This window comes from Bacillus sp. ISL-18 (assembly GCF_018613415.1).
Lineage (GTDB): Bacteria > Bacillota > Bacilli > Bacillales > Cytobacillaceae > Neobacillus.
This window is the reverse complement of the sequence record NZ_JAGGQG010000019.1, coordinates 115,344-173,014: the sequence shown is the minus strand read 5'-3', so window position 1 is coordinate 173,014 and position 57,671 is coordinate 115,344. Positions and strand designations below refer to the sequence as shown.

Here is a 57,671-nt window from a genome sequence, read left to right as displayed (position 1 = left end):
GGCCTTAGCAGTAGATACGTCAACAAATGAAGCGCCTGTTATTCTTATTAATAACATAGTCAAACTGTTTGAACAATTAAAACCGGATACGTTGTTAGTTCAAGCAGATTTTAAAATTAGAAGTATTTCCCCCGTTCAAAGCGATTCCATTAAATATCATACACATGGGAAATCTTCCTATACATTAGTTTTAGAGTGGGCAATGGAAGAGAAGATTGATACACTATTTTATATCACTGATGTTACCGGCTTTTTTTCAGAGGATATGGAAAAGGTTGATTTTGAATTATTTTGGCTTGTACCTGGGGATTTTCTGCCGCGTGTCCCATTTGGTAAAGCCATTAAAGTCGCCTGAAATAGGGATCCCTCACCAGGTGGGGGATTTTTTGTTAGGAGAGGGGAACCAAATGATTAAAGAACTGGATTTACATCATCCAGAAATAGTAACAGAAGTCTTTGATCTGCAAAGAGCATCATACATAATAGAGGCGCAATTAATTCATTTTTCTGATATTCCTCCTTTACTAGAAACGATGGCGGAACTAAAAGATTGTGGCGAAACCTTTTTGGGGTATTATGAAGGTGAAAACCTTGCTGGGGCTATTTCTTACACAATTGAGGAGGATGAACTGACCATTTGCCGGATGGTTGTACATCCAAGCCATTTCCGGAAAGGAATTGCCGAAAAGCTGTTAAAGCGAGTGGAAGAACAGAATCCAAGCATATCCGTTCTGTCTGTATCAACTGGCAGGGAAAATCCTCCGGCTAAAAATTTATATTTAAAAAATGGTTTCAACCATGTATCTGACCTTGAGGTTATCCCGGGTTTATTTATTAGCCATTTTAAAAAGGAAAAACACCATCGCCAATGATGGTGTTTTTCCGCCCTATTCTACTTTGTTCAACCCATTACTATTTGCAAAACCATCCAAATATTTAAGCCAAGGATGATGATGGCAAAGAGGGAAGAAAGGACAGTAGTAATTTTCTTATTGGTTAGTACACCCATTAAATCTTTCTTTTGCGTGAAATAAATCAAGGCAATAACCGGGAAGGGTAATACAATACTTAGAATGACCTGGCTAATAATGAGTGTCTGGGTTGGATCGACTCCAAGTGCTACAATAATGACAGTTGGAAGCATGGTTACCAACCGGCGTATCCATAACGGAATGCTAAAACCCACAAATCCCTGCATAATCACTTGACCCGCCATTGTTCCGACAACTGAACTTGAAAGACCAGAAGCAAGCAATGAAACGAGGAAAACACTAGCGGCGGCTGCGCCTAACAACGGTGTAAGGGTATGGTAGGCAGTGGTCAAGTCTGCAATATCGCTTTGACCTGTTGTATTAAAAACAGAGGCCGCCATATACATCATAGCCAGATTAACGAAGCCCGCCAATGTCATCGCAATGATAATCTCTTTTGTACTAAATTTTTGAATCTTTATTTTTTCTGTATCATTTCTTGGCACGATTCTATTCTGGGTTAAGCTTGAGTGTAAGTAGATTGCGTGCGGCATAACGGTTGCCCCAATAACGCCGACGGCTAACATAATACTTTCATTATTACCGAGCCATGGGACCACACTATGATAAGCAATTTGCGAAAAATCAGGCCGTGACAGTATCGTTTCCACCAAGTAGCATAAACCAATTAGCATAGCGAAAGCAGCGATAAATTTCTCTAACGGCCGGAAGCCGAATTTTTCAAGCATTAAGATTAAATAGGTTACTACCCCTGTGATGATTGTGGCATAGATCATAGGTATACCGGCAAGTAAATTTAGTGCCAGTGTTGCTCCTAAAAATTCAGCAAGATCCGTCGCCATAGCGGCAAATTCTGAGACAATCCACATAATCATCGTGAGCCATTTTGGCATCCGATCACGGCATATTTCAGGTAAACTCCTGCCAGTAGCAATGCCAAGCTTGGCTGACATATTCTGTAAGAGCAGCGCCATCAAGTTCGCTAAGACAATAACCCAAAGCATTTTATAACCAAAACGGGCACCACTTTGTATATTAGTGGCAAAGTTTCCCGGATCTACATATGCAATTGAAGCAATAAAAGCTGGTCCAAGGAAGGGCAATAAGGCCCGGATGCCTTTTACTTTTCCATTTATGGCATCCCTTGCAGCAGAAACTGTTTTTAATTCTGCGGCTCGAGCCTTATCGACTGCAAAGGAATCTGACTGACTCATAAGACACCAACCTTTCTTCATTTGTTTTTCATAGGCGCAAGGTTTGTTCGCTAATCAACAAATGTTGCACTCGTGCAAATTCTTTAGTTTTATTATAATAAATTTCACAATATTTGTGTATATTTTTGCCTATTTTAATAGTATTTTTTAAAAATAAAAAAACCAGAATGCTCTGGTTTAGTTTGCTGGAGGATTTTTTTGTAGAAAACTGATTAGTTCTGATAGGTTTTTTGCTTGATGAACAATCCTCGTGTGGTTGAAGAGAATATAGGAAACGGTTTTACTAATCTTAAGCTCGGGATATGCTTTTTGGGCTAGTTCCTGGCTAGGTAAACTCAAGATGTTTTTTACATGTTCGGTGACCTTTTGATTTTTTTCAATCGGAGTTTGTTCTTTGCTTTTTCCTATGACTAATAGAGAATAAGTCCGTTCGTCTTGAGCAAGCAAATTTGGATAAGGAAATGCTTGGGCAGACTTTGTTACGATTGCTATTTTGTGCTGTGGATGGGCTTGCTTTGGTTCGCTTGCCTTTGTGTCAGTGCTTTGGCAGCCGGCTAATAGGATGAAAGAAGTAAGCATTGTTATCATTATTTTTTTCATTTGTCTTCGTCCCTTGTTGTTTAAGTGTAGTATCCTCAACATAGCATATCCTCCTTACCAGTGGACATGAATAATGTGGAGGATTCGTGAAAGAAGAGGCATTTTGTTTTAAAAAAGTTCGCTTGTATAAATGCCTATTTAAGGCTACAGTAGAATGGTAGAACGATTAAGAAGGTGTTAATCTTGGAAAAACGTTATTTTACGATTGGGATGGCCGGCCATATTGACCACGGGAAAACCTCCTTAACAAAAGCATTAACCAATGTGGATACGGACCGGTTAAAGGAAGAAAAGGAACGGCAAATCTCGATTGAATTGGGCTTTGCGCCCCTTTATGAAGACGAAGAAATTCAAATTTCTGTTATTGATGTTCCTGGACATGAACGGTTTATCCGTCAAATGATAGCCGGCGTAGCTGGGATTGATTTAGTAGTCCTCGTGGTGGCCGCAGATGAAGGGGTAATGCCGCAAACGAAGGAGCATCTCGACATTTTAAAGTTTTTAGGCGTGAAAAATGGAATCGTAGCCATTTCAAAAATAGATCGAGTGGATGAAGAATTCATTGAACTGGTGAAAGATGATATTCTAGGTGAGCTTGCTGGGACCGTGTTTGAGGATGCCCCCTTTGTTTTAGTTGATAGTTTATCCAAAAAAGGAATCCCTGAAATCATAGAATTAATCATAGATACGTTAAAGGGCCTAGAGATGCGTGATGCGAAAGGAGCCTTTCGTCTGCCGATAGACCAGGTATTTACAGTAAAAGGCCAAGGGACGGTTGTTCGCGGAACGGTATATGAAGGAACCGTCGAAGAAGGACAGGTTTTAAAAATCATGCCAAAAGGTCTTGAAGTAAGAGCAAGGCAAGTACAGGTCCATCATCATCCTGCAAAAAAGGCCTATGCTGGTCAAAGGGCAGCGATTAACTTATCAAATGTATCGAAGGAAGATCTGCAACGCGGCGATGTTTTAGTGTCATCCGAACATTTCATTGTATCCAAAACAGTGGATGTCGCCATTCGAGTTGTTGAGGACCTTGAACATATTGTCAAACAGAGGATGCCGATCAAGCTGCATATTGGAACAGCGGAGGTCATGGGCCGGATTGTGTTCTTCGACAGAAATGAAATTAAAGAAGAAAACGGGGATATCCTTTGTCAGCTTCGACTTGAAGAAGAGATTTTGACCAAGCGGGGGGATCGTTTCATTTTACGGCGTCCAAGTCCTCAGGAAACCATTGGCGGCGGCTGGGTGATCGACCCGCGAGCGAATAAATATCGGTTTGGGAACCAGACGATCGAAGAGCTAGAAAAAAAGAAAGCAGGCGCGCCTAGAGAACGGATTACCGCCGCACTCATGGATGCGAAAAGCCTTCTGTTAACGGAACTGATTAAGCGGACTGCCCTGGATGACTCAACATTAATGGAACATTTAGCTCACCCGGAATTTGTACTCTATAATGGGAAGGAATATACACTTAAACTCCTAATCGATTCAATTGAAGAAGACATGTTTGATGTTTTGCAAGAGTACCATCAAAACTATTCAATGAAGGCAGGAATGAATAAAGCGGAACTTTTACAATCGCTGCAAAAAAGATTTCCGAAATCCTTGCTTGATTATGTTGTCGAAAATGGAATTACCAGTGGGGCGTTTAAGAGAAAAGAACAATTTGTTTCTCTTGCAGGATTTGTACCACATGTGCCGAAAAGCTGGGCAAAACGGGCAGAAAATCTCCTCCAAGATCTCAAAAAGGATGGGCTTAAGGTACGCTATCTAAGAGATTATTTTTCTGCTGCCGGAATTCCCGAATCAATCGAATATGATTTAAGAAAATTTCTTGAAGACCAACATTTACTGGTACAGCTTGATGACCAATTTGCTTACCATGGAGATGTCTTCAGGGAAGCGGTTGAAAAACTGCAAAAGGGGACGGGTGACGAGTTTGAGGTGGGAGCCGCAAAGGATGTCCTCGACTTATCTAGAAAATACATGATCCCATTTTTAGAAAGATTGGACGCCAAAGGACTTACCAAGCGTGTCGAAAATAAACGTGTTTGGAAAAAATAATCAGGAAAAAGCCTCCATCCCTAATGGGTTGGAGGCTTTTGTTAAGATAGAAACTCGGTTGGATTTAGGCCAAGCTCCCGGCAAATGTCAGCAACCATTTGCTGTTCATTTTGATCAAAGTTGCCATCCGCATAGCCGATCGCAATACAATAGCGGGCCACTAATCGAGCTATTTCAGGTTTTGTCCTCATTTTTCCAAGGGCACGAAAAGCCTCGGCACGACCCATCATACGGTCATTTTCCATCCGTGATACAAATAGGTTGAATTTTTGAATAACCTTATTTGTATCAAAAACGCGTAATTCTTCACTTTGATGGACGAATTCAATCATTTTTTGCCGCTCTGCTGGATCTAAATAACCATCTGCCATGGCCACTAACGCACAGGCAGCTGTGACAGCATCCAGAAGGTCCTGACTTTTATACCGATTGAACAATTCTTGAGCCTTTCTTTTTTGATTATTTGCCCATTCCACATAATCTGTTTGGGAAGGGGACCATGCATTACCGCAATGATTACAAGAAAATTTCAATTGGTTTTTCCCTATAAAACCACCAAGTAAACCAACCGGTCCAAGAATTAAACCACCGATGGCGGCTTTGCCTAAACCAAATCCTTTTTTTCCCGTTGTCACACTGGTCGAATGGCAGCGTGGGCACATAATCTCATCTCCGCCGTAAACAGAATGACTGGAAATTGGCGGTGCCGCTTGGGGCGACTGCGGATACCCATAGGCAGGCTGCCGTTGCGTCAAATCGGGCTGAAGAGAAAAGCGCTGTTGGTTTGTATTTGGATTGACCCGGTTTTGCTGGTAGGGATCATAGTTCGGCTGATTTTGTTGATAAGGATTTGTGTTAGAAGGTTGAGTTCTCAAATCCTGCTGGTAATTTGTCTGCTGAACCTGGGATTCTTGAGGCGGGTCATCAACGGTAACTCCAAAGTTTCGGCATAAAGCTGCTAATCCACCTTGAAAACCACTGGCAATGGCATTAAATTTCCACTCTCCGTTATGGCGGTAGAGCTCTGCTGCAACAATCGCTGTTTCAACGGTAAAATCTTTTCCTAGGTTAAAACGCAATAATTCTTCATTGGTAAGCTCGTTAAAAATCCGAACGTAAGAATCAGAGATTTGTCCAAAATTTTGCCGTTTTACTTGTGCATCATGGATCGTAATCGTAAAGGCAATTCGGTGGATATGGTCTGGAACCTTTTCCAAATCAATCTTAATTTGTTCATCATCACGGACGCCTGAACCGACCCGATTATCACCACTATAAATAATGGAACCATTGCCCCCTGAAGGGTTATTATAAAAAACAAAATCTTGGTCGCTGTTCACTTTCCCCGCAGGTCCTAATAAAAAGGCGGAAGCATCCAAGTCAAAATTAGAGCCCAGCTGGCTAATATTCCAGCCTAATCCGACAACCACATTTTTCAGACCGGGGTAAGATTTCGTTAGATCAACTTTTTGCCCCTTGCTAAGAGTAACACCCACAATTTTCACTCCTTCATCATATGTTCTATGTAGATTATACTAGGTAAATCAAAAAAGGGAAAAATTTCTAGTCCACGTAAGATCGTTTCTTTAGTATTTACGAATGACTCGTTAAAAAGTTTCAAGCAAATAAGTAAAAACACACTGTTCCCGGTCGAACAGTGTGCTTTCTTTTTAAAGGGTATGATTGATACTGCGATCATTATTTTTCATAAACTTCACTTTTTTAACCATAATTTAGGAGAAAATGACCGTCAATTCATTCCTTTAAGGAAAAGTTAAGAAACTAAGATAATAATAGGCTTATTCAAATGAAAACCGTATTAGAAAAGGAGCCAGCACAGATGAAAAAATGGATTTTAATAGCGGTGGCTGCCGTAGTCGTTAGTTTCTCGGGCTATCAATGGTATGCAGTAAAAACAAGTGCCAAGACTACATCATCACAAGAACGTACGGCCGTGGTGAAAAAAGGAACTTTAGCTGTCAATATCAGTGGGTCCGGAACTGTTCAGGCAGTTACTAGTCAAGACATTATGTCTACATTTAATAATGATGAAATTGATGAAGTATTAGTTGGGACAGGCGAAAAGGTAAACAAAGGTGATGAACTGATTACATTCACGGATGGGAGTGACCCGATCACAGCACCTGCAGCTGGGAAAATAACATCACTATCTGTTTCTGCAGGAGATAGTGTTACTTCCGGACAAGTGGTCGCCCATGTAACGGACTACAGTGGCTTGGAAACAGCTGTTCAAATTGATGAACTTGATATTTCTAAAATCCAAAAAGGACAAATGGTCAATTTAAAAGTAAGTTCATTCCCTGACGAGAAGTATACAGGTAAGGTTACCGATATTTCGAAAGAAGGTACTTCTTCAAATGGAATTTCTACGTTTACCGTTACGATTATGATCGATAAAATTGCTAACCTTAAAGTAGGTATGAGCGTGGAGGCTAGTATACTAACTGAAAGTAAACCAAATGTCATTTATGTTCCACTTGATGCGGTCCATTCGTCAAATGGTAAAAAATATGTCAATGTTGTTTCATCAGATGATACTTCAAACACGACAAAGAAAACTGTAAAAACAGGCATTGCCAATGAAGATTATGTAGAAATAACAGAAGGGCTCGCAGCGGGAGATACCGTACTACTTCCAAAATTAGCGAAAGCAAGTACAATAACTACTACAACACAAGGAAATAGTTTATTTAGTGGTATGGGAGGAACAAGTAGTATGAGAGGAATGTATCGCAGCAGCGGTACTGGACAGTTTAGTGGAAGGAGTAGAAACTAATGACTAAACCGATTATGCAAATTAGTAACCTAAAGAAAGCATACAGACTGGGCGGAGAAATCGTCCATGCCTTAAATGATGTTTCCATTGAAATTCAAAAAGGAGAATTCCTGGCGATTATTGGCCCATCAGGTTCGGGTAAATCAACCTTAATGAATATGATCGGATGTCTGGACAAACCACAGTCCGGAAAATATCTCCTGGATGGTAAGGATATTTTTAGAATGGATGACAATGAATTGGCGACGATCCGAAATCAAAAAATCGGCTTTATTTTTCAAAACTTCAACCTGCTGACAAAATTAACGGCACTTGAAAATGTGGAGCTTCCGTTATTATATGCCGGGGTATCCACAAAGGAACGAAGGGAGAGAGCTTTCGAAGCTTTGGATAAAGTGGGATTAAAGGAGAGGGCCGGTCATTTGCCAACACAGCTGTCGGGCGGACAGCAGCAGCGGGTTGCTATTGCCAGAGCACTTGCAGGTAATCCAGCTATCCTGTTAGCCGATGAACCAACTGGTGCCCTTGACAGTAAAACAAGTAAGGAAATTATGCAGATTATGAAACAACTAAATGAATTGGGCCATACGATTATCCTCATTACTCATGACCTTGACATTGCCAAACAAGCAAAACGAATGGTCAGTATCCAGGATGGTCAATTACAGGAAAATGGAGGTGAGCTCATTGGGCATCTTGCAATCCATTAAAATGGCTCTTAAAAGTATCAAAGGAAATAAACTAAGATCGGTACTTACCATGCTGGGGATGATTATTGGGGTCTCATCTGTAATCGTTTTAGTCTCCATTGCCCAGGGGTCTACAAAAAATGTAACGAGTCAAATCAATCAATTAGGGACAAATCTATTAACCATTAATACATTTAGCACGGATGTGGCTTTAACAGAGGACAAAATTAGCGAAATTAGTAAATTAGATGGTGTAAAAGCAGTATCACCTGTTGTATCAGGACGAGTCAACGTTAAAAAGGACCGGACAACTTCTCAGGTGACCATGACAGGAACCAATGCTGCCTATTCGGAGGTGCGTGATACCAAAGTAAGTGCAGGACGATTTATTACTGATTTGGATATTGAATATAGACAAAAGGTTGCTGTCATTGGTTCATCTACGGCGACAACTTTCTTTGGAACGGAAGACCCTGTTGGTCAATATCTGCAAATTGAAGGAACCTCCTATAAAGTCGTCGGTGTTCTTGTTTCGAAAGGCAGTTCAATAGGGCAGGGCGGGGACAACACCGTGATCGTTCCACTTAGCACCGGCCAGCGGTTAATAGGAAGTACGACGATTAGCACAGTCTATTTAAAAGGTGAAAGTGAAGATCAGATGGATGCAGTCATGAATTTAGTTGAAACAAAAATGGCGTCCCTTTTCCCAGCTCAAACTGATTCTTATAGTGTGACAAATCAGCAGGATGTCATGGACACAATGAGCTCCGTATCGGACACGATGACATTGATGCTCGGCGGTATTGCGAGTATTTCCTTGCTGGTCGGCGGAATTGGTATTATGAATATTATGCTCGTATCTGTTTCTGAACGAACAAAAGAAATTGGTATCCGTAAAGCAATTGGCGCTAAAAGGCGGGATGTCCTTATCCAGTTCTTAATTGAAGCAGTTGTCTTAAGCGGTGTCGGCGGACTAATTGGGATTATCTCGGGGATAGGGATCGGGAAATTAGTATCATCCCTATTTAGTTTGAGTGTCTCCTTCTCTTCCAACGTTGTCCTATTTTCATTCTTGTTCTCGTTAATAGTTGGAGTCGTATTCGGTGTATTCCCAGCAAATAAAGCGTCCAAGTTAAATCCAATTCAAGCATTAAGGTATGAATAATTGGGAAATTGAAGCGGTGCGCTGCTGTTGCGTCCGCTTCGTTTCCTATATAATGGTATGAATGCTATTTATGTGAAGGAGAGATAGAAATGCGTTTATTGGTGGTAGAGGATAACCTTTCATTATTAGAATCTATTGTTCAACTTTTATCCGATGAATTTGAGGTTGATCAAGCTTCAAACGGCGAGGATGCTTTATTCTTAGCGATGCAAAACATTCATGATGTCATTGTTTTGGATGTGATGATACCTGAAATCGATGGTTTTGAAGTACTGCAGACGATCCGTAAGGAAGGATTAAAAATCCCCGTCTTATTCTTGACAGCAAGAGACTCTTTAGAGGACCGCGTAAAAGGACTTGATTTTGGCGGTGATGATTACTTAGTAAAACCGTTTCAAGCTGCTGAATTAAAGGCAAGAATCAGGGCGTTACTAAGAAGAAGCGGCAGCTTAACGACGGATCAAACCATTAAATATCGCGGCATCGAGTTATTAGGCAAGGAACGTGATATTCTGGTCGACGGAGAATCCATTAAACTAACAGCTAAGCAATATGAGCTATTGGAATATTTAATTCAAAATAAGGGAGTTATTTTAACAAAAGAACAAATATATGATCGTGTATGGGGATTCGACTCCGATACCACGGTTGCGATTGTAGAGGTGTTCATGCATCATCTTCGCAAAAAATTAGAGCCGTTCGGCTACCATACCGATATTAAAACGATCCGCGGTGTGGGCTACATGCTGAACGAAGAATAGAGGCAGCATATGTTTCGTCAAACGCATATTCGACTTACTTTTATCAATTCTATTGTATTTATTGTTTTAATTAGTATATTAGGGAGCATTATTTATTTTTATACTGATAATAAACTATACCAGGATGTTAACCAATCCTTAATGGATTCTGTTAATCACTACCAGCATCCAAGTGAGCAAATGTCTAAACAAGATGGGAAACCTGATGGGGATGAACAGACAGAACCAAAATTTATGCGAAGAGATCCACGGATTATTACGTTAATTTGGGATGAAAAGGGGAAGCTGTTGGCAGGGCAAGATCGCGGTGCAGCCCTATTTCAGGACAATGAAAAACGGATACGTCCCAAGAAATACGGCACCTTAGAGGACGTCGATGTAGAGAATTTTACTTTTCGCTATGTGGCATTTAAGGCTCAAGTTCCAGAATTGGGGAACATTACAGTCCAAGTAATTCGTAATGTGAATTCAGAAAATGAACTGCTGGAAAGGCTTCTGTTAATCCTGTTAATTGGCTGCGGTGTAGGAATTATTTGTGCGGTTGCTTCCGGTTATTTCCTGGCTGGAAGAGCATTGGTTCCGATAAAAAAATCATGGCAAAAACAGCAAGAGTTTGTTTCCGATGCCTCACATGAATTGAGAACGCCATTAGCCGTTATTCAGGCCAAAACAGATATCTTGTTTCGCTCACCAACGGCAACGATTCAGGAAAAAATAATCGATATCTCCACGATTTCAAAGGAATCAAGGCGGCTTTCAAAACTGGTAACAAACTTACTTACATTGGCGAGGTCGGATTCTGATCAAATGGAAATGAAAAAATCAGAATTCCAATTGGATGATCTTTTAAAAGAGATTATTCAACAGTACGAAGAGTTTGCGATGTATCAAGAGAAAACCTTGCGCCTAGAAGCTGCTGAACCTGTTACGTTTATAGGCGATAAAGAAAGGATTCATCAATTAATTGTCATTTTATTGGACAACTCCATAAAGTATACAAAAGAGGGTGGAGAAATCTCGCTTTCCTGCACGCAGAGTCATTCCTCTATCTATCTAAAAGTAAACGATACAGGAATCGGAATCCCTGAAAATGACATTCCAAAGATTTTTGACCGTTTTTACCAAAGCGATAAAGCTCGGACGGAAGCTGACGGCGCTGGACTCGGCTTATCGATTGCTAAGTGGATTATCGAAAAACATCATGGTAAAACAAAGGTTCAGAGCGTTTTAGGTGAAGGAACAAAAATTGAAATGATCTTTCCGAAGTCCCAAAAATAATTTTTGGGGCTTGTTTAAATCTTAAGAAAAACTTAAGGAAACCGATTCATAATTTGTTTGTCTACTTACTATAACTTCAGGATATTTGAAGGGAGAAAAACAGGTGAAGAATACTAGAAAAGCTCATTTATGGATTGGTTTAATTGCGTCTATTTTTATTTTTATGGAGTCGATTACGGGTCTATTGATAAATGAACCATGGTTAATCGGACAAACATCAATGGAAGGCGGCAGGGGCAATTTTCAACCAGGTCAAATGAATCAAAGCCAATTCAATAATGGTCAGACCAATCAGGGACAAGCAAGACAAGGTATGACGCCAAATTCTGGGCAAAATTCCGGTCAACCACAAGGACAAACTGGGAATCAATACCGAAATTTTAATCGAAATGGCCAATTTCAAGGACGCCGTAATTTTAGCGGAAATGGGAACTTTCCAGCTGGTATGATAATGAACAGAGGAGGAATGGGACAAACCTCAGTTATGGGAATCATCCGCGGTCTCCATGAAGGGCGAATTGGCAATACCAATATTAAATGGTTAATAGATTTAGTGGCGCTTGCCATGATCGCATTAACAGGTACGGGAATCTATTTATCCATTAAGGTCCTAAGTGCGGAAGCGAAACGAAAAAAACGTCAAACAGATATGTTTAGTGATATATGATAAAAAGAAGCACACGAGACTTGCTCGTGTGCTTGTTTGTCTTACTCGACAATGATCTTCCCTTTAAACATTTGCATACCGCAGCTAAATGTATATTCACCTGTTTTATCTGTAGTGAATGACAGTTTTGTTGTCCCTGTCTTCAATTTTATATTGTTAATATTTAAATCTGGTATCATAAAGGTAGATAAGCAGTTACTGCTGTCTAAAGGATTGGTAATGTCAAGTTCGACCATAACACCTTTTTTAACCCGGATCACGTTGGGGGAATATCCTTTATCTGTTACAAGCATTTGGACCTTTGGGGCAGAATCTCCGGTAACATTTACTTCCGTTTTGGCTGTATCAGTTGCTTGTGAGGTTTGAGTTTGAGCAGCTGCGCTTTTACTAGGAATCTTTACCATATCACTACTGTACATAAATAAGAACAAAGAAACGAGGACAATGCCTCCACCAATTATAGCAAAAGGTGAAAGCTCTTCCGTGTTAATCGAAAATTTGCTGTTTGTTGTCACATGGATATAAACCATCACAAAGCCAATGATGACAACATAAAATCCTAATAAGATGCCTAGCAATATTGTCGGGTTAATATACTGGAGAAAAAGTCCAAGAATAGCGCCATTTATTCCGCCCATTAAACCAGATATGGCTCCCATCAAAATCGCTAAGATCCCAACCGGATGTCCGGCTAAGAAACCAACGACGAAACCAATAATCATGCTGATTCCTACTGTCAGGAAGGTCTCACCGGAAACCAGCCCAATGATACTTCCGGCAAGTAACCCAGTGATCACAGCAATTACCATACTTACCAGGATTCCTGGCGTATTGTTCAATTTGCTTTTATTTCGATAAACTAGATAAATTGAATAGCCCGTACTGACGGCCACAAAAGCGGCTGAAATAATCGAAAATATATTCATGCTTTGTCTCCTCTTATGTGCCTTAATAATTAAACAACATAAGAGTATTATAAATGTAAAGAATAGATTGTAATTTGTATTTTCTGTGATTTATATGAACGTTTTATGACTCTTATCAAGAGTGGCCGTCGCTTTTGTCTTTATCCAGAGTGTTTTTATAAATTTTTTTTAAGACTTCATTTTGAAGTTTCATATATTCAAGTAATATTTCTTTTTCTGCTTCTTCTTGCGCTATTTCGTCCTTTTCTTTTGTCATCCTTGTACCCCTTTTTGTCCTAATTTTAGCTAAAGAGTAGAATAATTCATAATTTATTTGACTTTTATTATAGAGAAATATATAATTTTTTCAAAAATACTATTTGAAACGTTGACGGGGATTAGTAAATTGACGCGGTCTTACCAAGAGAGGAAACCATTGGTGTGAGGTTTCTTAAGACAATCAATTGAACCTGCCTCACGAGTTCTGTATCGGATTATTACTTGAAGATACATGCGGATAAAATCCGTTATCATGCGAGAGAGTTTAAAGCTTTTGCTTTTTGAATTTAGGGTGGTACCGCCAGGCCTTGGTCCCTTTTTTAGGATCAGGGTCTTTTTGTATTCAAAAAGCGAGTAAAGGCTGAATCATTCTTTCGATATAAAAATAATAATGGGGTGTCAAAATGGCAAAGGAATTTGTAAAAGATGTAACCAGCATGGACGAGGATTTCGCCCAGTGGTACACTGATGTTGTCACGAAAGCAGATTTAATTGATTATTCAAGTGTTCGCGGTTCGATGATTATCCGTCCATATGGATATGCATTATGGGATAATATTAAAAACGAGTTAGACCGACGCATTAAAGAAACAGGGCATGAAAATGTTTATATGCCATTATTTATTCCTGAGAGCCTGCTGCAAAAGGAAAAAGACCATGTTGAAGGCTTTGCTCCTGAAGTAGCCTGGGTTACTCACGGCGGTTCTGAACCATTAGCCGAACGTTTAGTGGTGCGTCCAACATCAGAGGTATTATTCTGTGAACATTACAGTAATATCATTCACTCATACCGTGATCTGCCAAAACTATATAATCAATGGGCTAACGTTGTCCGTTGGGAAAAAACAACCCGTCCATTTTTACGGACATTAGAGTTCTTATGGCAGGAAGGTCATACTGCCCATGCAACGGATGAAGATGCAATGGAAGAAACGATTAAGATGTTAAATGTCTATGCGGCTATTTGTGAAGAGATTCTTGCCATTCCTGTGGTAAAGGGTCAAAAAACCGAAAAAGAGAAGTTTGCTGGTGCCAAGGCTACTTTTACGATTGAGAGCTTAATGCATGATGGAAAAGCATTGCAATCCGGAACTTCCCATCACTTTGGTACAGGGTTTGCTGAAGCGTTTAACATTCAGTATACCGACAAAGAAGGCAAACTGCAGTATGTTCATCAAACATCTTGGGGCTTTACAACTAGAATCATCGGTGCATTAATCATGGTTCACGGCGACGACCGTGGTTTGGTAATACCTCCTAAAGCTGCGCCAACTCAAGTGATGATTGTTCCGATTGCGCAGCATAAAGAAGGCGTGCTTGATTTTGCTTACGATTTGAAAAAGTCTCTAGCTTCTGTTGCTCGCGTTGATATTGATGCCAGTGATAAAAAACCAGGCTGGAAGTTCAATGAATACGAAATGAAAGGGATTCCTGTTCGTCTTGAAGTCGGACCTAAGGATATTGAAAATAAGCAGGTTGTCTTGGTTCGAAGAGATACATTAGAAAAGGTTGTTGTTTCTTTAGACGAGTTAGAAACAAAACTGGTTGAATTGTTAGATGATATCCAGTCAAACCTTTATAATAAAGCCTTAAATCATCGTGAAGAGAGAACTTCGGTTGCGACGACTCTTGGGGAGTTAAAGGATAGCCTTGAAGCAAAACCAGGGTTTATCAAAGCTATGTGGTGCGGCGATTTAGCCTGTGAAGAAAAGATTAAAGAGGATACTGGCGCAACTTCCCGCTGTATTCCTTTTGAACAGGAAAAAGTGGCTGATAAATGTGTTTGCTGTGGTAAAGAAACAGACAAAATGGTTTATTGGGCTAAGGCTTACTAAAATATTTGCAGGGCTCTTCCGATTTCGGGAGGGTCTTTTTTTTATAATAGATAAGAACGGTCGTGTGAAGGCATGGGAGTTCATGAGGACGATCCAAGAGAGGAAACCAAGCAACTTGTCTTCATGGCGGGCTCATGAGGACAATCCGAGAGAGGAAACCAAGCAACTTGTCTTCATGGCGGGTTCATGAGGACAATCCCAGAGAGGAAACCGAGCAATACGTCTTCATGACAGGTTCATGATGACAATCCTAGAGAGGAAATCGAGCAGATTGTCCTCATGACAGGTTCATGATGACAATCAAAGAGGGGAAACCGTGCAACTTGTCCTCATGATGGGTTCATGAGGACAATCCAAGAGAGAAACCAAAGCAACTTGTCTTCATGGCGGGTTCATGAGGACAATCTAAGAGAAGAAACTAAGCAGCATGTCCACATGACAGGTTCATGAGGACAATCCCAGAGAAGATACCAAGCAACCTGTCCTCATGATTCTTTTCTAAAAACTAGGGTCGTCAAATATAGTGAATGTTTGCAATAGATCTCTCAAATTAACTCCTATAAAAAAGGAAAACTTAAGATTTATGGCGAATTTTAATTATTCAGAAGGGGGAAGACCTATATGAAACCAATCTTAATAGATTTTCTAGATGAAATTTATACGGAAAGATTATATATTCGAAAGCCGATGCCTGGAGATGGAAAAGTGGTCTTTGGAGCCATACAGGCATCTATAAATGAACTGAAACCGTGGCTGCCCTGGGCTAATCGAGAGCAATCCGAGCAAGAGGTTGAGGCAAACATGCGTGAAGCGCATGCGAAATTTTTAACCAGAGAGGACCTAAGACTACATATTTTCAACCGAGAAACAGGTGAGTTTATCGGTGCCACTGGTTTACACCGGATGAATTGGGATATACCAAAATTCGAAATCGGTTACTGGATTGATACCAGACAAAGCGGAAATGGGTATATTACGGAAGCAGCAAAGGCAATCACGGGATTTGCCTTTCGTGAACTAAACGCAAAACGCGTCGAAATCTTTTGTGATCGTAAAAATAGTAAAAGCCGAGCAATTCCTGAGAAATTAGGTTTTACTTTAGAAGGGATATTAAAAAATGAAGGAATTTCTGCCGATCAGCAAGAACTCCGCGATACTTGTATCTACGCAAAAATCAAATAATAAATAAAAAACTCGACGCCGTCGAGTTTTTTATTTGAAACCGATTATATATCTTTCTAAATAGAATTTTGTAATGGCTAAATATTCACGAGAGTATGACTTTATTACGGCTGACCAAGGAGTCTCAGCAGAAAGACCCTTCACACGTAAACCTTGGTAATTAGCAATTGATAGAGCTCGATATATATGGAAAGTATTGGTTACTACTAGACCTAGTTCAGCATTAGGAGGAATGAATTTCTTCGAGAACTCAATATTTTCATAGGTATCCGTAGAATGCTCTTCTAGTAGTATACGAGATTTGTTAATACCTTGACTTACTAACTCCCTTTTAATTGCCTCCGCCTCCGTTATATCTTCGCCAGGACCTTTACCTCCGGATGCAATAACAAGTGTATCAGTATTTTCCTTTAAGTACTTTGCCGCAGCATCGATCCTACTGGCTAATACCTTAGATGGTTCCTTACCTTTAACCCTTGCTCCAAGGACAATTAAATAATCTGCATTCTTCGGCGCTTTAATATGGCTATATTGGATAATCTTAACTTGTAATATGCCGATATAAACCAGACCTACCACTACCAAGAAACCTATCAGCGATAACATTCTTTTGTTTTTCCTCATCTTCTCAATTCCCACTTTTACTTAAGTTTCAGTTTAATAGTACCATAATATTACATTTTTTTATATTCAAAAAGAAAAGGCCCATGAATACCATGAGCCTTTCATTACTATTTTTTTACTCACATACCCACGAAAGCCCCATGGTCCCGACACCAGTATGAACACCGGCAACAGTGATCAGCATCAAAACCTCTGTTTCAATACCAGGGAAGTTTTCGTTAATGTATTTTTCAATCTCAGAAGCCTTTTTCGAGTCGTTCGCATGAACAACCGCGACTTTTTTTACTGTTTTTGTTTCAAGATCTTCTCTTAATTTAGAAGCCAGCAAGAACATCGCTTTTTTATCGGTACGAACTTTGTCTTTAATCTGTGCAGCACCGTCTTCTATAGCTAAAATCGGTTTTATATTAAATAAAGAGGCCAAGATTTTTTGGCCGCCAGACACCCGGCCGCTTTTGTGAAGCTGATCCAAATTCGATGGGACTAGATATAATCGAGTATTGCTCCGTAAAGCATTTAGATGTTCAACCACTTTCTCGGCCTCCACACCCTGCTCGACAAGCTCAATTCCTCTTTTTATTAAAAATGAAAGTGGATAGGAACCAATTTTAGAATCGATCGCAAATAACTTGAAATCCTCCATATTAGCGGCCATTAGGGAAGACTGATAGGTCCCTGTTAAAGTACTGGAGGCATGTATGGCGATCCCAAAATCATAGTCTTCTTTCATTTTTTTATAAAGTTCTACAAAATCGTTAATGGAAGGTTGAGACGACTGAAACTTTCCTTCCTCGTTTTTCATCCGCTCATAAAATTCCTGTTCTGTTATATCAATCGTTTCTTTATAAAACTCATCGTTAATGACAACGTGTAAGGGGATAACAAATATATGATTTTTCTCAATAAAGTCTTTGCTAAGAGAAGCAGTTGTGTCAGTAATCCATGCAATTTTTGCTTTGCTCATATTTTTTCCTCCACTAAAAACTTTCAATATAGTAAACATTACTATATTGAAAACAGTTTCACTAGTTATATTTGTAATATAAAACTTTGAACATTTTGTGAAAATTACGGGAGTTGTTATTTAAAAATATTAAGGTGTGATTTGAATCACTTAGTTGCGATAATTTATTTCATATAATCACTAAGGATATAGTGATAACTAAATAAGGAGTGTTTCATTGTGTTAGATCAAAAAACAATCGATATTATCAAATCAACAGTACCGGTATTAGAAAAACATGGAGAAACGATAACAACCCGCTTTTATAAATTAATGTTTGGAAACCACCCAGAATTATTAAATATCTTCAATCATGCCAATCAAAAACAGGGAAGGCAGCAAAAGGCTCTTGCAGGGACGGTATATGCCGCTGCTATGTATATTGATAACCTTGCAGCTATCCTGCCAGTAGTTAAACAAATCGCCCATAAACATAGAAGTCTTGGAATTAAGCCAGAGCATTATCCTATTGTCGGAAAACACCTGTTAATGGCTATTAAGGATGTACTAGGCGATGCAGCAACAGACGAAATTATTGATGCTTGGGCACAAGCTTACAATTTAATTGCGGACGCCTTTATCAGTGTGGAAGCAGAAATGTATGATGAAGCTGCACATCAACAAGGGGGCTGGAGCGGCTTCCGTAATTTTGTTGTTGATCGTAAAGTAATCGAAAGTGACGTGATAACCTCTTTTTATTTAAAGCCTGAAGATAACCCCGAAATCGCCGGTTTCATCCCTGGCCAGTACATTAGCATTAAACTAGAAATAGACGGTGAGAAGTTTACCCATATCCGTCAATATAGTCTGTCAGATGCCCCTGGCAAAGATTATTACCGTATCAGTGTTAAAAAAGAGGCTGGAACAGCAAATCCTGATGGAATGGTCTCTAATTACTTACATGACAAGGTGAGCGAAGGAGACATACTTAAAATCAGTGCACCTGCAGGTGATTTTATTCTTGATACTCAAAAGACGACTCCTGTTGTGTTTTTAAGCGGCGGGGTCGGCTTAACACCTATGATGAGTATGTTGAAAACAGTTGTAGAAGTGCAGCCTGGACGTCAGGTAACGTTTGTCCATGCAGCAGCAAATAGCAATGTTCATGCCCTAGGCGATGAAGTGAAAGAATTATCAAATCTCGATTATGTGAAGTTATATGTGTTTTATGATGCTCCTACCGAAGAGGACCGCCTAAACAATCGATTTGATGTTGAGGGCTATGTAACTCGTGAGTGGCTAAAGGAAAATGTACTAATAGAGGAAGCAGATTTTTATTTCTGTGGACCAGTTCCTTTTATGAAAGCGATCAACCGTTCTTTAAAAGAATTAGGTGTCAATGAAAGCAGAATTCACTTTGAGTTCTTTGGACCAATGGGGAATTTAGAAGAATAGAAAACGAATTAGCCGGTTTCCAATTTGGAAATCGGCTTTTTTTTTTATAAAATGAAATGTTAACAAATAATGAATTTTTTATTTTCACGAGAAAACACAAGCTTCAAAAGTTTGTTTCAAACCACAACTGTGATTAAATAATAGAAAAAGGCCAGAAAGGGTGTCACACATGGGTAAGAATACCATCCGCTCCTTCACGGTCATAGGAGTATTCTTTTGTCTCCTGTGGCTGATTGGACTTGGCTGGGCAGTAGGTCAATATTATGCTGACAAACCGGACAATGTTCCGATGACAAAAACTGCTAGCAAAAAAGTGGAGAACAAAAATGGTCTAACAATTGTGGCGTTAGGGGACTCGTTAACCAGGGGGACTGGTGATGAGACCGGAAAAGGCTACGTTGGGGATCTGACTGATCAAATAAAAGAAAAAACAAAGAAGCAGGTTCAGCTCACCAATTTGGGTATCAATGGGCAGACCTCTGACCAGCTTCGGAAACAGGTCCTGCAAACAGAAGTCGGACGGCAAATTCAAAAGGCTGACATCGTGTTAGTAACGATTGGCGGTAATGATTTGTTTCGCGGCGGTCAAGGATTAACCGATTATTCAACTGGTAATATCGCTGCCATTGAAAAAAAATATTTAACTAATTTAAAGTTTATCTTTGAGCAAATCCGTAAGAACAACAAAACGGCCAATGTGTTTTTCATTGGATTGTACAATCCATTTATTGAATTAAATCAGGGAAAAGAGATGTCAAAGGTTGTCCGTCATTGGAACTATGATAGCGCCGAGGTAAGTGCAGCCTATCCAAAAATTGTCTTTGTGCCAACATTTGACTTGTTTGAATTAAAAGTAAATGATTATCTATATTCCGATAAGTTTCATCCGAACGCAAAAGGGTATCGTTTAATTGCAGAACGTGTAGCCTCACTGCTTACCTGGTAAGGAGAAGAAAAAATGGAGAAAAAAATTACCTTAGCTGTGGAAAATTTAAAAAAAGTCATTGGAAAACGGGAAATTATTAAAGGATTAACATTTAATTTGCGCGAAGGGGAAGTATTTGGGTTTTTGGGACCCAATGGCGCAGGGAAAACGACCACCATCCGGATGCTGGTAGGACTTATCAAACCGACAGCTGGAAACATCCAAATCTGCGGCTACAATGTTGCGGATCAATTTCAAAAGGCGATGAGCAATCTCGGTTGTATTGTCGAAAACCCAGAATTATATCCTTACCTATCAGGCTATAACAACCTGCTCCATTTTGCCCGTATGCTAGATGGGATCGGAGAGGAGCGCATTAAAGAGGTCACCGAGCTTGTTGGCCTAACGGATCGGGTTCACGATAAAGTGAAAACATACTCATTGGGGATGCGGCAGCGTCTTGGAATCGCCCAAGCCCTTTTAGGACGGCCTAAGGTATTAATTCTCGATGAACCGACAAATGGTTTAGACCCTGCTGGAATTCGGGAAATGCGCCAATTCATTCGTTTTCTTGCAGAAAAGGAAGGGCTAAGCGTTCTTGTCTCGAGTCATTTGTTAAGTGAAATTCAGTTATTGTGTGATCGGGTTGCGATTATTTCAAAAGGAACGATTATAAAAATTGATACAGTCGAGCAGCTCCTTGCGAATCGGGAACGGGCTGTCTGGCGTGTTTCTCCATTTGAAAAAGGGAAACAGGTATTAAGTACATTAACGGAAATGCAGGTAAGTGATGATGGGACATTTGTAACAGAATATGATGAACAGAAGATACCGGAATGGAATAAACAGCTTGTGACGGCAGGGGTTTCTGTCACGGAAATTAATCGAAAAATGCCTGTGTTGGAAGATCTATTCCTCGAACTAACGGGGGGTGACTCGATTGAGTAAATTAATTCAAAATGAAATGATGAAGCTGATTGCCAAGAAAAGGCTAGTGGTCATTGCCCTGATCATCGGTGTATTAGTGCTATTATTTACATATGCCCAATATAAACAAGTTGAGACACAGCGGGAAAAATTAGGAACAAGTGATTGGCGCACGATTCTCCAGCAGCAGATTGTCGATACGACCAACCGTTTAAGCAGCAGCCGATTATCTGACGAATGGAAAAAGCAGCTGCAAATCTCATTACAACAGCAGCAATATTATTTGGATCATGATATCAACCCATCAGAGCCTGGTGCACCCACGTTTATGCGTATCTTTCTGGAGAATTCTATTGATTTATTTATCCCGTTGATGGTCATGGTTATTGCCAGTGATTTAGTTTCTTCGGAACACAGTCTTGGTTCAATTAAGCTATTGCTGACGAGGCCAGTTAAAAGGTGGAAAGTGCTTTTAAGTAAGTACATTACGCTTTGTTTAGCGGTATCGTTAATCATTGCTATTACTGGTATCCTATCTTATCTCATTTCTGGATTAGTTTTTGGCTATAAAGGCTGGGGGGCGCCAATCCTGACAGGATTTAACGTGACTAATACAGGATTAAATACAACCGATGTAAAACTTCTCAGCCTTTGGAAATTTCTTTTGATGGATTTTGGGTTAGTTTGGTTTGTCGCAATCGTGGTTGGTACGTTATCGTTCATGTTGTCTGTCCTTATCCGGAGCACGGCCGCGGGGATGGGGGTTATGCTCGCAGCACTCATATCAGGAGCAATCTTAAGCAACATGGTATCTTCATGGGAATCCGCCAAATACTTTTTTATGGTCAATTTACGGTTAACGGATTATATGAAAGGGACAGCCCCGCCGATTGAGGGAATGGATTTGTCCTTTTCCATGATGGTCCTATTTATTTGGTGGGCTGTAGCTTTACTTGTTTCTTTCGCGGTATTTACAAAAAAAGATGTTTATTAGGTTTAGAAGCTATTCCTATTCTGGGAATAGCTTTATTTTGTGTGTTTCGAGAGTTTTAGGTAAGTGAAAAGGTATTTCTTAAAATTTGATTGAATATTATTAATTTTATAAAATAGTGATGACACATGAAAAAAGGAGGGATCAAATGACATTTGCGATAAAAAAAATTGATCATGTGCAGCTTGCCGGTCCTAAAGGGTGCGAAGATGATGCAAGAGCATTTTTTTCAGACATCCTTGGATTAACAGAGGTGGAGAAACCAGATGAGTTAAAAAAACGCGGTGGAGTTTGGTTTGAGTTTGGTACCTTTCAGTTGCATATAGGCATAGAAGATCCATTTTCACCTGCTAAAAAGGCACATCCAGCATTAATCGTTGAAAATGTAGAAGGTTTAAAAAGCCACCTAAAAGAGCAAGAAATTGCCTTTACAGAAGATGATAACCTCCCAGGGGCAAGTAGAATTCATGTTTTTGACCCATTTGGCAATCGTCTTGAATTTATTGAATGGGACTAAGAGAATGCCTTGAAAATAAAAACCCCCGATCCAATAGTTTATGGGATCGGGGGTACGCCTTACTATCGGGGGATTTCAGGCCATCATTTTTTGGGATCTATTAAATCAATGGCAGAGAAGAGGGGGATTCCTCTGCCAGGAAAAGAAACAAATTAATTTATCTTGCTTTTTGTTGCGGCATGAATAGGTGCACGGTTAACCCCAAAATGCTGTTTGAGGATTAATGATGGGCCTCCAAGATTAAACAGATAGCGAGCTTCAATAACTAATTTCATAAAGCCGCCAATTACTCCGGATAAGCGGACATTGCCAACCTTTCCGACCCCTACTTTTAGCCCAATAGAGGCAACAGAGCCCTTATGATGATACTCAAAAGCCTTCAAAGATTCTCCGCGAATGGAAGCAATAATATTCTTTGCACATACAGGTGCTTGCTGCAGGGCAACTTGGGCAGTTGGTGCTAGTGCATTCTTTTCATCCTTCATAAATAGCGAGCAATCTCCAAGACTAAAGACATTTTTCATGTTTTTAACACGAAGGTACGAATCAACCTCAATTTTTCCTCTTGCAATTGGCAGTCCCCAATTACGAACAATCGAATTTCCTTTTACACCACAAGACCAGATTAAAGTCCGGGTTGGGATGTAGATATTTGGATCTATGACAACCTTTTCAGGTGTACATTCAAGAATTTTTCTACCTGTAATCAGTTCAATATTCATCTTTTCTAAGACTTCTGTTGTATATTCAATCGATTGCTTAGGGAAGAATGGAATGACAGAAGGTGCCGCCTCAATTGCCACGATTTTTACCTTTTCAAATGGAATATTGTGTTCGGTACATAGTTTTGGCAGTCCATCAGCCAGCTCTCCCAGCAGCTCGACACCAGTAAAACCGCCGCCGGCAACAACAAAAGTTAAGCGAGAAGGGTCTTGATCTTGTTTATATAAGTTAAATTGTTTAATAATTTGATTATAAATAGCTTTTGAACTTCGAAAACTTCTTATTTGAAAAGCATTTTCCTTAATACCAGGTGTTCCATATGTTTCAACCTCAAATCCAAGTGCGATTAATAGATAATCATATTGGACTGACTCGCCGCCTTCAAGGTGTACTTCTTGTTTATGTATATCCACAGATGAAACAGCTGCTTGCAGAAATCGAGTTTTGCTAGGATTAATTAGTTCAGGAATAGACATCGCAATTTGACGATCGGCTGCTGTCCCAACTACTGTTTTGTGAAGCTGCGTGGTAATGTAGTGATATTCATGCTTATTAATCAGGGTAACATCTGCTTCTCCTGATTTTAATAGTTTCTCAAGACTTTTACTTGTGATTATTCCACCATATCCGGCACCTAAAATGACAACTTTTGGCTTATTCATTTAACTCCCCACTCCAAACCTATTTATCTATTTTTTTATATTGTGAATTTATTCACATTCTATTTATTTAAAAAAAGAGCGAGGCTCCTTCTTTTAATTGTGAAAATCTTCACATTCATTTATGGTTTTAGGATACGCTAATCCAAAAAAAATCTCAAGTGGTTTTTAGTTAAAAATTTGTCAGATTGGTAAATTTTTTTTTACAAAGAGGGCATGATAATTCCGTGCAAAAGGAATATTTACGACAAATGGAGGAGAGTTAGGATGAAGTTTAAAGGATTAATTTTTACACTAGCATTATTCTTAATGCCTGCTGCTGCACTGGCTAATGATACGATTCCAGCGAATCATGAGGCAAAACCATGTGATTGCAAAGATGGGAAACGTCACCATATGAATCATAAAGATTGGCAGGCCATGATGGCAGAAAGGGAGCAAAAGCTTCTTGGCTGGGTAAGTCAATATACTCCTGAAAAAAAGGCAGAATGGTCTAGGGTTCTCAAGGAAAAGAAAGACCTCCGTACCCAATGGATGAGCCCTGAAAATTCCTCCAAACGTGAGCAATGGAAAAAAGAAAGAATCGCTAAAATTGAGGATCTGAAGAAGCAATTTGAATCAGGAAAGATTACAAAAGAGGAGTTTATAAAGCAAGCACATGGCGGGAAAGAGATGGGACATTGGAAAACCTTCCATGAACTAAGAATAGCTGTTGATAAAAAGGATAACAAACAAGCAGCGATTCTGTTAAATCGGCTGTTAGAACAAACGAAACAGCATAATCAGCTAATGAAAGAAAAACTAGCTAAGTAGAAAACAGTGAAGGTACTGTTTTCGACCAAGTGTTATGAAAAGCCAATTTCCGTTTGGGGTTGGCTTTTTTCCTTTTTGTGTTTTAATATCACACTTAAAGGGAAAATTAATAAGGATGGCAATTCTGAGGAGGCTGATGAGTTGAAAAGAAAAACATTGATGATGACCACTATTGGTTTAGGTGCAGCCTATTTATTACGAAATCCCCATTCGCGAAAAAAATTAATCGATCAATTTCAGGCAATCACAAAAAAACGGTAAAACCAGAGGCATCCCTTGACAAGCAAGGAATGCCTCTATTAGTTCCTATTTTTTTAGATTGATTTGGTCTTTCTTTGCTTCAATAATATCCTCTTTAATTTCTTCCTTGATATCATCTGCGATTCCCTCTGTTGCTCGTTTGAATTCACGGATCGATTTCCCAAATGCTCGTCCGATTTCAGGAAGTTTGTTTGGTCCAAAAATGACTAAAGCCACTATTAAAATTAAGATTAAGCCAGGTACACCAATATTAGAAAACATTTCTTCATCTCCTAGTGATGAGTTGTAACTATTCAACCGCTATTATAACGGTTTTTTGTCGATTGTACTAGTGAAAAATGTTTTAAGAGAAATTCGCATGAATGAAAAATAAAATCAAGAAAGTGATGCCAAGTTTTAAATGCCAATTGCGGTCCTTTCTCTTAAAACGCTTAAGTCCCATATACATTAATGGGAGAAGAACGAGGACTGTCACAATTCCTGAAATATAAGTGAAATCAAGCTTAAACCCCCGCAAAATGGCCATATAAACATGGAGAAATACGACTCCTGTTGAAAGTAATGCAATTGGAACATGCCAAGTTCGGACCAGCTTACCGACAAATTGTAAGATGGTTTTTAACTCAATTGTTCCCCATTTCATCCTTTTGAGCTGTTTATTTTTTAATAGTAGAAAAACAGGATAAATAGAGACTGCAGCATAGAAACCGATTTGTGCAATAGAACCAAACTGTTTAAATGTTCCTTTGTATTGTCGGAAATCTTGGGCCATTAACTGTTGTCGGTCCAAATAAACAAACAATACTTCGGCTAAAATGACGACAACCATCATCATTAAAAATAAATTGGTTCTTCGTCTTTCTTTCGGATTAGCAATGAAATTTGCTAAGAAGCCGGTTTTTCTCTGTGAAAGGGAACCTTGTTTCATGTATATCACCTTCCTTCAACTTTTCTTTGATTATAAATGTCAAATAGGAAAAATGTTTAATTTTAAGGGGAATTTAATGTACGGAGATTTTAAGTATCGGCCGGGCAAATGCATTCCGGCCGATGTTTGATGATGACAATACTAAATAACAAGATTAGATTGAATGTAAAAATATAAAAGTTTGGCCGTATTTTCGATCGAAGATACATGTGTCCGTTCAAACGCATGTGATGAGTCAATTCCAGGCCCGATTAAGCCATGAACGATATCATGTCCGGAGCGAATTGCTGCAGAAGCATCTGAACCATAGAAGGGATAAATGTCTAGTTTGTAGCCAATCTTATGTTCTTCGGCCAGACGAACCAAGTGTTTCCGTAGTTCATAATGATAAGGGCCACTAGAATCCTTTGCACAGATGGATACCGTGTATTCATCTGTGGACTGGCCATCACCCATAGCCCCCATGTCGACTGCCAAGTATTCGACTGTCTCTGGTGTAATATTGGAATTTCCGCCATAGCCAATTTCCTCATTGTTTGAAATTAAGAAATGTGTCGTATACGGCAAAGTAATTCCTTCGTTTTTGATTTGTTTAATCAAGTGCAAAAGAATCCCAACACTTGCCTTATCATCTAAATGGCGTGATTTAAGATAGCCGCTCGGGGTAAGTTCTACACGTGGATCAAACGCAACAAAATCACCAACTTCAATTCCAAGTGCCCGCACTTCTTCAGCAGTATGTACTTTCTCATCAATGCGTATTTCAATATTATCTTGGTTCCGCTCGGCTTTGCCCGCATCTTTATACACATGGACAGAGGTTTGGTGCATTAGGATGGTTCCGGTATATTTTTTCCCATTTTGCGTTTCAATTTGGCAGTACTCACCCTCGATCGAGTTGTATTTAAAACCGCCGATTAAGTCAATTTTTAGTCTGCCATTTGCTTTTACTTCTTTTACCATCGCTCCAAGAGTATCTACATGGGCGGTTAGCATTCGATGTTTGCTGCTATCTTGTCCTTTTATGGTGGCAATTAAGCCGCCTTTTCGATTCCGATATGTATCAACCTCTAATTCCTTAAGGAATTTCTCTACAAAAGTGATGACTTTATTCGTATTTCCGGTTGGGCTTGGAATAGAGACTAAATCTGCAATCAACTTCATTGTTTCATCTGAGTTTATTTGAACCACTTGCAATACCCCTTTCTGTTTTCCCTCTCTTTTATTATACCTAATCTTGTCTAAAGAAGTGGTTTTAAACCATTTTAAGTTCAACTTTTTGCTATTGATGCATAGGTTAACAAAGGTCGTATTTTTAATCTATAGGAATAAGAATAATAGAATTTGGGAATAAAGGGAATATGACATATCTAGTAAAATCATTGGTTGGACCTTGATTCAACCTGTTTTATATAATAGGGAGGAGAAAAAGTTGACCAGATTAGAGCTATATCATCAACAAAAAACGAAGCAGTTTCCGTGGAAGGGTCTAATTTTTTTCATAGCAGGAAGTTTAATCTTAACTGCAGGTTTCTTTGTTTTTCGCAATTACTATCAAAGTTCCATTAAAATTGACGCACCTTCAGAGCAATTAGGAGAAAAAGTGGTGATTCACTTGCCAAATGGGCAAAAGGTCTACACCTATGATAATTTTATTATTAAAAAAAATGGAAAGACATATTATAAAGGGGAACGAAATACCATTGATTTAACGGGAGGCACCATTACATACGAGGATTGGAAGTGAATAGTTTGGAAAACATCAGCTCATGCAGCGGCGTGTCCTCTTATATTCCCTTTTTCGTTATGGACAATCTAGTCTTAGAGCATGATAAATGGTAATCTATTAATAATTGTGCAGGAGTATTTTATTTTAACACCTCTAAATACATAAAAGGATGATTATGACATGAAATACTTCGTTTGGACACTAATCATAGTAGATTTACTTATCATTTTGGCTGTCATTTGTGGTGAAATATTTTTTAGTATATGATGTTTCTCAAAGTCTATTAGGTTTTTCTGCGGGCAAAAAGCTTTTATTTTTTACCAATAAAAAGACTTGAGTATCTATTTACTTGAGTCTTTTTTCTTATCTGAGAGTGTTTGGTCTGTAGGGATTGATGGTCTTATTCAATAAATTAATAAAATTTTAATATTAAATTCCTTTTATTAAAAATAGAAAGGGTATATATTTAAGTTTAAGTCTGTAATTAGATTTATATCAAATTTGGATATTTCTACCTCTTTTGAAGGTGATTAAACGATTCAGTTTTGTTATTATAGAATTATAATGTGGATACCTGCCAGGAATATTCGGTTTTAAGTGAGGGTCATAAGTATGGTAAAAAAAATATTAATTATTTCTTCTGATAATACAGGACATGGACATAAAAGTATTACAGAATCTTTGAATGAAAAACTCAAACTCGACACTGATATCGAGGTTAAAGTAATAGACGGCTTTTCACTTGGCGGATCATTTTTGATGCGAATTGGAAAGTCGTATGGCCCAATAACAAGAATGTCCGAAAACTTATGGAAAATGGTCTTTAACTTTTCGGCTAAAAATCCAGAATTGATTAATAAGTTTATAGAAAATCTCATAAAAAATACTTTTTTAAAAGTATTGATGGAAGAAAAACCTGATTTGATTTTATCTGTTCATCCCAATTTTAATGGGTCAATTTTAAATATTTTAGAAAAACTTCCTATTAAAATACCATTTTTTGTTCTTATTGCCGATCTTGTGAACATATCCCCGCTTTGGGCCGATAAGAGAGTTGATTATACGATCTGTCCAACGATGGAAGCAAGGGACAAGTGTATCGAATATGGCATACCAGCAGAGAGACTTAAAATGTTAGGATTTCCTGTACGCTCAAGATTTTTTAGAGACAGTACGAATAAAAAGGTAAGTTATAGCGGTGGGGAACCCTTAAGATGTTTAATCATGAGCGGTGGCGAGGGTGTGGGCAATATGTTGAATATTGCTGAAGTTCTGCTTGATCATTTTGATTGCCATGTGAAAATTGTGGCAGGAAGGAATAAAAAGTTAAAATCAATGTTAAAGGAATCGCTCTCAAGCAAGTATGGAGACAAAGTGGAGATTTTTGGATTTACCGAAAATATTCAAGATCTTATGTTCGATTCCGATATCGCATTTACCAGAGGAAGCCCAAATGTAATGTTTGAGGCGATTTCTTCCAATACACCCATTATTATAACAGGAGCTTTACCTGGTCAAGAAGAAGACAATCCCTACTTTGCGGAAAGCTTAAATTTGGGGGTAATCTGTGAGGGAACAAATGACATTAAACCTATGATCACCGAATTACTTGCGAATGAAGCGGAGAAACTAAAAAATATTATCGATTGTCAAAAAAACTATATAAAACCTGAAGTGGCTGAAGAAATTATTCAATTCCTTTTAGAAATGGAAAATCGTTCTGAGAGGAAGCTGCAGCTTGCCTGATAGTTAGGAAGCAAGTTTTATTTTAATAAAAAGCAAAACGATTGGTGAGGGACGATCTGTTCCGCACCTTTTCTGTATGATGGCAAGTCCTTTCAGTAATAGTAAACGATAGGGGAGAAGGATTTGAAAAGTAAACATGCCAAAAGGCAATTCACGATAGCAGTATTTATTGCGCTGGCAGCCTTTGATAATATTATTATTGGACTATTTCCACCCCTATTTAAGTTTATCGCAAAAGACTTACATGTGGATATAGCTAAATTGGGGATTGTTTCTGCTGTTAATATTATTGTTACAGCCATTTCTTCCGTTTATTGGGGTTATCTTTCTGGAAAATTTAGACGAAAACGATTGATTATGATTGGAACGTTAATTTGGGTAGCGGCTGTGTTTCTAACTGCCATAAGCAAAAGTTATATGCAACTTATCCTTTTTCAAATGATAACGGGAATTGGTTTAGGTTGTATTGCTTCGATCGGGTTTAGTATATTAACAGATTTTATTCACTATGAAAAAAGAGGGACGGTGTTGAGTCTTTGGGGCATGGCACAGGGGCTGGGAGGGATAACTGGATCGTTACTGGCTTCGTTGACTGCAACAAGTCATAGTTGGAGATGGCCCTTTGAAATCGTAGGTATTATTGGTTTTTTTCTGATTTTTTTATATCTTTTTGTAGAAGAACCATCGAGAGGCCAGTCGGACCCTGAATTACTCCATCTTATTAAAAAGGGACAGGCCTATGATCATTTTATTGATGTAAAGCAAATCCGTTCTATTTTATTTAAAAAAAGTAATGTGTTACTATTTTTACAGGCATTTTTTATGAATATTTCAACGGGAAGTCTAATTTGGATTCCGACCTTATTTATATTTAAAATTCAACAGCAAGGATATAGTGTGGAAACAGCCATGATCGCCTCGGGTTATCTTTACGGTATCTTTCAAATTGGCGGGATGACTTCGGCTTATTTCGGTCATCTTGGCGACAAATTACAAAAAAAATCCTATAAAGGGCGAGCTTTTTTTACAGCCATTTTTGTCTTTCTTACGATGCCTTTTTATATCGGAATGTTTAGTATTCCAATGGATCACTTGATATTGCCTCATGACGATCATGCTATTCTGATTTTAGTGAATCTCATTAAACAAATCTTTCTAAATCCGTGGATTGCGTTACTGTTTGTTATATCCTTTTTTGCTTCCGCAGCACAGTCCGCCAATACCCCAAACTGGCTTGCGCTCATTACTGATGTGAATCTTCCTGAACACCGTGGAACAGCCTTTAGTGTTGCTAACCTTTTCAATAGTTTAGGAAGAACGATTGGAAACCTGGGATTCGGTATGCTGCTTGGAGTTATCACTGTCCACCATCAGGAACCAAATAACTATATACTGACCTTATCATTCTTGGAAATTTTTCTAATTCCGTCAGCTTTATGTTATTTATTTATGGCGAAAACCAATATGTCCGATATACATACTATGAAAGAAACATTAAAAATCAGATCGAACAAAATGGAGGAGCAGCATGAGTAATCTACTTCATAAAGGTCAACAAATGATGAACAGGTATTTGGGATTTTTCTTTTTAGCTGTTCTCTTCTTATGGATTAAAACGTATTTAGCACAATTCACACAGTTTAAATTGGGAGTTGCTGGCCCATTTCAGCAGTTTCTATTATTTATTAATCCTCTGGGTTCATCACTACTTTTTTTAGGACTGGCACACTTTTTAAAAGGACGGAAAAAGTATATTTGGCTTATGGTCATCTATTTTTTCTTATCCGCTTTGTTGTACAGCAATATTTTATATTACCGATTCTTTAGTGATTATATTACTTTGCCGACATTAACTCAGACAAAAAATGCTGGAGAAATAGGCGGTAGTGTCATTTCTTTATTAAAACCCTATGACTTTTTATTTTTTATTGATTTTATTCTGCTGCTTATATTACTTTGTTTCAAATTTGTAAAAATCGAAATGAAAGATTTGAAACGGCGGAAAGTTAGTGCATTTTATTCGCTAACCCTAACTATTCTATGTACGAATATAGGACTTGCTGAAATAGACCGTCCTGAATTATTAACGAGAGAGTTTGACCACAATTATTTAATTAAATATATAGGTCTATACAATTACTCCATTAATGATATCGTTCAAAGCACAAAAGCATCAGCACAAAGAGTTTTGGCTGACAGCAATGATATTACAGAAGTTTACAATTATACGAAATCCAATTATGCTGAACCAAATCCTGAGTTCTTTGGAAAAGGCAAGGGAATGAATGTCATCTATTATCATCTCGAATCCTTCCAGAATTTTTTGATTAATTACAAATTACAGGGTGAAGAGGTTACACCATTTTTAAATTCCTTGACCAATGATAAAAACACCCTATATTTTGATAATTTTTTTCATCAAACTTCACATGGAAAAACCTCTGATGCTGAATTTATGCTGGAAAATTCCTTATACGGGCTGTCACAGGGCTCTGCTTACATGTTAAAAGGCTACAACACCTACCAAGCCGCTCCTGCGATATTAGCACAGAAAGGGTATACCTCTGCCGTCTTTCATGGTAATTCGGGAAGCTTTTGGAACCGTAATGTTATTTATAAATCATTTGGATACGATAAGTTTTTTGATTCAAGTTACTATGAGATGAATCCAGAAGATCTGACAGAGTACGGTTTAATGGATAAACCTTTTATTAAGCAGTCCATGCCGATTTTAAGGACTTTACAGCAGCCATTTTATACGAAACTAATAACCTTGACGAATCATTTTCCATTTCCTATTGATAAAAAAGATGCCACGATCAAACCAGCTTCAACCGGTGTCCCATCTGTTGATTCGTATTTTCAAACTGCCCGCTATGCGGATGAAGCTGTAAAGCAGTTTTTTACTGATTTAAAAGAATCCGGATTAGCCGATCATACCATTGTTATTTTATATGGCGACCATTATGGTATTTCAAAGGAAAACAATCCAGAAATGGGGAAAATCCTCGGAAAGGAAATAACTCCTTTTGAGAGCACCGGATTACAAAGAGTGCCTTTATTCATTCACGTACCAGGTATTAAGGGGGGGATCAACCACGAATATGGCGGGCAGATTGATGTTCTTCCAACCCTTCTACACTTGTTAGGGATTGATTCCAAAGAATATATCCAATTCGGTACGGATTTGCTGTCGACCCAGCATGATGACCTGATTCCTTTCCGCAATGGTGACTTTGTTAGTTCGAAAATATCCGCAATTGAAGGAAAGTACTATGACACAGCTACAGGTCAGGAATTAACTGAGGACCAGTTATCTGAGGCAGTGAAAGACCAGAAAATGGTGGATGAAAAGTTAATCCTATCCGATAAAGTGGTAAATGGGGATTTACTTCGGTTCTACTCTCCGAAGGGTTTTATACCCGTAAACCGATCAAATTACCACTATAAAAAAGAGTGATCATACTAGAAAATATGGAGTAAAACAAAAAGTCCTGGCGAAGTAATTTGCCAGGATTTTTTTAGATGCTTTCCGCTTGTAGTTAAAACCATCCCTTTTTCTTAAACCAAAGGAACATCGATAATCCAATAATCCCCATTAATCCAAGTGAATAGCCATAGCCATATTTCCAGGACAATTCAGGCATATTTTTAAAATTCATTCCAAATATTCCTGCGATTAGGGTTAATGGAGCAAAAATAGAGGTCATGATCGTTAGAAATTTCATCACATTATTTGTTTGATGTGAGTTGATTGACAGATAGTTTTCCCGAATGTCTGCTGTTATTTCACGATTCGACATGACCATATCGGACAGTTTTAAAAGATGGTCATAGATATCAGAGAAATATTCTTTTCTATTGATAATATCACTAAGACGATGCGAGTTTAGCATCCGATAAAGCAGGTCACGCATTGGATTAACCGTGTGCATTAAATTAAGTAACATATACCTTGTGTCAAACAATTCATTCAATAAATTGTTCATTGGTTTATTATAGGTATTTTCTTCGATTTCATCTAATTTATCTTCAATACTGTTAATGATCGGGAAGTAATTATCGACTATTTTGTCTAGAATCCGATAAAACACATGTAAACTTCCGAATTTATCCACATCATTTTGAGTAGATGCTTCATCCCAAACCTGGGAAACCTCTTTTGACGGATTAAACTGAAACGTCACAATATATTTCTCGCCAACAAAAAAATCTAACTCTTCTTTTAAAATCTCATTTTCTTTTTCCCGAACAATATGGGTAACAAAAAATGTATGGTCATCATAGTAATCTAATTTTGGTCTTTGGAGTATTTTATTCAGACAATCTTCAATAGCAAGCGGATGAAAATGGAAAATATCTGATAGACATTTGTTCTCTTCATCAGTTGGGTCATTTATATCTACCCAAAATCGGCTATAGTTCTCAAAATTTAGATTGTGGATGGAGCTATGCTTTTCCAGAATATGTTCTTTAGTAACGCCCAAGAATCTTATCATTAGTAACATCCTTTTTTAACTATAAATAATTTTTTTATCAACTTCAATACACTCACTATATCGGAAGGACAGGAAAAGTAAAAGATGAAATTTGTCTAATTCCAGATTTCAACTCTAGAAACAACTTTCCCAATAGAAAAGTAACCTAACCAAAGTACAGAGTTCAATCAAAACTTCTAGCAAAATACCAACAGTCTGCTGATAATTTCTTTCTAGAATAAAACGATTAGTGATGAAAAAATCATTCATCAAAAAGTACTCATCCCATTTTATGAAATAAAGGATTCTTGGCAATTTCTCGCCTATCTAGATTCCCATCCTGCGATAAAACCCTTTGAAACTCAAGAAAAAACACTTGAAGAGTTATTAAGGGGTGTGACGATCCTAATCTACTTGGAAGTGTACCTGTTTGATAGTAAAGTGGACAGTTGACCCCGATACATTGAACCGGATTAAGGAATTCTTAACGGAACTTGAAATACAAATCTTCCAAACCGGTGAGCAGCTGCTCGATCTCATCAAGAAAAACAACCGTGCACTTATTCCTGTCATGCTTGTTACAGAGCGACCGGATCGGGTTGTAGTGAATTTAGCAGCCGGAAAGATTATTCTGTTGATCAGCGGCAGCCCTTTTGCTGTCGTCTTACCTACGGTAATGAAGGACTTTATGGCCTCTATGGAAGATATTTATCAAACGTTCTGGGTGACAAAATTTCTTCAGTTGCTTAGATATATCGTTTCGCAGTCGGTCCGATTGCCTTCGGAAGCCGAATACTGGCCTCGGTCAGCATCTCCATCATAATGAGCATGATGGTTACTTCAATAAAAGAAGGATACGGTACTCCCGTACGACTGCCTGCAATACTTATCGCTAATTGCACCCTAAAAAGCTCAGGGTTATAACTGGTAACCGCTACATATAATCCTGGCACAACGGTAGGCGGCTTAATTTTAGGACAAGCAGCAACAGAGGCCGGCCTGGTTAGTAATATTATGATTATTATTGTCTCGACCGTTGCCATCTCGAATTTTGTTGTTCCGATCAATGCCTTTAGTTTTACTCTTCGAATCATGAAATATATTGTGGTAGCCTTAGCCACGATCTTTGGTTTAGTCGGAGTGGTACTAGGATTCATGATATTGGTCGCCTATATGGTCAAGCTCGATAGCTTTGGCACTTCATCCCTAACGCTGGTTTAGACAAAGCCAAATAAAGAGTAAAAAAAAGGGAGGGGAGGGTACTGAACCGATATTATCTGTATTTAGTTTTTATAAATATGATTATTAATGTGATTATCTTTGTTCCGAAGGTATTGATTCAATATCGGTATGAAGGAGCTGTGATGGGGGTCATATTGGCTATTCCTGTCGGAGTTGCACTGAATTTTATTTACAGTAAAACAATAACAAAGTTCTCACAGCAAGCGCTTCCTGACCTTCCTAAAGAAAAACATAGCGGGATTAAGCGCCTCTATCTGATCAGTATTCAATTGTTTGGTTTTTAGCCGGCCTCGTTACTCTAATTGGTTTTATTGATATATTAGCGCGCTTTGTTAACCCTGAGATGCCTAAATTGCTGCTGTTGGCCATTTATCTAGCTGCCATTTTTCTAATTATTCAGATGCCAACCGAACGGGTCATGTATCTGTTGGAAAATGGTGCTGATGGTACCCAAGAATACATTTATCCATGGGTCACGACAGCCGATTCACTCCGATTGGTTTATAGTCCGAATGAACGTGTCATCTTTTTATTCTCATGTTTTATATGAGCATTTCGCTGATGAGTGTTTCGATTCACTGACATGTTTCGCTCGAGTTAATAAAGGGCTCTTTTAAAAAAGAGGTCAGTAAACAACAGGTCTGGCTGATTCTAGGTGTTTTTACGGGAATTTCGATGGTAGGAATTATTTACTCTAATACGATTCTACTATTAAAATTCGCGACGTACTGGCTCATCGTCCGGTTCGCTTGCGAAGTAATGCTAGTAGGTATTTTCTTCTTTTGGGCTAGGAGGAAAAGAGCATGATATCGTTAAACCAATGGAAAAAAAATCTGCTCATCCTGCTATCTTGTTTCGTTTTGAGCGCATGTGGGTTTAAAGATATTGAGAAGCGTTTCTTTGTGGTTAGTATAGGAGTAGATGCAGCCAAAGATCGTACCAAAAAATATTTAGTTAGCTTGAAATTTGCCGTTCCAGGTCCTTCAAAAGATAGCCCAATTGAATATCAAATTGTTTCCCAAGAAGCATCTCTGAGGCTGTTCGAATCATCAAAACATATTAGCGTAAATGTTTCGGTGATGGGAACATTGGAAGAGGCCTCGAGCCGCGTGCCAATCTCAAAATTATCTGTATATGAGAATACCGCTGAAAAACAGATAAGCAGGAGATTTACAAAAGTGCTTGTAAAGCTGCAAAAAGTACATGTCGACCCGATTGGCTTCGGATTACGATACCATTCAAGGCATTTTAATGACGATGATTGGGAACAATGGAAAAAAATCTATCCTAACCTTGTTTTTAAGGTCCATTCTAAAGTACAAATAGAGGATCCTGGCTTAATTGATTAAAAAGGCATTCCGAATCGGAATGCCTTAGCGTTAAGGATGGTTAGAAAGCAGGGGCTGTTTCCTTGTTGCGCATGGACTGTGGAATATACACACAGAATGGCTCGCTTTCTAAATAATCACCGGTTACCGCATACGTACGTGAACGGGAGCCGCCGCACATTTTATTATATTCACAAACGCCGCATTTCCCTTTATAGTTATCAGGCTGACGAAGCTCTTTAAATACTTTTGCCTCACGGTAAATTTCTGCAAGCGGAGTTTCACGAATATTACCGCCGACAATTGGGAGCAGACCGCTAGGCATTACATCGCCGATATGTGAAACAAAAGCAAATCCATTTCCGTCATTAACCCCTTTTGGAGCACGTTTCAAGCCATCGTGCATGGAAGCAAAATCGGTTGTAATCGAATCTTCGTAGTGAATTTCTCCTTTTTCAATTAAGTGATCCCTGGTTTTTTGCTGAAGGACAACCCGGCGGTAATGCTGAGCAGCCGTTGTTTTAATATCATATGGTGCGGTTTTACTTAACTCATATAACCATCTGAATACTTTTTCATGTTCAGCAGGCGAGATACATGCATCCATTTGCCCTCTGCCTGTTGGGACAAGCAGGAAAATATACCACATCACTGCCCCAAGCTCGTCCACTAATTTTGACATCTCCTCAAGGGAGTCATAATTATACCGAGAAATAACGGTGTTGATTTGTAATGGCATCTCCAGTTCATTTAAATATTTAATTTTTTCAACTGTTAAATCGAATGAACCTGGAGTTCCGCGGAAATGGTCATGGATGGCTGGCGTAGGCCCGTCTAAGCTAAAGCCCCAGCGTGATAGCCCAACTTCTTTAAAAAGCTGCATTTTTTCTTTTGTCACATTAGCTGTTGCACTTGGAGTCATTGAGACACGCATACCTTTTTTAATGGCATAATCAGCAAGTTCGTATAAATCTTCTCTCATCATACAATCCCCGCCAGTAAAAACGAGCATTGGATTATCCATTTCATAGATTTGGTCGATTAGATTGATCCCTTCTTCATGTGTTAATTCCCTAGGATCAGTAGTAAGCTGAGCGTCTGCCCGGCAATGAACACATTTTAGCTGGCATGCCCTGGTTACTTCCCAAATAACAATAAACGGGTTTTCATCATAATCTATCTTTTTTCCTGCTCCATGTGGATGACCCATTTTTTGTGGGTGTCCCTTACTAATTCCTTGCATCATAATCACCAAAATTCATTATTATTTTTCTTACCATTTAAATTGTTTCTATAGTTTTATTATAAATAGGACATTCTTCTTTGGATGAGAGGTTTGTTACAATATTTCTACATTCGTTTAGAACGGATTATATTATTACAATAATGTTACAATTTGATGAAGGGGAATGAATGGAGTTTAAGAGATTTGCAAAACAAACCTGATTATCTGTGGATTTTTCGGCAATCCTTGTTGTCACAATTGATGATTTTTTTTCCATAAATGGCGATAACTTCATTGAAAACCATATCTTTGGCAGTACAACCATCTACAGCTCTCTATTAAGATAAAAGTATCAAAAAAATCGAAGGAGAGCTGCCAACTATGAAAAGGCCTCTATTGTCAGCTGTTGCAACTGCAGGTATCTTATTTGGATCCTTTAGTGGCACTGCAAGTGCACATGAAAATATCTATACCGTCCAATCCGGTGATACGCTCTGGAAAGTCTCGCAAGCTAACCAAATATCCGTGTCGGACTTAAAGGCTTGGAATCAGCTTACAAGTGATACACTCTACATTAATCAAAAACTATCATTACTGGCCCCGCACAGCCATGACACCACTTATACGGTTCAAAGCGGTGATACGCTCTGGAAAATTAGTACTCGCTTTACCATTTCTGTTACCCAGCTTAAATCTATTAATCATTTAACATCAGATACGATTCGAGTAGGACAAGTCCTTAAAGTTTCTTCAGCGGATACCGCTTTACCTGCTCCACAAACTACGGTTTCAAAGGCACAAGTGGTTATTGATGTGGCCAATAAATATATCGGTACACCCTATTTATGGGGGGGGAACACACCGGCTGGATTTGATTGCAGCGGATATACAAAATACGTATTTGAACAAGTAGGAATCTCTATTCCTAGGACTGCTGCCACGCAGTGGTCAGGTTTAAAAGTCGTAAGTACCCCAATTCCGGGAGATCTTGTATTTTTCGAAACCTATGCACCCGGTCCTACCCATGTCGGTATTTATTTAGGGAATAACAAATTCATACAAGCTGGCTCATCAGGAGTTTCGATTGCCGATATGACAAACACGTATTGGAAACCAAGATACCTTGGCGCTCGAACCGTCTTAAATTAATACTTCAAAAATAGGATGTCTTAAAGCGGAAGGACCGTTAGAGATGTCTTTTTTAAGTTTTCAGAAAATCAGAAAATTAATACTTTAAGAATTAGCCGTTTCACTATATACTTATAAAGTGTCTTTTTTTTCTAAATGACTGATGACCTCAAAATCTTCAAAAAATGGAATGGAATGGTTGGAGGCTTAGATGTTAAATTTAACCCTTTTTCGAGAGATTTTTTATCAATCCCGAATCCCGCAGTTAATAAGTACAATCGATTTTACCATGGTCCAATTTAATCCTGCTTTTTGTGAGTTTGTTGGCTATTCTTCCGATGAGCTGGAAAAATTGTCGGTGGAAGAGATTTCTCACCCTGATGATATGATAACCGATACACGGTTATTTAAAGAACTATTAGATAATCAAAGAAATGAATATCAGCTTGAAAAGAGGTATATCCACAAGTCAGGTGATATTAAAACAGGGGTATTAACGGTTTCTAGAATCAAGGAAAAGTTGACGGGTGAAGAGTTTTTACTCGGTCAAGTTCTCGATATCACGGAGAAAAAAGAAATGGAGAACGCTCTAAAATATAGAGAGAAAAAATACCGGCTTCTAGCTGAGCATTCTTCTGATATCATCATGTTACATAAAGTTGATTTTACCTGCCTTTATATTTCTCCTTCCGTTCAAACCTTATTAGGATATCAACCCGAAGAAGTAATTGGAAAAAATCCTCTAGAATTTATCCATCCTGACGATCTTATCGAAATAAGAAAACAGCAAATTTGTGCCCAAGTTGAAGAAATAAAGCTTATTACCTGCCGTTGTCGTAAGAAGGACGGTTCTTTTATTTGGTTTGAATCGACGGTTAAGGCATTGAGTGATCCAGAAACTGGAGAAGTAAAGGAGATCGTAACGGTTTCACGGGATATTGAGCAGCGAATGGAGACGCAGGATCGACTGCGAAAATCTGAAAAATTAGCAGTGGTAGGGCAGATGGCTGCCGCTGTGGCTCATGAGATTCGGAATCCATTAACTCCCATTAAGGGCTTTATGCAGTTGCTAAATGCAGAAAAAGAAATGAACCCGGTTTATTTAAAAATTGTTCTTGATGAATTGCATCGAGTCGAGGTCATTATCTCTGAATTTTTGACAATGGCCAAACCACATACCGAAAAATTAACAAATGTTTATATTGATCAATTAGTTGAACAGGTCGTCCAACTGTTAAAACCCGACGCAAATCTGACAAGTAAGGAGTTGCATTTTTATGTGGAACAGTCGAATTTATCGATTATGGGCGATCCGAATTCGTTAACACAGGTGTTTCTAAATATTATTCAGAATGCGCTTGAGGCGACAGCAAATAGGGGACAGGTTCATATTAGAGTAAGACCGGGAAGCACAGGCGTGACGATCGAAATTATCGATAATGGCTGCGGTATTCCCCGTGAACGATTATCGAAGCTTGGCGAGCCGTTTTACTCAACCAAGGAAAGAGGCACAGGTCTTGGTCTCATGACCTGCTACCGAATTGTCGAGGCGCATCAAGGATGGATCAACATTGAAAGTCAGGAAGGAAATGGGACAAATGTGACCATTTGGCTCCCCTTTCAAACCACTAACAGCTAAATGGCTTGCTGTTGGTCAAAATCTGTTTGCTTTTTAAGCATGATCGTATGGTTAAAATAGCTTTTTAATATAAGCCATTTTGCTGGATAGGAATAAATAAATTCTTCAACTGCTTGTTGGGAATAATAAACGAAATAATCTATTGAGGTATTCGTTTTATGTAAATCATACAGCAATGCATGAGGAACAGTGTAATACTCCTTCAATTGATACGGGTTTAGGGTAACGATCTGAATACTTTGTTCCTCAAGGTATTTTTTAATGGCTTGTTCTTGTAAAATACTACTTTCTTCCTTAGTTAGACCCCCAATGGAAATACGGTCATTAATAAAATATAATCCGTTCATTGTTATCATCCTCTCACGTTCCATTGGTATTGTTATTGACAGGGATAGGTTGAAGTATACTTAGAGAGTGGAAATGATTTTTTGAAGGGGAACAGCTTTTTTGCTTATCTTTTCCTTAATAATAACCTGACAATCACACATTTATTGGTAGTTTTATTCAGAATGAAAGCCGCTGAAAGTGCGAATTATAATCTTGGGTTGAAGGTTCAATCCATTGATCCAGCAGGGATTGTATTGCATTTGATATCCAAATAATGGAGGTAATGACATGAACGCTCAACATACGATTACACACGTTTTTCAATGCCGTCAGCTTTCACAGCAGCTTATTCAGCAGACACAATTAAGTAATCAGCAATACCAACAAATGCTGCAAAACGAGCAGCAAAATGTTCGGATGCTCGAGCAAATGCTGCAAAAAGAAAGAATGGCGGTCCAAACGATTCAGCAAAGCTTACAAGGGCATGAGATAGCGATCCAACGATGCCAAGAAGTTATTGCACAGTGTAATCAATTGGAGAGAGAGCTTGCGGGTCAAATGGGGACATATGGATATCAAACAGGTACAAATGTACAGCCTGCTTTCCAAACCCAGACATTTCAACAAAATCAAACCCCATCATTCCGCTAAAGCTAAAAAGCGCGCACATTTCGATGTGCGTGCTTTTTTTTGTAAAAAAAATAACCCGGCAAATGCCGGGCAAATCAAACCTAATCTATATAAAGGGGGGCGGAGGTTAAAGGTTCTTTAATAGAACCTGTCTATATCTTAAAAGATAAATATGACAAAACTATGAAGGAATAATTAATAGTTTTTGAAGTTTTTAATAGATGCTCATTAGAGTTTATTCTGCAACATTTCCTTCGTAGAAATAAATAAATCATTCTAGGAATAGCATCCCGCTTAATATAAATAACAATAGTGGATATTTACGCTTAAAAGTGAGGGAAAAGTGTGGAGGATTTTTATCAAATTTTAGATGTTCTTCATTATCCTGAAGAAAAAGTCATCGCAACCATCGTCGGTGTAAACGGGTCTGCCTATAAAAAAGAAGGTTCCTCGATGCTCTTTTTTTCGGACGGAACACAAATTGGGATGTTAACAGCAGGCTGTCTAGAAGAAGACCTGGCTGTAAAAGTGAGAGAAGTTTTTCGTAAACAAGAGGCGACGATTATCCAATACGATCTGTATATGGAGGATGATCTTGACTGGGGGCAGGGCGCAGGCTGTAATGGCACAATTGATATATTACTTGAACCGGTAACCGAGCAATTAACAGAGGACCTTCATATGGTTAAAGAACTTCTACGTCAGCAAAAGCCTGTTATTGTCTTAAAAAAACTGGTTGATCTCGGAGAATATGTGTTTATTGAAGAGGACGGGGAGCCATTTGGAAACTGGTCGGGATCATTGCCGACAATTGAATTTACCTCGAAAAGCGGCATCATTACAAGGGATGGGTCATCTATCTTTCAACAAACAATTTATCCAAAACCGCGTTTAATTGTTTTCGGTGCTGGTCCTGATGCAAGACCACTCGTATCATTAGCTGCCGAAACCGGTTTTACAGTCATGGTTTGTGACTGGCGGGAGGCCTTATGTCAAAAGAAGCACTTTCCAGCAGCAACTCTAGTGATCCAGGGGTTTCCACAAGATCTGCTTAAACAAATCTCATTTTCCCCCTATGATTTTATCGTGATTATGACCCATCAATTTAAACGAGATCAAGAGTTAGTTAGAAGAATTTCAAATGAAAATATCCGCTATTTAGGAGTTTTGGGACCTAAAGAAAGAACAAGACGATTGCTAAATGGGGAAGAAATTCCCAAGGGGATGTTTTCGCCGATGGGAACTTCAATTGGGGCGATGGGTCCCGTGGAAATAGCCGTTAGTATCGTGGCACAAATGATTCAAGTATGGAGAAAACCAGCGCACGAAAGAGTTGAACTGCTATGGACCATTCCAGATTAACGGATGTGTGTTAGGAGGTTTTGCTGTGGAGGTAATTGGAAAAAGTGTTATTCGGAAAGATGCACTCGATAAGGTGACAGGTCGGGCCATGTATACGAATGATTATTTTAACAAGCCAATGCTATCCGGAAAAATGGTCATCAGCCCGTATGGTCATGCCAAGATTGTTAGTATTAACACAATGGAAGCATCACAGGTACCGGGCGTCAGAGCGATCCTTGCCGGCCGGCACTTTCCGTTAACAGGGGAAGCGATTCGGGATCGGCCGCCTATCGCGGTTGATAAAGTTCGATACCACGGTGAACCAGTCGCACTTGTCGTAGCAGATACCCCTGCTCAAGCTAAAAAGGCGGCAGACCTAATAAAGGTTCAATATGAATTACTTCCGGTTGTCAATTCACCGACCCAGGCATTTAAACAAGGGGCACCACTGGTCCATGAAGATCTTGGTCACTATGATAAGGATAAGGATTCCCACCCGGTTCCTGGAACCAATATTGCAACCTTGATTAAAATTCGGAAAGGTAATTTGGAGGCTGGCTGGGCAGCGAGTGAAATAGTAGTCCAGGAGAGTTTTTCCTTTGCACCTTCTGATCATGCCGCCATGGAAACAAGATGTGCAACCGCTGAAATCAAGCCGGATGGAACGATCTTAATCATGACTTCATCACAAGCTCCATTTATGGTCAAACGGCTAATTGCACAATACTTTAATGAGGATATGGGGAAAATTATTGTCCATACACCGCTGGTTGGCGGCGCCTATGGAGGGAAAGCAGCAGTCCAATTAGAGGTTCTTGCTTACCTTGGTTCCAAGGCGGTCGGCGGAAAGCCTGTTAAAATACTAAATGAACGCGAACAAGATATTATTACCTCTCCCTGTCATATTGGCTTGGATGCCACTATTAAATTAGGAGCCAATCGGAATGGAAAAATAATGGCTGCGGACATCGAGTTTCTATGGGATGGCGGTGCCTATTCAGATAAGGCAATTGATGTGACCAGGTCTGGGGCAGTCGATTGTACGGGACCCTATAACATTGAAAATGTCTGGTGTAATTCCTACTGTATGTATACGAATCATCCTTATGCTTCGCCATTTCGGGGCTTTAGTCATTCAGAGTTGTCGTTTTGCATGGAACGAACCATGGATATCCTAGCGCAAAGATTAAATATGGATCCGTTAGAGCTGCGCTACCTCAATGCAATTATGCCAGGCCATACCACGCCCACAAGGGTGAAGCTGAATAAAAGCAATGTCGGTAATCTGCAAAAATGTATTGAAAAGGTCCGGGATTTAATGAAATGGGAAGAAGGTGCGATAAAGGAAATAGATGAACGATATGTGAGGGTTAAGGGAGTAAGCGCCAGCTGGAAAACTTCGACTATTGACCCGAACGCACCTTCAGGGGCAATTATTACCTTCAACCGGGATGGAAGTCTTAATTTGATGTCTGGGGTCATTGAAATTGGCACTGGCACTAAAACAATTCTAGCTCAGATCCTAGCCGAACGGTTAAAAATGGATGTGGATAAAATCCATGTCAGAATGGAAGTTGATACCCAAACGACACCTGAACATTGGAAGACCGTGGCGAGCCGTGGTACTTACATGGGCGGAAGGGCTGTCCTTAATGCAGCAGATGATGTGATTCGTCAGTTAAAAGAGACCGCTTCATGTGTCCTGCGGGCACCAATCGAGGATATTGAAGTTGCCAACAGCCGTGTCTTTTTACGGGATGATCCGTCTATCGGTCTTGATTTCAAGGATGTTGGCTACGGCTATCAATACCCAAATGGTAATTCAATTGGGGGGCAAATTATTGGCCGTGGCAAATTTATTTTACGTCATCTAACCCACTTGGACCCGGAAACAGGTGAAGGAAAGCCAGGTCCAGAGTGGACCGTTGCTGCTTATGGGGTTGAAATTGAGTTAGACCGAAGGGATTATACCTATCGACTGTTAAAAGCATGTACGGTAGTGGATATTGGGAAGGTAATGAACGAAAAGGCAGCCCTTGGTCAAGTAATGGGTGCAATGAGCATGGGATTGGCCTTTGCTGGAAGAGAAACTTTTTATTTTGATGAACTTGGCCGAGTTTTAAATCCTCAGCTGCGGACGTATCGGCCGTTACGCTACGGTGAACATCCCGAGTATTTGGTTGGCTTTGTCGAGACACCCCAGATAGATGGACCGTATGGTGCGCGCGGGGTCGGGGAGCATGGTCTAATGGGAATGCCTGGGGCGCTCGGAAATGCTTTATCGATCGCTGCGGGTGTTTCGCTTCGAAATCTTCCGCTCATCCCTGAATTAATCTGGAAGGCAAAGGAGGCGGCTGGTCATGCTCCCCTTTGATTTTGATTATTATCGTCCAGAAACGTTAAAAGAGGCGGTCGATTTATATCAATATTCAGATCAACAGGGGAAGCAGCCATTTTATTTTTCCGGTGGAACAGAATTATTGACGCTCGGAAGAATTGACTTAGCGTACACGGAGGCAGTCATTGACATTAAAGGGATTCCTGAATGCAATGCCATGGAGGTAAGTGGAGACCAATTGTTGCTCGGAAGTTCACTCTCATTAACTGTTATCGAGGAAGCGAATCATTTTCCACTTTTAACGAAAACAGCTAGTCAAGTTGCCGATCATTCGGCGCGCGGGAAAATCACATTGGGCGGCAATATTTGTGCGCGGATTTTTTACAGGGAAGCGGTTCTGCCCTTTTTACTGACTGATAGCAGAGTCATGATTAATGGAGCTGAAGGAAAAAAAATCGTTCCCATTAATGATTTATTTCAAGGACATTTACGCTTAAACAAAGGCGAATTTTTAGTGCAAACGGCTACGGACCTTTCGTTTATTCATGCTCCGTATTTTACAGTTAAACGAAGGCAGCAATGGGAGACCGGTTATCCGCTGATTACGTTGGCTGCCTTAAAAGTTAATCAAAAGATCCGGGTAGCAGTTAGTGGGTTATGTCCATTTCCGTTCCGGTCTTCCGCAGTAGAGGAATCGCTCAATACTCAGGGACAATCGCTTGCAACAAGGATTGACGGAGCTATTGCTGGCCTACCTCAGCCAATTTTAGAAGATATTGAAGGGTCCAAGGAATACCGGCTATTTGTGCTGCGAAATTTACTTTTGGATGCGGTAAAAGCTCTGGAACATGCACAGGATTAAAAGGGGAGGAGAAAGGGTTTGAGAAGCTATCCTATTACGTTGGATGTGAATGGCGAAAGTCACACTTTATCGGTCAGTCCGGCTGATACTCTTTTGTATGCTCTTCGCAGTTATCTTGGTCTGACTGGGGCAAAACCCGGCTGTTTAAATGGTGACTGCGGCGCATGTACGATTAATATTGATTCATGGCCGATGAAGTCATGCTTGATGCTGGCAGTGGAAGCAGTAGGGAAAAAAGTGACGACAATTGAAGGTCTGAATGGAGCTCCGATTCAGACAGCATTTATCGAACATTTTGCCTTTCAGTGCGGTTATTGTACACCTGGATTTATCATGAATTGTCATTCGTTAATCCAACAGCATCCTGATGCGGATGATGAAACGATAAAGGAATGGCTGGAATCCAATATATGCCGCTGCACGAGTTATGCAGAGATAGAAAAAGCTGTAAAATCAGTGTTACGAAAAAGTTAGCAGTGTCTAGTCAAACTAGCCGCTAGGCGTTTTTCTTTTCCCAATAACAAGAATAAGGTGCAAATGGCACCCTATTTCTTGTTCATGTCCAGCTCCAGCGCCCAGCGACTAGTGTACTTCGCCCATCTCCCTACGATAAGTCAACATCGAATCGCTAACGCTCTTCGTGTTTCCTTTATCTCAGTCGATGGGCTCCAGTCCATACGTCGCTAATCGGGCGCTTGCGCTTTTCTAATTTGAAAATAGGTATCCAAAACGCGGCGGCCTATTTTTAGATTCGCCCGATTATCATCTTTGCCATCGTATGCCCAAGGTACGATCACAGCCATCGCGACCACTGGATGAGTGCTGGGAGCATAACTTACCAGACTTAAATTCATGACTGGCGGCGGCTCTTTGCCAAAATGGCTGCGTAAGGGTCCATCATAAAAAGCCTCAGCCGTTCCTGTTTTACCAGCAGGGGAGTAGGGGGCACCTTTAAAAAATTTGTAAGCAGTTCCGCCAGGTTCCTGCATCACTTTTTTAAATCCAACTTGTACACGTCTCAGCCATTCTTTTTTTACATCAATCGTATTTAAAACGGTCGGATTGATTTCCTTCAGCATTGGGCCCAGCGCCTCTCCATCGCTGGCCGATTCCCGGATCTCTTTTACGATATGCGGCTGCATCCGATAGCCTCCATTCGCAATCGTTGAAACATATTGTGCAAGCTGCATTGCCGAATAGGTATCGTATTGTCCAATCACGAGGTCAAGTAAGTAACCAGGAAGCCTGCTTTGGCCCTTGAAACCTGTCTGCTCATTTGGTAAATCAATTCCCGTTCTTGTACCTAATCCAAAGGAGGCGAACGAATTTCTAATTGTTTCAAACGCCTGTTTATTTAAGAAGTTTAACGGCTTGTCGTATTCATAATGGCCTTTGCCAATCCTTATCGCAGTACGGAACATATATACGTTTGACGACTTCTTTAACGCAGTAATTTCATTTAAGCGGCCTAGATAAGCATAGGATTTTTTGATTGGAGTATCTTTAATCTTAATTCCAGCATCATCAAAATAAGTATTTGGGGAAATAGCGCCTGTTTTATATCCCGTTAAAATCGTAGCCCCTTTTACAGTAGAGCCTACACTATAGGTGGTCGTAAACGTTCCGAGCGCATCATCTATCATAGCTGCTCTTCCAGTTTTCCTGTCTTTGACGATTTTTTTTCCTGACATCGCGAGTACATCCCCGGTGTGGGGATCCATTAAGACCACATAGGCCCGGTCGGTAAATCGGGTCCCCGGCCATCTCTTTGCAGCCCAAAGCTCTTCTTCAATAATTTTATCAACAGCGGATTGCAAATCCATATCAATAGATAACACCAGGTCTTTACCTTTGCTGCCTGCCAACACGGTTTCGGTTTCAATGACATTGCCTGCTTTGTCTGTGATATTTTTTACCTTTGATTTAGTTCCGTGCAGGACATCCTCGTATTGCATTTCCAGTTGACTTTTTCCAACCCGGTCATTTCGGTTATAGCCTCTGGCCAAAAAATGTTCTAACTGATCCGCAGGAAGACCTTCTCCGGAATTCGTCACGTTTCCTAAAACAGACCTTAATGTATTGCCATAGGCATAGGAACGGTCCCAATCCGTGGTCGTTTCCACCCCAGGAAGGGATTGTAGATTTTCACTGACAACGGCATATTCCTTCTCGGTGACACCTTCATTCTTAACCATCTCCGGGATAAATTTATAGCCTTTGCTAAATTGCCGATAAATCGCTAATATTTCAAGATCATTAGGTGTTAATTGATTTAATTCTTCGGTTGTGATTCTCGCCAATTTTAATTTGTAAAGATCTTGATCTGTTAGTTTCTTGTTAGCATATAAAGCTTTTTCTTGTTCCGATATTTTGGCGTCAGCTTGTTCAGGATTCTTCATCATCCAAAAGTCTAACTTTTCCCTCTCACTGATCATATCTGTTTTTTGCTCAATGAGCTTTGCAAGATTCGCAGCTGTTTTCAGCATATCTGTCTGACTAAAGCCTTCATTGGTAAAGGAAATGGCGCTCTTGGGGACATTATCAACAACCACTTGATAATCTCTGTCAAATATCTTACCTCTAGGGACAGGGTTACTGACAGTTATATCTTCTTTCCTTTCCAGATCCCTTTTAAAGTTTTCTCCGTAAACAATTTGAACGAAACCTAATCTTAGAATTAGAACAGAAAATAAAAAAAACACTCCAAAAAAAAGCAAATTTAAGCGAAAAGGAAAATGAGATTTTTTCTTTTTCTGCTTTTCCAAATGGGTCGCACATCCTTTTATTCAAATAGTTTCCATTACTTTATTATGCCTGATTGTAATAGAAATATAGGTGAATTTGGGTAATCCATTTATTTTCTAGCATAGTAATGGGGCAGGATCCTTAAAAACTAAAAGAAGTGAGTTTTTAGAAACTTCACTAATATTTGAATTTTTACTTTATAATAAATGAGTATGAAGTCAGATAGGGGGTCGTCTATAAATGGAGCAGAACATGGTTCAACCATCCTCATTAAAAAAGGCATTGGAACAATTTAACCAGCTGGACGAGAAAATAACGCACTACTCTAGTATCTTGGGATTAGTTGATTGGGACCAAAAAGTGATGGCGCCGAAAAAAGGCCGCAGCGTTTTTGCCAAAGCCACCGGAACTTTACGAACCGAAATCTTTCAGTTGTCGGTTTCACCGGAAATGGGCCAATTGTTAGAAACACTTACTCTAAAAGAAAATCGGTCTCAGTTGGACCAAGTGACAAAGGCAAAAGTACGCGAATATCACAATTATTATCAAAAATCTCAAGCTATACCTGCTGATTTGTTCAAGGAATATAGTATTCTAACTGCTCAGGCCAATGATGCTTGGGAAGAAGCTAGAGAAAACAATGATTTTGCCAGCTATCTGCCCTTTTTAGAAAAAATAATTGACTACAAACGCCAATTTGCTGAAATATATGGCTATGATGACCACCCTTATGATGCTCTGCTCGATGAGTATGAGCCAGGATTAACGGTGAAAAGATTGGATCCATTATTTGCAAAATTGCGGAAATCTAGTGTGCACTTATTAAACCGAATCAGGAAGGATGGTCAACCAACAAAAGTGGAGATGTTTAATCAATCCTTTGAGATTGAAAAACAAAAGGCCTTTAATCGGTTTATTTTACCTTTGATTGGTTTTGATATGCAGGCCGGGCGACTTGATGAAACAGTCCACCCGTTTGCGCAAACCGTTAATATTGGAGATGTCCGTTTAACAACGCGTTATTTAGAAAAAAATGTGCGCTCGGCATTATTTGGGACGATTCATGAGGCAGGTCATGGCATTTATGAACAGCATATCAATCCAAGCTACGAAGAATCCGTACTCCAGAGTGGGGCATCTTTTGGAATTCATGAATCACAATCGAGATTTTTAGAAAATATGATCGGCCGCAGCAGGGAATTTTGGCATTTCTTTTTTCCAAAGCTTGCCGAGTATTTTCCCGTTCAATTGCAGGATGTGACGGAGGAGGAATTCTATCGGGCTGTTAATACCGTTGAGCCTTCAATGATTCGTGTAGAGGCAGATGAACTCACCTATAACCTGCATATTATGCTGCGCTATGAAATCGAAAAAGCCTTAATCGGCGGAGAAATTGAAGCTAGGGATTTACCGGTGATTTGGAATCAGAAAATGAGGGATTACCTGGGGATTACGCCTAGTACAGATACAGAAGGAGTCTTGCAGGATGTACACTGGTCCTTTGGCGGAATTGGCTATTTTCCTTCGTACTCATTAGGAAACTTATATGCAGCGCAAATTCTCCGCACCATTCAACAGGACATCCCGGATCTCTACAGCCAGATTGAAAACGGCAAGCTTGAGATAATTCAAGACTGGTTGAAGGAGAATATCCATCAGTATGGAAAACTTTATACTCCGAATGAGTTAATTGTTAAAGTAACTGGTGAGGAGTTAAATGCCGATTACCTCATCGAATATCTGGAGAAAAAATATACAGAGGTATATGGCCTATAAAAAGCATTGACATCTTTATCCCAGTTTAGTATATTAATAGTAATTAAATATTTCCTTTTAAAGGGGAGTAGCTGCTACAATAAAGTCGTCATTTCGAGAATTAACATTCTCCGGGTTTATTGGCAACATGAACGTTGTTAGCAAGACCTTTACTTTACTGTAAAGGTCTTTTCTGTGTTTTTTAGGCCTTTACTGTTACAGTAAAGGCCTATTTTTATGGCGTAAGGGAGTATTTGAAAAAATGGACCCTAAGGGAGGAATTAGGTATGGATGTTACTTTATTATTGGAATATGGCTGGGTGTTACTCATTTTGGTCGCTTTAGAAGGACTGCTAGCAGCAGACAATGCCCTCGTCCTAGCGATTATGGTCAAACATCTTCCGGAAGAAGACCGAAAAAAAGCATTGTTCTATGGTTTAGCAGGGGCGTTTATATTCCGTTTTGCCTCTTTATTTGTTATTTCGTACCTTGTAGACGTTTGGCAGGTGCAGGCTATTGGAGCACTATATTTAATTTTTATGGCAGTAAACCATATTTTCCGGAAAGTAGTTAAGAAGAAAGGAGAAGACAAGGTTGAAACAGTTCCTAAGAAGAGCAGCGGATTTTGGATGACGGTATTCAAGGTGGAAGTAGCCGATATTGCCTTTGCCGTTGATTCAATTCTGGCAGCCGTAGCGATGGCAGTGGTTCTTCCAGACACGCCGCTTCCAAATATCGGCGGCCTTGATGGTGGTAAATTCCTTGTCATATTCGCTGGTGGTATTATTGGCCTTGTCATCATGCGATTTGCGGCAAATCAATTCGTAAAACTGTTGGAACGGAGACCTGGACTTGAAATTGCTGCCTTTACGATTGTGGGCTGGGTAGGAGTAAAGCTTGCCGTATATACACTGTCACATCCATCATTAGCTATATTAAATGAAGAATTTGCCCATTCCACGGAATGGAAGGTAAGCTTTTATTTGGTGTTAGTTGGAATTGCAGCAGCAGGATGGGTCTTTTCAAGAGAGCACCGAGAAACAAAAAAAGCAAATGTTTAAGAAAGGACTCGCCATTTGGCGAGTTTTCCTTTATTCTCTAAGGTAGTGTCCTTTTATGTTTCACATACTATTCCAAGTAAAAGAGATATTAAAGGTAGGACACATTAGCGTCTAAAGGGGATCATTCATGAAATTAAAATCACATTTAACCTTGGCGTTCCTAATTAGTTTAGCCTCTATAATTGGTTTTTGTTTTATGTCTTTATGGATTAGTGACCATAAAATTATTCGTTTTGACAGCACCATTATTGGGTATGTCCAAGGATGGGAAACGCCCGCCCTTACTCGGATCATGAAGTTTTTAACTTTTGTTGGTTCAACACCATTTGTTGTAGTGTTAAGTCTCATCTTGTTATTTTTTCTATATAAAGTTCTGCATCATCGCCTGGAACTCATTTTATTTGTGTATGCTGTTATCGGTTCAGCCATACTTAATCAACTTTTAAAGCAATTTTTTCATCGAATACGTCCTGATTTTCATCGATTAATTGAGATTGGCGGCTTTAGTTTTCCCAGTGGTCATGCGATGAATGCTTTTACAGTTTATGCAACCATCACTTTTTTGCTTTGGCGTCACATTCCATATCGATGGGGCCGCGCTATTTTATTAGTGGGAAGCATACTTATGATTGTAATGATAGGGACGAGTCGAATTTATCTCGGGGTTCACTACCCAAGTGATATTATTGGCGGGTATTTTGCAAGTGGCTTTTGGGTGGGAACAGCCATTTTGTTTTTCCAAATTTACAAAGAAAAGCGTTATAATAAAAAGCATAACCGGCAAAAAGAACCTGCCTAATTTTATTATTTTTTTGGAGTGATACATATTATCAGAAACAGTATTCCTAACTTATTTACACTTGCAAATTTATTTTTTGGTTTTTTATCTGTCATGAGCTCCGCAGAAGGGGATTACAAGAATGCAGCGATTCTAATTTTGATTGGGATGATGCTTGACAGCATGGATGGCCGGATTGCCAGAATGCTGCGTGCGGATAGTGAATTAGGGAAGGAATTGGACTCTTTGGCCGACATTGTGACCTTCGGAGTAGCTCCTGCGATGATGGCCTATTATTCGTACTTTTCTTCCTTTGGCATACTAGGGATGGCTGTTGCCGGACTATTCCCGTTATTTGGCGCCTATCGGTTAGCTCGGTTTAATATCAACGCTGTTAAATCCTCACTAAAACATTTTACAGGTGTTCCGATTACAGCAGCAGGCGGCCTGTTAACCCTTTTAACCTTATTTCAATTAAAAATGCCAGGGTTCATTTTTGTGATTGCTTTTTTCGTATTATGCATTTTGATGGTGAGTACCATTAAAATCCCGAGCTTAAAGGAAATACCTCTGCCTAAATATGGAATCATTATTACTCTCTTCCTGGGATATGCAATCTACATTGTCTTTAAAAAAGAACAGCACCGGTTTCCATACTTCATTTATGTAGCCATCCCACTTTATGTAGCCTTTATTGGTTACCAAATGGTCCGGACAAAAAGAAAACACACGACAAAATAAAGAAAAGGTGACAGGCACCATGTGAGAATTCACATGGTGCCTGTCACCTTTATTACTGTTATCACTATTTAAACTTACATTCCGAATGACATGACCCAAATGGATCCGGCTACCGCTACGAATGCAATAAACACTCCGGAAGCGATGTTGATGATATTTGATTTGCCGTCTTCACCTTCGTTCAAGTGCATGAACATGAAGAGCTGCAGGGCAGCTTGGATGACGGCTAAGCTGCCAATCACCCAAATAATCGTTTTGAAGGAAAGAGAGGTTTTTAAGGCTACGAAAAGGGCTACGAAGGTAAGTACCAACGAAGCGATAAAGCCCAAGACGTGAGTTAACGGAAATCCTTTTGTATTTTTAGCCATCTTATGCCACCATCCTTGCTAAATACACAAATGTGAAGATAAAGATCCAAACAACATCCAAGAAGTGCCAGTATAGGCCGATAATAAACGTCTTTCTTGCAGTAACAGGTGTTAAACCTCTTTGCAATAATTGAATAATAACCATTGTTGCCCAGCCAATACCCATACTTACGTGAAGCCCGTGGGTACCAAGCAAGACAAAGAAGCTAGATAAGAAAGCGCTGGTTTGCATAGTAGCACCTTCATGAACATAATTAATAAATTCAGTTACTTCAAAGAATACGAAGCCTGCACCAAGCAGCAGGGTAATGACAAACCATAGAATTAACCCATTACGATTATTCCGGCGCATTTCATAAATAGCAAGACCCATGGTAAAACTACTTGTTAACAGCAAAATGGTTTCAATCATTACACCCTTAATTTCAAAAAGATCATGTGGAGTAGGACCACCCGCATATCGTGCATTAAGGACCGAGAAAGTTGCAAAAAGTGTACCGAAGAGGATAATCTCGGCTCCTAGGAAAATCCAGAAGCCAAGAATGTTCATACGGTTTTGTTCTGTTTGATATTCAAGTGGTAAAGCTGTATTTACATTAGCTGACATGGTTGTTCACCCCTTTATCTTTACCGCGCCATGCCTTTTCAATTTGTTTAATTTCATCTACTTTTACATGGAAACCGTCATTATAATCGAAAGAACGAACGATTAATCCGCCAAGGATACCGACAGTTGCCACAAGGGCAGCGATCTTCCATTCAAAGACAAGGAAGAAACCGGCAACTCCGAAGATAACCCCCATATAGAATGGCAGACCTGAATTGCTAGGCATATGAATTTCTTCAATTTCTTCGTCTTTCAAAGTAAGACCTTCATTATGCTTTTTCATATACCAGAAAGCATCGATTGACTTTACTTCTGGTTGTTTAGCAAAGTTATAGAATTGAACAGGTGAAGCAGTTGCCCATTCTAATGTTCTTGCATCCCATGGATCGTTAGAAATATTACGGTCTGCATATCTTGCACTCCAGTAAATGTTATAGCAAAGAACCGCAAAACCAGCGGCTAAAATAACCGCACCAATAGCAGAAACTAAGAACAATGGAGCAAATCCTGATTCAGCAGAGTATGTGTACGCACGGCGTACCGCTCCATCAAGTCCAAGGAAGAACATTGGCATAAATGTTACGTTAAAACCAATGACAAATAACCAGAAATGAATTTTACCAAGCTTTTCATTTAACATATGACCAAACATTTTTGGCCACCAGTAATATAGCGCACCGAATACTGCGAACACGACACCAGGTATTAATACATAGTGGAAGTGAGCAACAAGGAATAGGGTGTTATGATATTGATAATCTGCTGCACCCATTGCAAGCATAACCCCTGTGACACCACCGATGATAAAGCAAGGAACGAATGCAAGTGCCCAAAGCATCGCTGTCGTAAATTGAATCCGGCCTTTTCTCATCGTGAATAACCAGTTAAACATCTTAACTCCTGTCGGGATCGCAATCATCATCGTTGTGATGGAGAATACGGAGTTAACAGCAGGGCCTGAACCCATTGTAAAGAAGTGGTGCACCCATACTAACATACTTAAAGCTGCAATACCGACAATCGAAAATACCATTGATTTATAACCAAAAAGGGATTTGCGAGAGAAAGTTGAAATGATCTCAGAGAACATACCGAATGCTGGAAGTACCACGATATAAACCTCAGGGTGTCCCCATAACCAGAATAGGTTAACCCACATCATATCCATTCCGCCGCCGCTTAATGTAAAGAAATGAGTACCGAAAATACGGTCAAAAGTCATCAGCGCTAGGGCCACTGTGAAAATTGGGAAAGCCGACACAATGATTACAGACGCAATAAAAGAAGTCCAAGTAAACATTGGCATTTTCATAAGGCCCATGCCTTTTGTTCTCATCTTTAGAACTGTAACAACAAAGTTAATACCGGTCATCAGGGTACCGATACCTGCAATCTGCAAAGCGACCGCATAATAGTTGTTCCCGATACCAGGAGTAAATTCTTTACCCGCTAGAGGGAAGTAGGCAGTCCAACCTGCATCAGGAGATCCGCCGATAACAAACGAAATGTTGAAAAGCATCGCACCTGCAAAGAATAACCAAAAGCTTAGTGCATTCAATTGTGGGAACGCAACATCACGTGCCCCAATTTGTAAAGGAACAACCACGTTCATAATCCCAATTAATAATGGCATCGCTGCAAAAAGAATCATGATAACGCCGTGTGTTGTAAAAATTTCATTGTAGTGCTGCGCATCTAAAAACTTTAATTCCGGACGTGAGGTTTGGGCTTTCATTAAAAGTCCATCCACACCACCGCGGAAAAACATTAACACACCCGAAAGGATATACATAATCCCTATTCGTTTATGGTCAACAGTGGTCAGCCATTCGCGCCATAGCCACTTCCATTTTTTTAAATAACTTACTAAAGCTACAATACCAATAACAGTTAGTAAAATAGCAATCTGGGAACCTAGGATGAGCGGGTTGCCGACTATAAAGAAATCATGCCAATTTATGTTGCCCATCATTGTTCACCTCCATTTGAATTATCTTTCGAGCTATCGGATGTTTCTTTTGATGTCTCGGTAGAAGGCTCTTCATCCTTAAAGATTTGACCTTTTACGCCATGGACTTCATATAATTTTGGATCCGTATACGTTTTTGAGTTCATTTGTCCATGGTCAACCCATTGCAAATGTGTACCGACGAAGGTTTCACGTCCTAAATGGGTTGGTTTCAACAATTCGTCGTATTTTTTCTCCGTTAATTTAGGAGCCTTAGATTTTACATCTTTAACCCATTTTTGAAAGTCTTTTGTAGACTTTGCCTCAACGGTAAACTCCATATCAGCATAGCCTCTTCCGTTAAAGTTCGTGTTTCTTCCTAAGTACTCTCCAACTTCATCGGCAGTAAGATACAATTCAGTTTCCATTTTATTCATCGTATACTTCTGACCGCCTAATTGCGGAACCCAGAAAGATTGCATTGTACCGGCAGATGTTAATTTAAACTTAACAGGTGTGCCAGCAGGAATGTTCACATAATTGACCGTTTCAATTCCTTGTTCCGGATAACTAAAAATCCACTTCCAGTCAGCTGAGGTCACGTTAATCGTAATCGGCTTCTTATTTTCATACCCAGCCGGAACCTTTTCAAGCTTGTAAATCGTTTTTACAGTCGGAATCGTGAGAGCAATAACAATTAGAATTGGAATAAAAGTCCAAATCAATTCTAATTTGGTACTGCCGTGTTCCTCTGGAGGCTCATAGTCTTTATTTGCAGGTGTTGCACGGTATTTCCAAACGATGTATCCGAATAAACCAAATACAACAACTACCACAAGAGCCATAAAGACTAATGACCAGTTAATTAAGTCAAGAATTTCTCTTGCTGCAGGCCCTTTTGGATCAAAAACAAGCATTTTTGAATCACATCCGCTAAGGAGCAGCACAGGCAATAAAGCCAAAAGTGGAACGATATAGTTCTTTTTAAGCATGTTTGTATTTCCCTCCAAAAATATTTGTTCATTTGTTCACAATTCCAACGTGAATGTATTCACAAACTTCAATAGAATAATACATTTACATCGAAATTACAAGTAATTGAATTTAAATTAATTCTCAACTAATATTCATTAGCAGAACAACTTTGCTAACACAATATTAACAATTTCGCCATAATGTTTATATAGGTTTATTGAAAAAGTTGTGACAAATTTGTTAAGGATTTAAAATGCTAATCTGGAAATGGAATGGAAAAAGGGAAATGAATTACCAATTTAGCTATATGATAGCTCATTTAGGTTTTAAAATTGTCTATTTTGAGCCTATCGTGGGATAATAAAGCAGAATACATAATAGAGGAGAGTACATGATGAAGGTAAAAGTTAATCGACATGCGGCAAAAGCATTGAAAAAGATGTTGAAAGAGTCTGGGGCAGAAGGCAGATTATTCCGCGT

57 protein-coding genes, 1 pseudogene and 1 other annotated feature (2 of these 59 cut by a window edge) are annotated in these 57,671 nt (G+C 39.3%); of the genes and pseudogenes, 38 read left to right on the top strand and 20 right to left on the bottom strand.

Annotation, left to right across the window (positions count from 1 at the left end; all coding sequences use genetic code 11):
• Both J7E81_RS24030 and J7E81_RS24025 read left to right on the top strand, forming a co-directional pair.
• Nucleotides 1–355, top strand: partial view of a vWA domain-containing protein gene (locus J7E81_RS24030; RefSeq protein WP_215046254.1) — the 3' portion only. It extends 56 nt beyond the left edge of the window; 355 of the gene's 411 nt are visible here — the last part of the coding sequence; the start codon falls outside the window, past its left edge; the stop codon is at nt 353–355.
• 52 nt (nt 356–407) lie between these two features.
• The gene (locus J7E81_RS24025; protein WP_215046252.1) at nt 408–872 is read left to right on the top strand and encodes a GNAT family N-acetyltransferase; all 465 of its coding nucleotides are present in this window, start codon (nt 408–410) and stop codon (nt 870–872) included.
• Nucleotides 873–901: 29 nt separating this feature from the next.
• Here the strand turns inward: J7E81_RS24025 and J7E81_RS24020 are convergent, their stop codons facing one another.
• Together J7E81_RS24020 and J7E81_RS24015 are read right to left on the bottom strand one after the other, a co-directional pair.
• Nucleotides 902–2,206, bottom strand: a complete 1,305-nt coding sequence (locus J7E81_RS24020) for an Nramp family divalent metal transporter (protein ID WP_215046249.1) — start codon at nt 2,204–2,206, stop codon at nt 902–904.
• A gap of 177 nt (nt 2,207–2,383) precedes the next feature.
• Nucleotides 2,384–2,848, bottom strand: a complete 465-nt coding sequence (locus J7E81_RS24015) for a hypothetical protein (RefSeq protein ID WP_215046247.1) — start codon at nt 2,846–2,848, stop codon at nt 2,384–2,386.
• 141 nt (nt 2,849–2,989) lie between these two features.
• Between J7E81_RS24015 and selB the strand changes: the two genes are divergently transcribed.
• On the top strand, nt 2,990–4,873 hold the full coding sequence (gene selB / locus J7E81_RS24010) for a selenocysteine-specific translation elongation factor (RefSeq protein ID WP_215046245.1): 1,884 nt from the start codon (nt 2,990–2,992) through the stop codon (nt 4,871–4,873).
• Between the two features lie 41 nt (nt 4,874–4,914).
• Here selB and J7E81_RS31145 read toward each other — a convergent pair whose 3' ends face one another.
• Nucleotides 4,915–6,369, bottom strand: coding sequence for a TerD family protein (locus J7E81_RS31145; RefSeq protein ID WP_215046243.1), 1,455 nt, complete (start codon nt 6,367–6,369; stop codon nt 4,915–4,917).
• Between the two features lie 344 nt (nt 6,370–6,713).
• Here J7E81_RS31145 and J7E81_RS24000 point away from each other — a divergent pair, with 344 nt between their 5' ends.
• The 6 genes from J7E81_RS24000 (at nt 6,714) to J7E81_RS23975 (ending at nt 12,230) form a co-directional block, all read left to right on the top strand.
• Nucleotides 6,714–7,670 carry an efflux RND transporter periplasmic adaptor subunit gene (locus tag J7E81_RS24000; RefSeq protein WP_215046241.1) on the top strand — a complete coding sequence of 319 codons (957 nt, stop codon included), beginning with the start codon at nt 6,714–6,716 and terminating at the stop codon, nt 7,668–7,670.
• The gene (locus J7E81_RS23995; protein WP_251028841.1) at nt 7,670–8,380 is read left to right on the top strand and encodes an ABC transporter ATP-binding protein; all 711 of its coding nucleotides are present in this window, start codon (nt 7,670–7,672) and stop codon (nt 8,378–8,380) included. The genes J7E81_RS24000 and J7E81_RS23995 overlap by 1 nt, the downstream gene beginning before the upstream one ends.
• On the top strand, nt 8,358–9,524 hold the full coding sequence (locus tag J7E81_RS23990) for an ABC transporter permease (protein WP_251028840.1): 1,167 nt from the start codon (nt 8,358–8,360) through the stop codon (nt 9,522–9,524). Before J7E81_RS23995 ends, J7E81_RS23990 begins: the two co-directional genes overlap by 23 nt.
• An 89-nt stretch (nt 9,525–9,613) precedes the next feature.
• A complete protein-coding gene (locus J7E81_RS23985; protein WP_215046239.1) occupies nt 9,614–10,285 on the top strand; it encodes a response regulator transcription factor in 672 nt (223 codons plus the stop codon).
• A 9-nt stretch (nt 10,286–10,294) separates the two neighbouring features.
• Complete coding sequence (locus J7E81_RS23980; RefSeq protein WP_215046237.1) at nt 10,295–11,563, top strand: sensor histidine kinase; 1,269 nt, start codon at nt 10,295–10,297, stop codon at nt 11,561–11,563.
• A 103-nt stretch (nt 11,564–11,666) separates the two neighbouring features.
• Nucleotides 11,667–12,230: a PepSY-associated TM helix domain-containing protein gene (locus J7E81_RS23975; RefSeq protein ID WP_215046235.1), complete on the top strand. Its 564-nt coding sequence runs from the start codon at nt 11,667–11,669 to the stop codon at nt 12,228–12,230.
• 41 nt (nt 12,231–12,271) lie between these two features.
• Here J7E81_RS23975 and J7E81_RS23970 read toward each other — a convergent pair whose 3' ends face one another.
• Together J7E81_RS23970 and J7E81_RS23965 are read right to left on the bottom strand one after the other, a co-directional pair.
• The gene (locus tag J7E81_RS23970) at nt 12,272–13,156 is read right to left on the bottom strand and encodes a cupredoxin domain-containing protein (protein ID WP_215046234.1); all 885 of its coding nucleotides are present in this window, start codon (nt 13,154–13,156) and stop codon (nt 12,272–12,274) included.
• Between the two features lie 115 nt (nt 13,157–13,271).
• The gene (locus J7E81_RS23965; RefSeq protein ID WP_215046232.1) at nt 13,272–13,412 is read right to left on the bottom strand and encodes a hypothetical protein; all 141 of its coding nucleotides are present in this window, start codon (nt 13,410–13,412) and stop codon (nt 13,272–13,274) included.
• 102 nt (nt 13,413–13,514) lie between these two features.
• Nucleotides 13,515–13,734 (top strand) — a binding site (T-box leader).
• A gap of 84 nt (nt 13,735–13,818) precedes the next feature.
• Here J7E81_RS23965 and proS point away from each other — a divergent pair.
• Both proS and J7E81_RS23955 read left to right on the top strand, forming a co-directional pair.
• Nucleotides 13,819–15,249, top strand: coding sequence for a proline--tRNA ligase (gene proS / locus J7E81_RS23960; protein ID WP_215046230.1), 1,431 nt, complete (start codon nt 13,819–13,821; stop codon nt 15,247–15,249).
• Nucleotides 15,250–15,870: 621 nt separating this feature from the next.
• On the top strand, nt 15,871–16,431 hold the full coding sequence (locus J7E81_RS23955; protein ID WP_215046228.1) for a GNAT family N-acetyltransferase: 561 nt from the start codon (nt 15,871–15,873) through the stop codon (nt 16,429–16,431).
• Between the two features lie 30 nt (nt 16,432–16,461).
• Here J7E81_RS23955 and J7E81_RS23950 read toward each other — a convergent pair whose 3' ends face one another.
• Together J7E81_RS23950 and J7E81_RS23945 are read right to left on the bottom strand one after the other, a co-directional pair.
• Nucleotides 16,462–17,055 carry a YdcF family protein gene (locus J7E81_RS23950; RefSeq protein WP_215046226.1) on the bottom strand — a complete coding sequence of 198 codons (594 nt, stop codon included), beginning with the start codon at nt 17,053–17,055 and terminating at the stop codon, nt 16,462–16,464.
• 115 nt (nt 17,056–17,170) lie between these two features.
• Nucleotides 17,171–18,019, bottom strand: a complete 849-nt coding sequence (locus tag J7E81_RS23945) for a DegV family protein (RefSeq protein WP_215046224.1) — start codon at nt 18,017–18,019, stop codon at nt 17,171–17,173.
• Between the two features lie 219 nt (nt 18,020–18,238).
• On the opposite strand from J7E81_RS23945, the gene hmpA reads away from it, so the two are divergent.
• The 5 genes from hmpA (at nt 18,239) to J7E81_RS23920 (ending at nt 22,813) form a co-directional block, all read left to right on the top strand.
• Nucleotides 18,239–19,453, top strand: a complete 1,215-nt coding sequence (gene hmpA / locus J7E81_RS23940; RefSeq protein ID WP_215046222.1) for an NO-inducible flavohemoprotein — start codon at nt 18,239–18,241, stop codon at nt 19,451–19,453.
• Nucleotides 19,454–19,622: 169 nt separating this feature from the next.
• Nucleotides 19,623–20,399, top strand: a complete 777-nt coding sequence (locus J7E81_RS23935) for an SGNH/GDSL hydrolase family protein (RefSeq protein WP_215046221.1) — start codon at nt 19,623–19,625, stop codon at nt 20,397–20,399.
• 12 nt (nt 20,400–20,411) lie between these two features.
• Complete coding sequence (locus tag J7E81_RS23930) at nt 20,412–21,326, top strand: ABC transporter ATP-binding protein (protein ID WP_215046220.1); 915 nt, start codon at nt 20,412–20,414, stop codon at nt 21,324–21,326.
• Nucleotides 21,319–22,299, top strand: a complete 981-nt coding sequence (locus J7E81_RS23925) for an ABC transporter permease (protein ID WP_215046219.1) — start codon at nt 21,319–21,321, stop codon at nt 22,297–22,299. The genes J7E81_RS23930 and J7E81_RS23925 overlap by 8 nt, the downstream gene beginning before the upstream one ends.
• A gap of 145 nt (nt 22,300–22,444) precedes the next feature.
• Entirely contained in the window at nt 22,445–22,813 is a 369-nt protein-coding gene (locus tag J7E81_RS23920) for a VOC family protein (RefSeq protein WP_215046218.1), read from the top strand.
• A 152-nt stretch (nt 22,814–22,965) separates the two neighbouring features.
• Here J7E81_RS23920 and J7E81_RS23915 read toward each other — a convergent pair whose 3' ends face one another.
• Complete coding sequence (locus J7E81_RS23915) at nt 22,966–24,198, bottom strand: NAD(P)/FAD-dependent oxidoreductase (protein WP_215046217.1); 1,233 nt, start codon at nt 24,196–24,198, stop codon at nt 22,966–22,968.
• Nucleotides 24,199–24,462: 264 nt separating this feature from the next.
• On the opposite strand from J7E81_RS23915, the gene J7E81_RS23910 reads away from it, so the two are divergent.
• Complete coding sequence (locus J7E81_RS23910; RefSeq protein ID WP_215046216.1) at nt 24,463–25,008, top strand: hypothetical protein; 546 nt, start codon at nt 24,463–24,465, stop codon at nt 25,006–25,008.
• Nucleotides 25,009–25,314: 306 nt separating this feature from the next.
• Here J7E81_RS23910 and J7E81_RS23905 read toward each other — a convergent pair whose 3' ends face one another.
• From J7E81_RS23905 to J7E81_RS23895, 3 genes are all read right to left on the bottom strand, one after another.
• Nucleotides 25,315–25,530 carry a twin-arginine translocase TatA/TatE family subunit gene (locus J7E81_RS23905; protein ID WP_215046215.1) on the bottom strand — a complete coding sequence of 72 codons (216 nt, stop codon included), beginning with the start codon at nt 25,528–25,530 and terminating at the stop codon, nt 25,315–25,317.
• A gap of 82 nt (nt 25,531–25,612) precedes the next feature.
• Complete coding sequence (locus tag J7E81_RS23900; protein WP_215046214.1) at nt 25,613–26,197, bottom strand: hypothetical protein; 585 nt, start codon at nt 26,195–26,197, stop codon at nt 25,613–25,615.
• Nucleotides 26,198–26,338: 141 nt separating this feature from the next.
• Complete coding sequence (locus J7E81_RS23895; RefSeq protein WP_215046406.1) at nt 26,339–27,361, bottom strand: M42 family metallopeptidase; 1,023 nt, start codon at nt 27,359–27,361, stop codon at nt 26,339–26,341.
• A 268-nt stretch (nt 27,362–27,629) separates the two neighbouring features.
• On the opposite strand from J7E81_RS23895, the gene J7E81_RS23890 reads away from it, so the two are divergent.
• The 4 genes from J7E81_RS23890 (at nt 27,630) to ltaS (ending at nt 33,132) form a co-directional block, all read left to right on the top strand.
• Nucleotides 27,630–27,944, top strand: coding sequence for a hypothetical protein (locus J7E81_RS23890; protein ID WP_215046212.1), 315 nt, complete (start codon nt 27,630–27,632; stop codon nt 27,942–27,944).
• Nucleotides 27,945–28,538: 594 nt separating this feature from the next.
• Entirely contained in the window at nt 28,539–29,672 is a 1,134-nt protein-coding gene (locus tag J7E81_RS23885) for an MGDG synthase family glycosyltransferase (protein ID WP_215046210.1), read from the top strand.
• Between the two features lie 123 nt (nt 29,673–29,795).
• Entirely contained in the window at nt 29,796–31,208 is a 1,413-nt protein-coding gene (locus tag J7E81_RS23880; protein ID WP_215046208.1) for an MFS transporter, read from the top strand.
• Complete coding sequence (gene ltaS, locus J7E81_RS23875; protein WP_215046207.1) at nt 31,201–33,132, top strand: lipoteichoic acid synthase; 1,932 nt, start codon at nt 31,201–31,203, stop codon at nt 33,130–33,132. The genes J7E81_RS23880 and ltaS overlap by 8 nt, the downstream gene beginning before the upstream one ends.
• An 82-nt stretch (nt 33,133–33,214) precedes the next feature.
• Here the strand turns inward: ltaS and corA are convergent, their stop codons facing one another.
• Entirely contained in the window at nt 33,215–34,171 is a 957-nt protein-coding gene (corA, locus tag J7E81_RS23870; protein WP_215046205.1) for a magnesium/cobalt transporter CorA, read from the bottom strand.
• A 409-nt stretch (nt 34,172–34,580) separates the two neighbouring features.
• Here corA and J7E81_RS23865 point away from each other — a divergent pair, with 409 nt between their 5' ends.
• Nucleotides 34,581–34,973: a spore germination protein gene (locus J7E81_RS23865; protein WP_215046203.1), complete on the top strand. Its 393-nt coding sequence runs from the start codon at nt 34,581–34,583 to the stop codon at nt 34,971–34,973.
• Here the strand turns inward: J7E81_RS23865 and J7E81_RS23860 are convergent.
• Nucleotides 34,912–35,103: pseudogene (locus J7E81_RS23860) on the bottom strand (spore germination protein); the annotation flags it as partial. The gene J7E81_RS23865 and the pseudogene J7E81_RS23860 sit on opposite strands and share 62 nt — an antisense overlap.
• A gap of 61 nt (nt 35,104–35,164) precedes the next feature.
• Here J7E81_RS23860 and J7E81_RS23855 point away from each other — a divergent pair.
• The 4 genes from J7E81_RS23855 to J7E81_RS23840 all read left to right on the top strand — a co-directional run bounded on the left by J7E81_RS23855 (nt 35,165) and on the right by J7E81_RS23840 (nt 36,741).
• Nucleotides 35,165–35,371, top strand: coding sequence for a spore germination protein (locus J7E81_RS23855; protein WP_251028839.1), 207 nt, complete (start codon nt 35,165–35,167; stop codon nt 35,369–35,371).
• Between the two features lie 77 nt (nt 35,372–35,448).
• A complete protein-coding gene (locus tag J7E81_RS23850; protein ID WP_215046201.1) occupies nt 35,449–35,676 on the top strand; it encodes a hypothetical protein in 228 nt (75 codons plus the stop codon).
• A gap of 59 nt (nt 35,677–35,735) precedes the next feature.
• Nucleotides 35,736–35,942 carry a hypothetical protein gene (locus tag J7E81_RS23845; RefSeq protein WP_215046199.1) on the top strand — a complete coding sequence of 69 codons (207 nt, stop codon included), beginning with the start codon at nt 35,736–35,738 and terminating at the stop codon, nt 35,940–35,942.
• Between the two features lie 253 nt (nt 35,943–36,195).
• A complete protein-coding gene (locus J7E81_RS23840) occupies nt 36,196–36,741 on the top strand; it encodes a Ger(x)C family spore germination C-terminal domain-containing protein (RefSeq protein ID WP_215046197.1) in 546 nt (181 codons plus the stop codon).
• A gap of 40 nt (nt 36,742–36,781) precedes the next feature.
• Here the strand turns inward: J7E81_RS23840 and J7E81_RS23835 are convergent, their stop codons facing one another.
• Nucleotides 36,782–37,963 (bottom strand): TIGR04053 family radical SAM/SPASM domain-containing protein, encoded by a 1,182-nt coding sequence (locus J7E81_RS23835; protein ID WP_251028838.1) that lies wholly within the window; start codon nt 37,961–37,963, stop codon nt 36,782–36,784.
• A 363-nt stretch (nt 37,964–38,326) separates the two neighbouring features.
• Between J7E81_RS23835 and J7E81_RS23830 the strand changes: the two genes are divergently transcribed.
• Entirely contained in the window at nt 38,327–39,094 is a 768-nt protein-coding gene (locus J7E81_RS23830) for a C40 family peptidase (protein ID WP_215046195.1), read from the top strand.
• A gap of 190 nt (nt 39,095–39,284) precedes the next feature.
• Nucleotides 39,285–40,712, top strand: a complete 1,428-nt coding sequence (locus J7E81_RS23825; protein ID WP_215046193.1) for a PAS domain-containing sensor histidine kinase — start codon at nt 39,285–39,287, stop codon at nt 40,710–40,712.
• On the opposite strand, the gene J7E81_RS23820 is transcribed toward J7E81_RS23825, so the two are convergent.
• On the bottom strand, nt 40,709–41,059 hold the full coding sequence (locus J7E81_RS23820) for a hypothetical protein (RefSeq protein ID WP_215046191.1): 351 nt from the start codon (nt 41,057–41,059) through the stop codon (nt 40,709–40,711). The two genes, J7E81_RS23825 and J7E81_RS23820, sit on opposite strands and share 4 nt — an antisense overlap.
• A 268-nt stretch (nt 41,060–41,327) precedes the next feature.
• Between J7E81_RS23820 and J7E81_RS23815 the strand changes: the two genes are divergently transcribed.
• The 5 genes from J7E81_RS23815 to J7E81_RS23795 all read left to right on the top strand — a co-directional run bounded on the left by J7E81_RS23815 (nt 41,328) and on the right by J7E81_RS23795 (nt 46,687).
• On the top strand, nt 41,328–41,690 hold the full coding sequence (locus tag J7E81_RS23815) for a hypothetical protein (RefSeq protein WP_215046189.1): 363 nt from the start codon (nt 41,328–41,330) through the stop codon (nt 41,688–41,690).
• 324 nt (nt 41,691–42,014) lie between these two features.
• A complete protein-coding gene (locus tag J7E81_RS23810; RefSeq protein WP_215046187.1) occupies nt 42,015–43,031 on the top strand; it encodes an XdhC family protein in 1,017 nt (338 codons plus the stop codon).
• An 88-nt stretch (nt 43,032–43,119) separates the two neighbouring features.
• Entirely contained in the window at nt 43,120–45,387 is a 2,268-nt protein-coding gene (locus J7E81_RS23805) for a xanthine dehydrogenase family protein molybdopterin-binding subunit (RefSeq protein WP_215046402.1), read from the top strand.
• Entirely contained in the window at nt 45,374–46,213 is an 840-nt protein-coding gene (locus J7E81_RS23800) for an FAD binding domain-containing protein (RefSeq protein ID WP_215046185.1), read from the top strand. The genes J7E81_RS23805 and J7E81_RS23800 overlap by 14 nt, the downstream gene beginning before the upstream one ends.
• 18 nt (nt 46,214–46,231) lie before the next feature.
• Complete coding sequence (locus J7E81_RS23795; RefSeq protein ID WP_215046183.1) at nt 46,232–46,687, top strand: (2Fe-2S)-binding protein; 456 nt, start codon at nt 46,232–46,234, stop codon at nt 46,685–46,687.
• Nucleotides 46,688–46,896: 209 nt separating this feature from the next.
• Here J7E81_RS23795 and J7E81_RS23790 read toward each other — a convergent pair whose 3' ends face one another.
• Nucleotides 46,897–48,978: a peptidoglycan D,D-transpeptidase FtsI family protein gene (locus tag J7E81_RS23790; protein WP_215046182.1), complete on the bottom strand. Its 2,082-nt coding sequence runs from the start codon at nt 48,976–48,978 to the stop codon at nt 46,897–46,899.
• 220 nt (nt 48,979–49,198) lie between these two features.
• On the opposite strand from J7E81_RS23790, the gene J7E81_RS23785 reads away from it, so the two are divergent.
• The 4 genes from J7E81_RS23785 (at nt 49,199) to pssA (ending at nt 53,293) form a co-directional block, all read left to right on the top strand.
• Nucleotides 49,199–50,734 carry a carboxypeptidase M32 gene (locus J7E81_RS23785; protein ID WP_215046180.1) on the top strand — a complete coding sequence of 512 codons (1,536 nt, stop codon included), beginning with the start codon at nt 49,199–49,201 and terminating at the stop codon, nt 50,732–50,734.
• Between the two features lie 266 nt (nt 50,735–51,000).
• Complete coding sequence (locus J7E81_RS23780; RefSeq protein ID WP_215046178.1) at nt 51,001–51,774, top strand: TerC family protein; 774 nt, start codon at nt 51,001–51,003, stop codon at nt 51,772–51,774.
• Nucleotides 51,775–51,901: 127 nt separating this feature from the next.
• Nucleotides 51,902–52,573 (top strand): phosphatase PAP2 family protein, encoded by a 672-nt coding sequence (locus J7E81_RS23775; protein WP_215046176.1) that lies wholly within the window; start codon nt 51,902–51,904, stop codon nt 52,571–52,573.
• A 93-nt stretch (nt 52,574–52,666) separates the two neighbouring features.
• Nucleotides 52,667–53,293 (top strand): CDP-diacylglycerol--serine O-phosphatidyltransferase, encoded by a 627-nt coding sequence (gene pssA, locus J7E81_RS23770; RefSeq protein ID WP_251028837.1) that lies wholly within the window; start codon nt 52,667–52,669, stop codon nt 53,291–53,293.
• A 74-nt stretch (nt 53,294–53,367) separates the two neighbouring features.
• On the opposite strand, the gene qoxD is transcribed toward pssA, so the two are convergent.
• From qoxD to qoxA, 4 genes are read right to left on the bottom strand one after another with little or no spacing between them, the layout of a single operon-like run.
• Nucleotides 53,368–53,661, bottom strand: coding sequence for a cytochrome aa3 quinol oxidase subunit IV (gene qoxD / locus J7E81_RS23765; protein ID WP_215046172.1), 294 nt, complete (start codon nt 53,659–53,661; stop codon nt 53,368–53,370).
• A gap of 1 nt (nt 53,662) precedes the next feature.
• Nucleotides 53,663–54,268, bottom strand: a complete 606-nt coding sequence (gene qoxC, locus J7E81_RS23760; protein ID WP_215046170.1) for a cytochrome aa3 quinol oxidase subunit III — start codon at nt 54,266–54,268, stop codon at nt 53,663–53,665.
• Complete coding sequence (qoxB, locus tag J7E81_RS23755) at nt 54,258–56,237, bottom strand: cytochrome aa3 quinol oxidase subunit I (protein WP_215046168.1); 1,980 nt, start codon at nt 56,235–56,237, stop codon at nt 54,258–54,260. Before qoxB ends, qoxC begins: the two co-directional genes overlap by 11 nt.
• Nucleotides 56,237–57,208, bottom strand: coding sequence for a cytochrome aa3 quinol oxidase subunit II (qoxA, locus tag J7E81_RS23750; RefSeq protein WP_215046166.1), 972 nt, complete (start codon nt 57,206–57,208; stop codon nt 56,237–56,239). Before qoxA ends, qoxB begins: the two co-directional genes overlap by 1 nt.
• 377 nt (nt 57,209–57,585) lie before the next feature.
• Here qoxA and J7E81_RS23745 point away from each other — a divergent pair, with 377 nt between their 5' ends.
• Nucleotides 57,586–57,671 carry the start of an iron-sulfur cluster assembly accessory protein gene (locus J7E81_RS23745; protein ID WP_215046164.1) on the top strand. It continues 217 nt past the right edge of the window, so only the first 86 of its 303 coding nucleotides appear in the window; the start codon lies at nt 57,586–57,588; its stop codon lies beyond the right edge, outside the window.

Coding starts and splice junctions, on each gene's coding strand:
- pssA (WP_251028837.1), top strand. CDS start 52,667: ATGAGCTCCGCAGAAGGGGATTACAAGAATGCAGCGATTCTAATTTTG.
- J7E81_RS23855 (WP_251028839.1), top strand. CDS start 35,165: ATGATTATTATTGTCTCGACCGTTGCCATCTCGAATTTTGTTGTTCCG.
- J7E81_RS23800 (WP_215046185.1), top strand. CDS start 45,374: ATGCTCCCCTTTGATTTTGATTATTATCGTCCAGAAACGTTAAAAGAG.
- J7E81_RS24015 (WP_215046247.1), bottom strand. CDS start 2,848: ATGTTGAGGATACTACACTTAAACAACAAGGGACGAAGACAAATGAAA.
- J7E81_RS23895 (WP_215046406.1), bottom strand. CDS start 27,361: ATGAAGTTGATTGCAGATTTAGTCTCTATTCCAAGCCCAACCGGAAAT.
- J7E81_RS23775 (WP_215046176.1), top strand. CDS start 51,902: ATGAAATTAAAATCACATTTAACCTTGGCGTTCCTAATTAGTTTAGCC.
- J7E81_RS23935 (WP_215046221.1), top strand. CDS start 19,623: ATGGGTAAGAATACCATCCGCTCCTTCACGGTCATAGGAGTATTCTTT.
- J7E81_RS23930 (WP_215046220.1), top strand. CDS start 20,412: ATGGAGAAAAAAATTACCTTAGCTGTGGAAAATTTAAAAAAAGTCATT.
- qoxC (WP_215046170.1), bottom strand. CDS start 54,268: ATGTCAGCTAATGTAAATACAGCTTTACCACTTGAATATCAAACAGAA.
- J7E81_RS23785 (WP_215046180.1), top strand. CDS start 49,199: ATGGAGCAGAACATGGTTCAACCATCCTCATTAAAAAAGGCATTGGAA.
- J7E81_RS23965 (WP_215046232.1), bottom strand. CDS start 13,412: ATGACAAAAGAAAAGGACGAAATAGCGCAAGAAGAAGCAGAAAAAGAA.
- J7E81_RS24000 (WP_215046241.1), top strand. CDS start 6,714: ATGAAAAAATGGATTTTAATAGCGGTGGCTGCCGTAGTCGTTAGTTTC.
- J7E81_RS23980 (WP_215046237.1), top strand. CDS start 10,295: ATGTTTCGTCAAACGCATATTCGACTTACTTTTATCAATTCTATTGTA.
- J7E81_RS23915 (WP_215046217.1), bottom strand. CDS start 24,198: ATGAATAAGCCAAAAGTTGTCATTTTAGGTGCCGGATATGGTGGAATA.
- J7E81_RS23835 (WP_251028838.1), bottom strand. CDS start 37,963: ATGCAAGGAATTAGTAAGGGACACCCACAAAAAATGGGTCATCCACAT.
- J7E81_RS23900 (WP_215046214.1), bottom strand. CDS start 26,197: ATGAAACAAGGTTCCCTTTCACAGAGAAAAACCGGCTTCTTAGCAAAT.
- qoxA (WP_215046166.1), bottom strand. CDS start 57,208: ATGCTTAAAAAGAACTATATCGTTCCACTTTTGGCTTTATTGCCTGTG.
- corA (WP_215046205.1), bottom strand. CDS start 34,171: ATGATAAGATTCTTGGGCGTTACTAAAGAACATATTCTGGAAAAGCAT.
- qoxD (WP_215046172.1), bottom strand. CDS start 53,661: ATGGCTAAAAATACAAAAGGATTTCCGTTAACTCACGTCTTGGGCTTT.
- J7E81_RS23830 (WP_215046195.1), top strand. CDS start 38,327: ATGAAAAGGCCTCTATTGTCAGCTGTTGCAACTGCAGGTATCTTATTT.
- J7E81_RS23955 (WP_215046228.1), top strand. CDS start 15,871: ATGAAACCAATCTTAATAGATTTTCTAGATGAAATTTATACGGAAAGA.
- J7E81_RS23985 (WP_215046239.1), top strand. CDS start 9,614: ATGCGTTTATTGGTGGTAGAGGATAACCTTTCATTATTAGAATCTATT.
- J7E81_RS23905 (WP_215046215.1), bottom strand. CDS start 25,530: ATGTTTTCTAATATTGGTGTACCTGGCTTAATCTTAATTTTAATAGTG.
- J7E81_RS23805 (WP_215046402.1), top strand. CDS start 43,120: ATGTATACGAATGATTATTTTAACAAGCCAATGCTATCCGGAAAAATG.
- proS (WP_215046230.1), top strand. CDS start 13,819: ATGGCAAAGGAATTTGTAAAAGATGTAACCAGCATGGACGAGGATTTC.
- J7E81_RS23885 (WP_215046210.1), top strand. CDS start 28,539: ATGGTAAAAAAAATATTAATTATTTCTTCTGATAATACAGGACATGGA.
- J7E81_RS23780 (WP_215046178.1), top strand. CDS start 51,001: ATGGATGTTACTTTATTATTGGAATATGGCTGGGTGTTACTCATTTTG.
- J7E81_RS23815 (WP_215046189.1), top strand. CDS start 41,328: ATGAACGCTCAACATACGATTACACACGTTTTTCAATGCCGTCAGCTT.
- J7E81_RS23850 (WP_215046201.1), top strand. CDS start 35,449: ATGATTATTAATGTGATTATCTTTGTTCCGAAGGTATTGATTCAATAT.
- qoxB (WP_215046168.1), bottom strand. CDS start 56,237: ATGGGCAACATAAATTGGCATGATTTCTTTATAGTCGGCAACCCGCTC.
- J7E81_RS24025 (WP_215046252.1), top strand. CDS start 408: ATGATTAAAGAACTGGATTTACATCATCCAGAAATAGTAACAGAAGTC.
- ltaS (WP_215046207.1), top strand. CDS start 31,201: ATGAGTAATCTACTTCATAAAGGTCAACAAATGATGAACAGGTATTTG.
- J7E81_RS23840 (WP_215046197.1), top strand. CDS start 36,196: ATGATATCGTTAAACCAATGGAAAAAAAATCTGCTCATCCTGCTATCT.
- J7E81_RS23845 (WP_215046199.1), top strand. CDS start 35,736: ATGCCTAAATTGCTGCTGTTGGCCATTTATCTAGCTGCCATTTTTCTA.
- J7E81_RS23820 (WP_215046191.1), bottom strand. CDS start 41,059: ATGAACGGATTATATTTTATTAATGACCGTATTTCCATTGGGGGTCTA.
- J7E81_RS23910 (WP_215046216.1), top strand. CDS start 24,463: ATGAAGTTTAAAGGATTAATTTTTACACTAGCATTATTCTTAATGCCT.
- J7E81_RS23950 (WP_215046226.1), bottom strand. CDS start 17,055: ATGAGGAAAAACAAAAGAATGTTATCGCTGATAGGTTTCTTGGTAGTG.
- J7E81_RS23920 (WP_215046218.1), top strand. CDS start 22,445: ATGACATTTGCGATAAAAAAAATTGATCATGTGCAGCTTGCCGGTCCT.
- J7E81_RS24020 (WP_215046249.1), bottom strand. CDS start 2,206: ATGAGTCAGTCAGATTCCTTTGCAGTCGATAAGGCTCGAGCCGCAGAA.
- J7E81_RS23825 (WP_215046193.1), top strand. CDS start 39,285: ATGTTAAATTTAACCCTTTTTCGAGAGATTTTTTATCAATCCCGAATC.
- J7E81_RS23995 (WP_251028841.1), top strand. CDS start 7,670: ATGACTAAACCGATTATGCAAATTAGTAACCTAAAGAAAGCATACAGA.
- J7E81_RS23945 (WP_215046224.1), bottom strand. CDS start 18,019: ATGAGCAAAGCAAAAATTGCATGGATTACTGACACAACTGCTTCTCTT.
- J7E81_RS23970 (WP_215046234.1), bottom strand. CDS start 13,156: ATGAATATATTTTCGATTATTTCAGCCGCTTTTGTGGCCGTCAGTACG.